Below are 57,671 nucleotides of genomic sequence, written 5' to 3' on the forward strand. Positions count from 1 at the left end.
CAGGTGTATGTGGGGGGATTCAATCGATATTCGACCACCAGCGGCGGAGCTTCTGCCTCGCTGTCGGTTTCGGCGCCGAGTGCCCTTACCAACGCAGCGGGCGACACCATTTCGTTCGGGACCATCAGCTGGACTGTTTCTGGCAACGGCGATACAGTCAACGCCTTCCCGAATGGAGCCTTCACGCCGGGGGGGACGACATTCCTCTACACCATGCCGGCCAATCGGTGGGCCGAGGGGTGCATGGCTTTTTCCTACTCCAATGCCTCCGTGGTGGGGGCGGGCACCTATACCGGGCGGGTGACCTATACCCTGACCGTGCCCTGAGCTCAAGAAGGAGTCGATATGCGCAAGGGATGGCTGGGGACCGCATGGTGTGTCCTGGCACTGGGGGGCTGGTCGGCGGCCCATGCCGGCACGCTGGTGCTGGACGATGCAGGCACGGTTCTGGACCGCTCCCAGGCGGCCATGGAATGGGATCACATCAATCCCCGCTATGGCCACCGGGCCCATGCCGAATGGATCGTGAATGCGCAGGTCAACACCGCAGCCATCGTGGGGCAGCAGGGGCGGCTGGTGCTCCGGCTCGACACGCCGCCGAGCATGCCTCTGGCGTGGCAGGTGCAGGGCGATCTGCCCCTGGGCACCCGCCAGGCCCAGAACCAGGAAGTGGTGCTGTTCGAGGGCAAAATGCCGTCGCCTGCGTGGCGGGCACGGTTCCATCTGGTGGCAGCGGCGGATGGCAGGGATGTGGCGGATACGGAAGACCTCGTGTTCCATTTTCTGTGGATCACGGTGCCTTGAATGACAGGAGCGACAGCAATGGCAGATAACAAGGGAACGTTTTGCGCACGCATGGCGCGGCTGGGCGTCCTGCTGGCGGGATGCACAGCGACGGCCCAGGTGCTGGCGTTTGCGGTGGCGGTCACTCCCCCGCGTGTGGAGCTGGCAGCCAAGCCGGGCGAAACGGTGCGGCAGGTGATCGAGATTTCCAATATGGAGCGCGGGGCGCAGTCCCTGCATTTCAAGACCATGGACTGGTCCCTGACGCCAGCCGGCGGCGTGGTGGCGCAGGACGCGCTGACGGCGGCCTCCTGTCGCCCATGGTTCCGGCTGGAGCGTCCTGATGTCTCCCTGGGGGGCGGGGCCAAGGTGCGCTATCGCACCGAGGTGCATGTGCCGGCGGATGCCCCGGATCAGGAATGCCGGGCCATGGTGTCGATCGAGGGGGCCGATGCCACGACCAAGAACCTGCCGATGGCGGGACGGCTGGGCATCATCTACTACGTGCGGGTAGGGCATGCCGCTGCTTCCCTGACGCTGGAGCGGGCCGAGGTGCGGCTCCTGCAGGGGCAGCGTGTGCCGGGGCTGTGGTTTCGCAATGCAGGCACGGCCAGCGGCCGTCTGCAGGGATATTTGACCGTGGTGGACAGCAAGGGGGTGCAGATAGAGGCGTCCATGTCCACTTTTCCCATCCTGCCCGGAGAGCATCGCTGGATGTTCATGCAGCTGGAAAAGGAGGGGGCGCAGTGGAGCCGGCTGGCCTGGCCGCTGCATGTGAAGGGCACGCTGTTTGCGGGCAAGCAGCAGTGGAAGGTGGATGAATGGGTCAAGAATGGCTAAGTGGTGGGGACTTGCGCTGATGGCCACGTGGAGTGCTCCCGGAGTCTCCGCGAGCCCCGCCGCAGTCCCTGCCTCTGCCGCCTATCAGGACCAATACCTCACGCAGGAGGAGCTGCAGGTTCTGGATGCGCCGCAGGCCGCCTCCGGGCCCTATCGGCACTGGTCCCTGGAAACGGGGGGCTGGCGCCAGACGGGAGCCGGCACCGAGCTGCGTGGTCGCGCACAGTACGACTGGCAGACTTCGGGCTGGGGGGACTGGCAGATGCAGGGCTGGTGGCGCCGGCTCAGTCAGCCGAACCAGCAGGTCAGCCGGGATGCAGGCGGGGCGCTGAGCGTCGCCCACTTGCCGGTGACGTCCGAGTGGCAGGGGGCCATGACCCTGGGCGATGCCCTGTGGTGGCAGGATCTTTCGGCAGCCTCCGGGGTGGTGTCACGCTTCTATCTGCCGATCCAGAGCGTGCGGGGACTGAGTGCAAGGCTGCAGAACCAGCAGGGATCCTCGTTCAGCGTGATCACGGGCCAGGCGCTCGGGGCCCTGGCGACGCTCGACGGCACGTCCAGTGCCAGCTACCGGGGGCGCATTGCCAGCGTGGGTGGAGGGTGGAAGACCGCCTCTGGCATCTGGCATCTGCAATGGCTGCAGGAACACGGGGGAACGGCGGACGAGGCCCCCGACCATTCCAGCCTGTATGGCAGTTGGGCCTCGGGCGCAGGCCCCTGGAATTGGCAGGCCAATGTTCTTCATACCCGGACGGTGCATTCTTCGCCCAGGACCGGCGGGTGGCTCGATGTGCAGCGCAAGGGCGACTACCGGTTTTCCGGCAGTGTGTTTGTGCTGCAGCCCGATCTGCACTGGGGCGATACCGCCCTGTCCCAGAATCTGCAGGGAGGCAGCGCCCGGGTGGAGCGCAGCACGCGCCAGTGGGCATGGGGGGTGTCGGCCGACTGGGTGAAGGCGTATGACGCCCATGCCACGGCTGCCCTGCCGAGTACGCTCTACCAGCAGGCGTATGGCCGGTATTGGGTGAGCCCCACCCAGCAGTGGTCCGCCATGGAAATGGTGCGTACAGGCTCGGGCAAGGGACAGCAGGCGCAGCTCGCCTGGTCCACGCGCAACGATCTGGGGCACGCCCAGGTGCAGCTCGATGGACAGTGGCAGCCCGGCAGCCGGACCCGCCGGCTGAGCCTGTCGCAGGATCTCTACCAGGCGCAGGGCCGTTCGCTGCGGGCACTGGGCTCCCGCACCTGGGGCGTCAGCCAGCAGGTGCGGCAGACTGCCAGCGAATGGGGCATTGCCGGCAGCTGGGACATGACGGGGCAATGGAGCCTCAACGGCCAGCTGCGTGCATATCGGCAGAACAATGGGGCGGGCAATGTGCAGCGTGGCTGGGAGGCACAGATCGGCAGCTCGCTCCAGTTTGCGCCGGGGTGGTCGATGCAGGTGGCGCTCAACCGTCAGAACACGCATTCCCTTTTTACCGATCTGACCTCCCCCCTGTCCCAGACAACGACCCAGGCATCCACCACGGCCACCCTGACGCTGCGCTACGAAGGCAGTGCGGGGCGTCAGCAGTCTGCCCCCTGGGGGGGAACGGGAGATGTGACCATCGATGTATTCAGGGACGAGAACCACAACGGAGAGCGGGACCTGAACGAGACAGGGGTGCTGAATGCCCTGGTGCTCATCGACGGGCGGCAAATGGCACGGACCGATGCCACCGGACACGTGACGGTCAGGGGGCTGAGCGCAGGGGTGCACGAGTTCACGCTCCTGCCCGACCAGATTCCGCTGCCATGGACGGCACCGCAGCCGACCCTTCGCCTGCGCGTGGAACTGCGTGGCAACACCGCCGTGACATTTCCGCTCAGTGCCATGTGAGGCGCACTGCCGGCAACAGGGCAGGATGGGCTGGCCGTGCGCGGGAGCCCCTGCTTGCGGCAGGGGCAGTGCGGACCACTGTGCAGATGCCGCAACGGTGAACGACCGTTCGCAGGAGGTCCATTCGGCCATGGGGTGCGTTTACTTTCGTGCTGATCCTGACGCCGAAAAGTGGAGGCATGTGCATGCAAAGTCGTGCACATGCTGCAATGGTGCATGCTTGCAGATATTTTTAAACACTTCATTAACTTGTTGAATTTAAAGGATTTATTTTGTTGTTTTGATCCATGTTGCATAAAATCTGTAGCAGCCCCTTCCGGCCTGTCTGGACGGAAGGGATTGATTCAGGGAACAGGGAAGGATTCAACATGAAGCACCAGTTTGCATATGCCGCAGCTCTGGCAGGCCTGATGGCCGCAGTGGCCGCCACGCCGGCTGCAGCGAGCACCTCCACCGGCACATTCAATGTGACCATCAAGATCACGGGAACCTGCAATGCCGTGGCGACCAGCACCGGCCAGACGGCCGCCATCACCACCGATACGCCTGCACTGGCAGGGGCTGACATCAATTTCGGCAGCTACACGGCCCAGACCGGCGCGGTGGCCGTCAGCGGCAGCAACGTGGGCGGAGCCAGCACCGGCGTGCAGGTGACGTGCAGCAAGAACACGCCTTTCACGGTCGCCATGGCGCCCACCAACGTGGCCAGCACCACCGGGTACGGCACCATGAACGGCATCACCAGCGGCAACACGGACACGATCAACTACCAGCTCTATCAGCCCACCATCACGGGCAGCGGGCTGTCTGCGACCGTGGGCACGACTGCGTCTTCCAATGTGTGGGGCAACACCACGGGAGCATCGGGCAATGTGCTGTCGTTCACCGGCAAGGGGCTGACCAACACCATTTCCTTCCCCGTGTTCGCTACCATCCCGGCAGGGTCTCTCGACAAGTTCGTGGACCGCTACCAGGATCAGGTGACGGTGACGCTCACGTACTGATCGCGTGGCGCGCATGCAGCAGTTTCGTGCCTGGGTGACCGGGGTATGTCTTGCCCTGGTTCTGGGCATGGGAGGGGCGGTCCAGGCCGCCAGCCTCCAGCTTTCTCCCACCAGCCTGTCCCTGCCCGCAGGGCAGCGCGCGGGGGCTCTGGTACTTCGCAATACGGGTCGGGCGCCTGTGACGGCGCAGATCCGTGCGTTTTCCTGGCAGCAGGACGCGCAGGGCAAGGACGTGCTCACGCCCACGGCAGCGCTGATCGTGAGTCCGCCCATGGTCCGGCTCGATGCGGGGGCCGAGCAGCAGTTCCGCGTCATCCGGGCGCAGGCGGCCGCGGGGGGTGAACAGGCCTACCGCCTGTGGATCGACGAACTGCCACCGCCGGGTGCAGCACCGGGCAAGGGCATCCAGTTTCTGCTGCGCCACTCGGTGCCGGTGTTCCTGAACAGCGAGGAAAATCCCGACGCCCGGCTGCGCTGGCGCGTGATGGCCTCGGGCAAGGGCGGCGCCGAGTTGGAGGTGCGCAACGAGGGCCCTGTGCATGCCCAGCTCAGCATCATGCGGGTACAGCCCCGCGCCGGCGGACGGGATATTCCCATCAGCAACGGCCTGTTTGCCTACGTTCTTCCGGGACATGTGATCCGTCGTCCCCTTCCCGTGTCTCTGCAGGCCCTGCGCCAGGGACAGTTCATTGCAGTAGTGAATGCACATGAGACGCGTCCCCCCCTGGAATTTGTCCCCTGAACGACGACGGCTCAGGCAGCTGGTCTGTGTGGCTGGCTGCGGGCTGGGGGTGCTGGTCGGAGAACGTGCCATGGGGGCTTCTGCGCCCGAGGCGGCACCCGCCCCTGCGGGGGCCGCGACCCAGGGCGCCCTGACGGTCTATCCCCAGGTGGTGGTCAACGGCGCTTCCAGCGACGCGGTGGCCGGATTCCTCCTGCAGGACGAACGCACCGGCAGCCTGTGCACCGACGATGCGACCCTGCGGAAGCTGGGGCTGCATGTTCCTCCCGCCCTGCTGGCCCGTGCGCTGGTACCGGGGGGCTCTCCCGCCGGCCATGCCGGTGAACCCGGAAGTGTGCAGTGCGTCTATGCCCTGAAGGCGCTGGAGGGGCTGGATGTGCGCTACGACGCCCCCCGGCAGGTGCTGGAGCTGACGGCGCCGCTGGCCTGGCTCAATCTGCGCACCACCGAAATCGGGCGGCTTGCCACTGCGGACGAGACGGTCGTCCGCCCCGGCTATGCCGCCGTGCTCAACTACGACACCAACGTGTCGCGGTCGAGCGATGGGGGGCATACCCAGGCGATGCTGGCCGAAGGGCGCATCACCACCCCCTACGGCTATCTCGACCATACCCAGCTCTGGTCGCATGCACGCTCGGGCACGGGGGTGGCCACCGATCACGATGTGCGGCTCGATACCTCCTGGCGCACCGTGTGGCCCGATCAGGCTCTGGCGCTCACGCTGGGTGACCTCGTCACGAGCCAGATCGGCAGCGTGGGCGGCTCCCGCCTGGGCGGCATCCGCCTGGAGCATACCTATACCCTGCAGCCCTGGCGCAGTACGGCGCCGCTCCTGTCCTATCTCGGCCAGACGACCCTGCCGGGCACGGTGGACCTGTACCTCAACGGGGTCAAGCAGTACAGCCAGCAGGTGCCTGCGGGCAACTACCAGCTGACCCTGCCCCCGGGCATCAACGGTTCCGGCGTGGCCCAGGTGGTGACGACCGACGTGCTGGGACGCACGGTGGTGGTGGACATGCCGCTGTATGGCGGCACCGGGCTGCTGGCGCGCGGGCTCACGGAATGGTCGGTCGAGAGCGGTTACCTGCGCAAGGATTACGGGCTGCGCTCGGACAGCTACGGCAGCAACCCCGTCTGGAGTGCCAACTGGCGGCGGGGCCTTACGGACGCCTGGACCCTGCAGCTTCACGGCGAGGGCACGCGCGACTACTGGCAGGGCGGCGCCTCGACGGCCGTGGTGCTCGGGCGGCTGGGGCAGCTCAATGCCACCCATGTGCAGAGCCGGCTGGCCGGCCACGCCGGACGCACGGACAGCATGCAGTTCACCACGCAGCGGCAGGGGCTGAGTTTCAGTGCGGGCTGGAGCCGCAGCGAGGATGCGTTTGCCACGCTGGCCAATGCGCTCACGCCGGAAAGCTTTGCCCCGGAGGGACTCAGGACGCGCACGGCATCGGTCTCGATGGGCTGGAGCGGGGGCAGGTGGGGCAACTGGTCCCTCGCCTTTCTGCGCAGCCACAAGGATGGAGACGTGGCCGACAGAATCGCCACCCTCAACTGGAACCGCAACCTGGGACGGCGCGTCAGCCTGTTCGTGGGCGGCAACCGCAACTTTGCCTCGACCAAGGAGCAGTGGGGGGTGTTTGCGGGCATTTCCGTGAGCCTCGACCACAACTACTCGATGAGCGTCAACGGGAGCCGCAACAGCGACGGCAGCAGCACCGTGCAGACCGAGCTGCGCAAGTCCACCGAAGGTGTGGGCAGCGTGGGCTGGAGCGTGGGCGGGCAGCGCAGCCAGGCGGCCGATGGCGCCGTGCACTACAACGGAGTCGGCAGCGCGCAGGCAAGCACCCCCTATGGCGACGGCTGGGCCAACCTGTATGCCGATTCCAATGGGCAGAACTGGAATGCCACCTGGCGTGGCGGGCTGGTGTGGGCGCAGGGCGGACTCTTTGCCAGCCGCAGCGTCACCGACAGCTTTGCCGTGGTCAGCACCAACGGTGTCTCCGGGGTGCCCGTGTATGTGCAGAACAATCTGGCCGGCAAGACCGATGACCGGGGCCTGCTGCTGGTGCCGGGGCTGCTCTCGCTGCAGAAGAATGCGCTGGCGATCGACACGCTCAACCTGCCGGCGGACATGCATATCGCGCACAACCGGCTGGAGGCCGTGCCGTCCGAGAAGTCCGGCATGGCCGTGACCTTCGGGCTGGAAAAAGTGCGTGCCGCCACCGTGGTGCTGCGCAATGCTGCAGGCACGGCCCCCCTGCCGGCCGGCAGCACGGTGAGCGATGCAGCAGGGCAGCCGGTGGCCGTGGTCGGCTACGACGGCCTGCTCTATCTGGAGGGGCTTGCAGAGGGCCCCAACCGCTACACGGTGACGGTGACACAAGGCGCTGCCACGTCGTGCCACGTTACCCTTGAGTACCACGAAAAGCCGGGCGAAAGCGGCCTGCGGAACCTGGGAGAAATGCGATGCGAACCTTGATGCGGATCCTGGCCTTTCTGTGCGTGTTCTTCTGCATGGGACAGGAAGCCCATGCAGGCTTCAGTTGTAATGTCTCTGCGGCCGCATTGAATTTTGGCACAATAGATATCATTGCAGCACAATCGGGAGTCTATCCCACTATGACTGCTCCTATTTCAGTGAGTTGCACTGGTGTAACCAGTGGGACAGCTACGGTATGCCTGTTTTACAAGAATAATAATCAATCTGGAGGGACATATTATAATACCCTCACCGGGGCAAGTAGCGGCCAATCTGCTGGTTTTCAAGTATTCGGAGATGCTGCGTATCAGACGCTATGGGGAAATAAAAATATCCCTTCGCCAATTAAAATATTGGTTGATCTTGCTACAAACAAAACCACCCCTTCACCGACGGTGTATGGAAAAATGATTGGAATTCCTACGCCATTTTCGCAATTGGCTTTTGATAGCTATACTAACAGCGTCAACAACAGTGTTACATCTTTCGATTATTCCTTGGGAGATTTGGATTGTAATGGGGCTTGGGCAAATCAAAATAAGTCGGGATTTACATTTACGGTGACGGCAACTGTCGCCGCTCAATGTGCTATTTCTACCGCAGCCAATGACCTCAACTTTGGTTCGGTATCTGCGGGAATGGGCACCGTCACCGGCTCGACCGCCTTCGGCGTGACCTGCACCAACGGCACCCCGTACTACATCGGGCTGCTCCCCTCCAACGGCAATACCGCAGGGGCAGGAGTCATGACCTCCGTGGCCAATGCCGCCACCAATACCGATCAGGTGCCCTACCAGCTTCGATCCACGTCCGGAACCAGCGGCACCATCTGGGGCAATACCGCCACCTCGACCTCGGTGGGCAACGGGGTTGCCGGCACGGGAACCGGATCGGCCGCCAGCTACAACATCTATGGCACGGCCACAGTGGCCAACTACACCCCGGACAGCTACCAGGATCAGGTCGTGATCAATGTGAACTACTGAGGCGCAGGCGAGGCGAGGTGCAGGCAAGGGCCAGTCTCTTGCCACCCCCGTGACGCCGGGGCTCACCGGAGGGCGGGCCTTGCGGACTCTGCGCGAGCCTTACCGGGGCCACAGCACCCAGAGCTGCAGGGGCTGGCGCAGGCGGTGGGCCAGGTCGGCGGCTTCGGGGCTCCAGCCGGCGAAGTAGTCGGCGCGCACGGCCCCACGGATGGCATTGCCCGTGTCCTGCGCCAGCACGAGGCGGTGCAGACTGGCGGTGGGGCCGCTGGAGCTCAGCCACACCGGCGTGCCATAGGGGATGCTGGAGCGGTCCACGGCAATCGAGCGGCCTGGGGTAAGGGGCACGCCCTGCGCCCCGCGCGGGCCGGCATCGGCATCGAGGGCGCTGATGGGCTCCTCGCGGAAAAAGACATAGCGTGGGTTGCTCCATGTCATCTCCTGCACGAGTTCGGGGTGCTGCACCGCCCATGTGCGAATGGCGTTCCAGCTGCCGCCCCGGCCTCCATGGGCACTGACCCAGGCCGAGGGGCTGCGGAAGGGGCGGTTGTTGGTGCCGGCATAGGCGAGCCGCACGTCGCGCTGGCGGCCGTCGGGTTCGGTCACGCGCAGGCGCCCCGAGCCCTGCACGTGCAGGATCATGGCGTCGATGGGGTCGGCCAGATAGAGAATCTCCCGGCCGCGCAGCGTGGACTGGGCCTGGGGGTCGGTCTCGATCTGCTGGCGGGTGAACCACGGGCTGCGCGGTGCCCCGCCCAGCGGCACGCCGTAGATCGGCACGCGGCGTGCGGACGTGGGCCGGCGGCTGCCTTCCAGCACGGGTTCGTAGTAGCTGGTGAGCAGGCCCTGGGCGTTGCCGCCGTGGCTCTCCACCCGGTAGGGCTGCAGGCGCTCCATCATCCAGCGGCGCTTGTCGGCATCGCTGGCGGTGCGCAGGCTGGCCGCCTCGCGGCATACGCGGGCAAAGACCGGACCCGGCTTGGCACAGCTGCGCAGCCAGGCGTGCCAGGCCTCCCCGACGCGGTCGTCGGCAAAGCCGGGCACTGCCGTCCAGGGCACAGGCACCCAGCGGCTCGCTCCCTGCTCGATGACGCTGCCCGACACTCCAGGTGCCGCTGGCGTGCGCGAGGGGGTGCTGCTGCAGCCTGCCAGCAGGGCGGACACCACGGTCCCCACGGCTGTCAGGGCACGCCACCCCCAGCCGCCCGCCGTCGGGGTTGCGGCACGGGGGCGTGAGCAAAGCAGGCGCTGCCCCCCGGCAGGCGGGGGCAGGGCAGAGCCGGACAGAGAACAGAGGGAAAGGGCAGGGGCTGAGGCGGGAGTGGAGCGCATGGGCTCTACTGTAGCGAACTTGGCTGGCGCAGGCGTGTCAGGCCGCCAGCACGCGGCGGCTCACCCACACCAGGGGCCGCTCGACCATGCGCTCCACGCCCGGCGGCAGTGCCATGGGCTTGAGCAGCATGCGGGCCGCCTGATCAAGGGGCAGGCTGTGGCTCACGAGCGAGTAGATGCGGCCGCTGATGCGCGGAAAGTCGTCCGGCCCCTGGTCGAATCGGGCCGGCCGGTGCGCCCACACATGCCGCAGGGCCACGTCCGAGTCGCTGTTGCGCATTTCCTGCAGGCGGTCCCACAGCACGCGCCCCACCTGCAGGCGGCTGCGGTGGGACTGGGTCTGGAGCGAACGGAAGTAGCGGAAGAAGTACTTGTAGTGCTGGACTTCGTCGGTGCGGATGCGCGTGACCAGATCGGCCAGCACAGGCTCGTCGGTCAGGGCATGGATGGTCTGGTAGTAGGTGGTGGTGCCGGTTTCCACGACGCAGCGCGCGGCCAGCTCCAGCACGCGGTCGCCTTCGAGCTCCTCGGTGGTGCACAGGCGGGAATATTCGGCAAAGAAGCTGTCGTAGGCTGCGGGCCAGTCGAACTCGGGCCACACCGCCTCCACATAGCGGCGCAGGGCGCGACCGTGCTGCAGTTCCTCGGGCTCCCAGTGCTGCTGCAGCCACTCGGCCACCTCGGGATAGGCAGCGTAGTGCGCCACTAGGTTGCGGGTGTAGGTGTCAGACCCCGTCTCGATGAAGGAGGCACTCGCCAGCATGTAGAACAGGTCTTCGCGGTCGCGGATGCGGGACTGGTCGATGTGGTCGTATGCAATGTCTTCGAGATGCCAGCGCATGCGCGGGACGTGCGAGGGGGAAACGGAGGCTGTGGACGGAGTGGTGGACATGGCAGAGCTCGTCTGGAAGGGTGGGGGTGCGGACGCGGGGCAGTCCCGTCAGGGCGGCTGCCTGCGCGCTGTGCAGGACACGCCTGCCACGTGCACACGCCAGCCGGGAAGGCATGAACCCATTGTGCAGGTGCCCGGGCGCCGATCCTGCGCTCAATGGTGTGCAAATGTGACCATCCTCGCCCAATCCCATGCCGCGTCCACGCCCCGTGCAAAAGGGGTGCGGGGTGGGAGGCGCCGTGGATCGTGACTGGGGCAGGACAGGGCAGGGGTGCGTGACGGAGGCGGCCCGGCCTATACTGGCGTGTGGTGAGGCGGGGCCTGCGCGCGTGGTGTGTCTGCGGGTCCGCTGCCTGTCTTTCTGCAAGGTTTTTTCGATGGCTTCCCCCGCATCTCCCGATACCTCCGCTCCCCATGCCCATGACCTGAGCGCCCGGCTGCACCGGCAGCCGCTGCCCGATGCCCTGCGGGAGGCGCTGGTGCAGCGCTTCGGCCCGCAGTTCAGCGTGGCGCTGGCCGTGCGCGAGCAGCACGGGCGGGACGAGTCGGTGTTCAATGTGCCGCCGCCCGAGGCCGTGGTGTTTGCCGAAACGACGCAGGATGTGGTCGATGCCGTCTCGCTGGCCGCACGCCACGGGGTGCCCCTGATTCCCTTCGGGGCGGGATCGTCCGTCGAGGGGCATCTGCTGGCGGTGCAGGGCGGCATCAGCCTCGACGTGAGCCGCATGAACGCCATCCTGTCCATCCACTCCGAGGACCTCACCGTCACGGTGCAGCCGGGGGTGACGCGCAAGCAGCTCAACGAGGCCTTGCGGCATGAGGGGCTGTTCTTCCCGATCGATCCGGGGGCCGATGCCAGCATCGGCGGCATGTGCGCCACCCGCGCGAGCGGCACCAACGCCGTGCGCTACGGCACCATGCGCGACAACGTGCTGGCGCTGGAAGTGGTCACGGCTGCCGGCCAGGTGGTGCGTACCGGCACCCGCGCCCGCAAGAGCAGCGCCGGCTACGATCTCACCCGGCTCATGGTGGGCAGCGAAGGCACGCTCGGCATCTTCACCGAGGTGACGCTGCGCGTGCATCCCCTGCCCGAGGCGGTGTCGGCTGCCACCTGCATGTTCCCCTCCATCGCCGAGGCGGTGCACACGGTCATCCAGACCATTCAGCTCGGCGTGCCGATTGCGCGCTGCGAGCTCATCGATGCCAACACGGTGCGCATGGTCAACGCCTACAGCAAGACCACGCTGGCCGAGCGGCCCATGCTGCTCATGGAGTTCCACGGCTCTCCCGCCAGCGTGCAGGAACAGGCAGAGACGGTGCAGACCCTGGCGAGCGAGCATGGCGGCGAGGCGTTCGAGTGGGCGTCCACGCCCGAGGAGCGCACCCGGCTCTGGACGGCGCGGCACAACGCGTTCTTTGCCGCCGTGTCCTCGCGGCCGGGCTGCCGCGCGATCAGCACCGACACCTGCGTGCCCATCAGCCGGCTCGCCGACTGTCTGCTCGTGTCGGTGGAGGAGGTGGAGGCCTCGGGCATTCCGTACTTCCTCGTGGGGCATGTGGGGGACGGCAACTTCCATTTCGGCTACCTCGTCGATCCGCACGATGCCGACGAATGCGCCCGGGCCGAGCAGCTCAACCAGGCGCTGGTGCGCCGCGCCATCCGCATGGAGGGAACCTGCACGGGCGAGCACGGCATCGGCCTGCACAAGATGCGCTTCCTGCCCGAGGAGGCCGGCGAGGCCGCGCTCGACATGATGCGTGCCATCAAGCAGGCGCTCGATCCGCACGGCATTCTCAATCCCGGCAAGATCTTCGACTGAGGCGCGCAGGGCTCTCTGGCGTGTCTGCGCTGCCGGGAGGTGGCAGCCTGTTGCGCGTCAGGCGGGGGTGTTTCGCAGCAGTGCCAGCAGGGCAGCCGGAGGCGGGCGGCGCAGCGGCCTGAACACGGCAGGGTCTGCCCGGAAAGCCGGCTCCGTGTCGGCTGCGGCCCACCAGCCCGGCACGCCCAGTACAGGGAGGTGGGCAAAGGGCTTGTCCGCCAGCCGCTCGGCCGTCAGTGTGCTGGCCAGCCAGGCATCCCAGCGCGCGTGCCAGTTGGTCGCATCCGGGGCACACAGCGAGGCGGGCACCGGGTAGACATGGGCGGTCAGGGCCTTGTAGGGGTGCACCAGCTGTTCGAGCAGCGCATGTCCGAACAGCATCAGCCGCGCCGATTGCCACAGCGGCCGCATGGCCGCCCCGAACAGATCCGGCCAGCGCTTCCAGGCCAGGGCATCCCACAGGGCATCGGGGGCCTGCAGCAGGGCCACGTTCTCGTCGAACAGGGTGAGTGCATCGCGCACGGGGCCACGCGTGGCCTGCACGCCGCCCATGCGGGCAAGCTCAGCGGCCTGCAGCGCATTGAGGCGCAGCTTGGTGCGCGGAAAATGCAGCCACATCAGCCCGTTGTAGAAATCGTGCAGGTTGTCGCGCGTGGGCACCTGCCGCGTGTCATGGATGAACTGCTCGTAGGCCATGCCGTCCGGCAGCCGGTGCTGGGGCACGAACTGCACCGGCGCGGCGCAGGGAAACGCGCCCAGAGCCGCCGCACAGGCGCCCTCGGGGTGCCCTTCGGAGCGGCTGCGGAGTTTGCACGGGCCGGCCTGCCAGGCCTGCCACACGGCGGGCGCCAGGGGCTGCAGAGGCGCATGCCAGGGAGCCTGCCAGTCCGGTTCGGCAGGGAGACGATCCGCTGCGTGCGTGACAGCAGAGGGCGTGACGGGCAGGGCCATGGGCAGGGTGCGTCCCGGAGAGCCCGGAACACAGGTGAAGGGGGCGGAAATTGTAGACTGGGGGCGCTGCCTTCTCCCGGCCCCCGGCAAGCCGGAACCTTTTCCCTTGAGTGAGCCCCCATGCCCGCTTCTCTCCTTTTGTTCCTGCATCTCGCGCTCGTGGGAGGCTTTGGGCTGCGCATCCTGCTGCGCGAGGACCTGGCCCCCGATGCGCGCATGGCCTGGATCGTGGTGCTCATGGTGCTCCCCTACGTGGGCGGGGTGCTCTATTTCCTGCTCGGTGAGGTGCACATCGGGCGCAACATCGCGCGGCGCCACCGGCAGGCACTCGCCTCCATTCAGGCGCAGCTCATCGACGAGGCCGAAATCCGCCGCGTCATGGGCACTCCCGAACAGGTCGATGCGCTCATTGCACCCCCGTTCCGGGGCGCCTTCCGCTATGCCGGGTCGATCAACGGCTTTGCGCCCATGCCCGGCAATCGCGCGGAGCTCATGCCCGACGGGGCCACCGCCCGCGCCCGCATGATCGCGGACATGGAGGCCGCCCGCCACGAAATCCACGTGCTGTCCTACATCTGGCTCGACGACGACACCGGCACCGCCGTGGCCGAGGCGCTGATCCGTGCCGCGCGCCGGGGCGTGACCTGCCGCGCCATGGTCGACGGCCTGGGGTCGCGCCTGCTGCTGCGCACACCCCTGTGGCGCGCCATGGGCGAGGCGGGCGTGCACACCGCCGTGGCCCTGTCCATCGACCACCCCCTGCATGTGCTGCTCACCAGCCGCATCGACCTGCGCAACCACCGCAAGATCACCGTCATCGACGGCCGCATCACCTACTGCGGCAGCCAGAATCTGGCCGACGAAGCCTTCCGCATCAAGGCCCGCTACGCTCCGTGGGTGGACATCATGCTGCGCATGGAGGGGCCTGTGGTCACGCAGAACCAGCTCCTCTTCGCCAGCGACTGGATGCCCGCCACCGGCGAGGGCATCGCCCGCTTCGTGCGGCCCCAGGAGCCGCTGCCTCAGGGCTTTGCCGCCCAGGTGGTGGCCGACGGGCCCACCGAGCGCAGCCGCGCCACCCCTCAGCTCGTGGCGACGCTCATTGCCGCCGCGCGGCGGCAGCTCACCATCACCACCCCCTATTTCGTGCCGGATGCCACCGTGCTCGAAGCCCTGTGCGCAGCCGCCTGGCGGGGGGTGCAGGTCACACTCGTGCTGCCCCAGCGCAACGACTCGCGCGTGGTCGCCGCAGCCAGCCGCAGCACCTATGTGCGCCTGCTCGATGCTGGCGTGGCCATCCATGAATACATCGGCGGACTGCTGCACGCCAAGACGCTCACGGTCGATGGCGAGATCACCCTCATCGGCTCCACCAACCTCGATCTGCGCAGCTTCGACCTCAACTACGAAAACAACGTCCTGCTGCAGGACGCAGCCCTGACCCAGGCCATCATGGCGCGCCAGCACAGCTACATGGCACAGTCGGATCGCGTGCTGCTCACCCATGTCCAGCAGTGGCCGTGGTACCTGCGTATCTGGAACCACCTGCTCTCCACCATGGGCCCTGTGCTGTAGCGCGGCCGCATGCATGTCCATCGGCGTCCGTCGATGCCGGAGGAGCCTGCACCGCTGGCGGGTGAGCGGGGCATTCAGCCAGGCTGGCGCAGGCGCAGCACCATCAGGCCGAGCACGGCCAGATTCACCCCCAGCACGGCCGCCGCGATGGCACCCGGGCGGTGCAGCAGATGTTCCAGCTCGAAGGGCAGATAGATGGCAGTGGAGAGCGCTGCCAGCCAGGCCGCCCAGCGACGTCCGTGCCACAGTCCCCAGCTCTCCGTGAACCGCATGGCGGCATACAGGGCGGCCACCGCGCCGATCTGTCCGGCATGCACTTCCTGCAGGTGGTCCACCCCCTGCAGCGCCAGATTCGGCCACAGCGCATGGGGGTGCAGTCGCACCCTTCCGGCCAGCGCCATGGCCAGCTCGTGCAGACCGCCGTCACGTTCGGCCGTCAGGAGCCCCAGCACCAGCAGCACGACCGCCACCCCCTTGAGCGCCTCGAACCCAGCCACGCTGCGCACCGAGCGCCGCAGCCAGGCAGGGGAGGATGCCGTGGCGTCCGGCATCCGTGTTTCGGGAGCCCTCTGCACGGAGTGCCTTCTCACTTCTTCGGCAGATGGGGCTCGATGCGGGCGCGCAGTTCGGTGAGCTGTTCGCCGACCTCTTCCTTCCAGGTGTCGAACTTGGCGAGCCATTCTTCCGCATGGCGCTTGCGCAGCACCGTGCGGGCTTCCTGCGCCGCGACCTCCTCGGCCTCCTGGGCGACCTCGACCTCGCGCATCACGGCTTCGGCCGGACGGCGCAGCACCAGCGCGCCGAGCGTGCGGGCAATGCCGTCGACCACGGCGGTGCCGTCTTCTTCGACACTGGCAAACAGCGCCGTGGAGCCGACGGGCACCGAGTGGCCCATCTGTTCGAGCAGGCTCAGACGCTCGTCCACCGTGTCGAGCGAGGCCAGTGAGCCGAGCGCTGCGCCTGTGGCACCCACCAGCAGCACGCCCAGCGGGCCGGCCATCACGCCCAGCAGTCCGCCCAGCAGTCCGCCCACGAGCGTGGCGTCCACCGGGGCGCCGTCGCTGAAGCCGTCCCGCACCTTGAGTGCGCCTGCCGCGTCGCGGTCGACCACGGCAGCGGTCTTGAGCTGGAGCTTGTCCTGCGCATGGGCTTCCTTGAGCTCGCCCAGTGCCTGATAGGCCTTGCTCGGTTCGCTGAAAGTCAAGAGGATGATGCTGTCCTGCATGGTGTGTGCTCCTGTTCGGAAGGTGGCAGAAAAAAGAAAAAGAAACTCTCTCCCGGTGGCCCTCTGCGGCGAAGCCTGGGCAGGTGGCCGGAGCCGGGACGGTGGCCCCATTGTGGCCCACCCAACGCGGCAGGCAAGGACGGATGCACAAAGATGCATCTGCCCGAGGGGCTGCCCCTGTCGCGTCTGCTGCCACCCCTGGTGGGCCCCTATGCGATGGCTGGGGGCTTGGAGGGGCGCTGCGGGCAGGGCGAGCCGGCGCTGCACTACAATTGAAAATCAGTGTCTTGCGCCCGCAGGCGGCGCGCGAGGCTGTGCGCAGGTCGCGGCAGGGCCGCACGGACGCGGTGCGTTGCGTGTGATCCCCGGCCCCCTGCTTGTCGGCATCCAGAGCATCCGGAATCACCATGCAAGTCTTGAAAGCACCCCAGGCCCAGGTTTTGAACGCCCTGCAATCGGTTGCGGGCATCGTGGAGCGGCGCCACACCCTGCCCATCCTGGCCAATGTGCTCCTGCGCAAGCATGGCGAAACGCTCCAGCTCATCACGAGCGACCTCGAAATCCAGATCCGCACCACGGCCGAGCTCGGCGGCGATCCGGGCGACTTCAGCACCACCGTGGGCGCGCGCAAGCTCATCGACATCCTGCGCACCATGCCGTCGGACCAGACCGTCACCCTCGAAACCAAGGACAGCAAGCTGCTCCTCAAGGGTGGCAAGAGCAAGTTCACGCTGCAGACCCTGCCGGCCGAGGACTTTCCGCTCGTGCAGGAATCGGCCAACTTCGGCCCCGTCTTCAGCGTGCCCCAGAAGACGCTCAAGCAGCTCCTCTCGCAGGTCTCCTTTGCCATGGCGGTGCACGACATCCGCTACTACCTCAACGGCATCCTGTTCGTGGCCGAGGGCAACACCCTGAGTCTCGTGGCCACCGACGGTCACCGGCTGGCCTTCAGCAGCGCCACGCTGGAAACCGAGGTGCCCAAGCAGGAAGTGATCCTTCCGCGCAAGACCGTGCTGGAGCTCCAGCGCCTGCTGAGCGACGCGGACGGCGCCATCGAGATGCAGTTCGCCAACAACCAGGCACGCTTCACCTTTGGCGGCATGGAGTTCGTCACCAAGCTCGTCGAGGGCAAGTTCCCCGACTACAACCGCGTCATTCCCAAGGACCACCACAACCACCTCACCGTGGGACGCCAGCCCTTCCTGAGCACGCTGCAGCGCATCGCCATTCTCACGAGCGACAAGTTCAAGGGCGTGCGCCTCACCCTCGAAAACAACACCCTGCGCGTGGCCTGCAACAATGCCGAGCAGGAAGAGGCCGTGGACGAGCTCGACGTGGACTACGAGGGCGACCCGATCGAGATCGGCTTCAACGTCACCTATCTCATGGACGTGCTGGGCAACATGGGCCAGGAAATGGTCACCGTGGCCCTGCAGGACGGCAACAGCTCGGCCCTGTTCACCATTCCCGACAACGACCGCTTCAAGTACGTCGTGATGCCCATGCGCATCTGAGCAGCGCACCGTTCCCCTTGCTCTGTGGCCCTCCGCGTGGAGGGCGTGGCTGCCGCCCCGGTCAGGGGAGGCAGCTTTTTTTTGCGTGCTCGCTCGCACGGCACAGCACAAGGCGAGGCGAGGCGAGGCGAGGCGAGGCGAAAGCGTCCACGCGCCATCCGAAATGGTGCATGAATCTCCCCTTCGGTGCATGCCGAGCGCCTGGGACACCGACGCTGGCATGGGGCCTGCGCAGCAGCGGGGAGCGTTCGGAGGCACGCCAGCGCCACCTCAAGTGCCGTCTGTCTGGCCCGCCGGGGCCGAAATCTTCCACGTTCCTCTGTCTGTCATGAAGGGAGATGCACGTCATCTGCATCTTTGGCATCGAATTTGCTTGTACTAGTCTACCCAGCAGCACACCGTGGCAATGGCGAGCTGCAATGCACCACTCTGGATCAACTGTGAAGGTATTTTTGACATGGCGAAACCGCGACTGGTACTGATAGGCAATGGCATGGCCGGCATGCGCACGGTGGAAGAGCTGCTGGCACTCGAGCCTGACATGTACGACATCACTGTCCTGGGCGAGGAACCCTATCCCAACTACAACCGCATCCTGCTGTCGCCCGTGCTGGCAGGAGAGCAGCAGGTCGAGGACATCATCCTCAACCAGGTGCAGTGGTATGCCGACCACGGCATCCAGCTCGAACTCAATACCAAGGTGTCCCACATTCACCGCGGCCGCCGCACCGTGGAGACCGAAGACGGACGCCAGTTCCCGTACGACCGTCTCCTGATCGCGACCGGCTCCAATCCCTTCATCCTGCCCGTGCCGGGCGCGGACCTGCCGGGGGTCATCAGCTACCGCGACATCAAGGACACCGAGGCCATGATCGAGGCCGCCCGCGTGTATCGCCATGCGATCGTGATCGGCGGCGGCCTGCTGGGCCTGGAGGCGGCCAACGGCCTCAAGCTGCGCGGCATGGATGTCACCGTGGTGCACATTGCGCCCTGGCTTCTGGAGCGCCAGCTCGACGAGACTGCCGCACGCCTGCTGCAGAAGTCGCTGGAGGACAAGGGCCTGCGCTTCCTGCTGCAGAAGCAGACGGCCGAGCTCGTGGCGGGTGAATCTGGGCGCGTGGCCGCCGTGCGCTTCAAGGACGGCGAGGTCGTGCCCGCCGATCTGGTGGTCATGGCCGTGGGCATTCGCCCCAACGTGACCGTGGCCGAGGCGGCCGGGCTGTACTGCAACCGCGGCATCGTGGTCAACGACACCATGCAGACCTATGACCCGCGCATCTATGCCGTGGGCGAGTGCGTCAACCACCGTGGCACGGCCTATGGCCTCGTGGCACCGCTGTTCGAGCAGGCCAAGGTCTGTGCCAACCACCTGGCCAACTTCGGCATCGGGCAGTACAAGGGCTCGGTGCTGTCGACCAAGCTCAAGGTCACGGGCATCGACCTGTTCTCGGCAGGAAACTTCATGGGCGGAGAGGGTACGGAGGAGATCGTGCTGTCCGACCCGGCCAGCGGCATGTACAAGAAGCTCGTCCTCAAGGACGACAAGCTGGTCGGGGCCTGCCTGTATGGAGACACGGCCGACGGCGCCTGGTACTTCAAGCTCCTGCGCGAACAGCGCGACATCGCCGACATGCGCGAGCAGATGATCTTTGGCGAGACCAACCTCGGCGACACCGGCCACCAGGGCCAGAACCGTGCGGCTGCCATGGCCGATACCGACGAGGTCTGCGGCTGCAACGGCGTGTGCAAGGGCACGATCGTCAAGGCGATCAAGGAAAAGGGCCTGTTCACCATCGACGAGGTCAAGAAGCACACCAAGGCGGCCAGCTCCTGCGGGTCCTGCTCCGGTCTGGTGGAGCAGATTCTCATGAACTGCCTGGGCAGCAGCTACGAGGAATCTCCCCGCCTCAAGCCCATCTGCGGCTGTACCAGCCACACCCACGAAGAAGTGCGCATGGCCATCCGCGAGCACAAGCTGCTCACGCACCGCCAGGTCTACGACTTCCTGGAATGGCGCACGCCCAATGGCTGTGCCAGCTGCCGCCCGGCCATCAACTACTACCTCGTGTCCACCTGGCCCCATGAGGCCACGGACGATCCGCAGAGCCGCTTCATCAACGAGCGCGCGCACGCCAACATCCAGAAGGACGGCACCTTCAGCGTGATCCCGCAGATGAAGGGCGGTGTCACCAGCCCTGAGCAGCTCCGCCGCATCGCCGACGTGGCCGACAAGTACGAAGTGCCCATGGTCAAGCTCACCGGCGGCCAGCGCATCGACCTGCTGGGCGTGCGCAAGGAACAGCTCGTGCCCATGTGGCGCGACCTGGGCATGTCTTCCGGCCATGCCTACGGCAAGTCCATCCGCACGGTCAAGACCTGCGTGGGCAGCGAGTTCTGCCGCTTCGGCACCCAGAACAGCACCCAGATGGGCATCGATCTCGAAACCATGCTGGGCAACATGTGGAGCCCCCACAAGGTCAAGCTTGCCGTCTCCGGCTGCCCCCGCAACTGCGCAGAGGCCAGCATCAAGGACGTGGGCGTGATCTCCGTGGACAGCGGCTGGGAAATCTATGTCGGCGGCAACGGCGGCATCAAGACCGAGGTGGCCCAGTTCTTCGTCAAGGTGAAGACGCCCGAGGAAGTCAAGGAGTATTCCGGCGCCTTCCTGCAGCTCTATCGCGAGGAAGCCTGGTATCTGGAGCGCACCGTGCACTGGCTCGAACGCGTCGGTCTGGACTATGCCAAGTCCAAGGTGCTCGACGACGAGGCCAACCGCAAGGCGCTCTACGAACGGCTGCTTTATGCTCTCAAGGATCTGCCCGATCCGTGGAAGAAGCGCGTGGAAGGCTTCCAGGCCAACGAGTTCACGCCGCTCACCGTGCCGGCCTGAGTATCCAGTCCGTCCGTCCGCATGCCCGGACGGACAGACGGCGCGGACGCGCGGAACCAGGAGGTGCCCCTGTGGGCGTCTCGGCGTTCCGTAGCGTCGCGGGCACTCCTTTTCTTTGCCAGCAGACCTCCCGTAACCCCTGATTCATCCATCATGGAAACCACTCTCAACGCCGACAACCTCTCCTCCGCCGTCCACTGGGTGCGCATCTGCACCGTGGAAGACATCCCGCTGCTGGGCAGCAGGGTGGTGGAGCGCGCCAGCGGCAACATCGCCATCTTCCGTACCGCCGACGGCAACGTCTTTGCCCTGCTCGACAAGTGCCCGCACAAGGGCGGCCCCCTCTCGCAGGGCATCGTCGCTGGCGAAAGCGTCACCTGCCCGCTGCACAGCTGGAACATCGACCTCAGCACCGGCGAGGCCAAGGCGCCCGATGTGGGCTGCGCCCGCCGCTACCCCGTTCGTGTCGAAGCGGGCAGCGTGCTGCTGGCGCTGGAGTAAGGAGTAAGGCCCATGGGCAGCCCCGCGCCGAGCGCTGCATCGCGCATTCTCGACCTGGAAGCCACCGGCACCCAGCCGATCCGTCTCGACCTCCAGACTGACCGCGAGGGGAGCCGGGGCGCCAGACAGGAAATCGCCTCGACCTGCTGCTACTGCGGCGTGGGCTGCGGGGTGCTCATCGAGACCGACGGCGAGCGCGTCACCGGCGTGCGTGGCGACCCCAGCCACCCCTCCAACGCCGGGCGACTGTGCAGCAAGGGGCTCAATCTGGCGCGCACCGCCGCCAGCCTCACCGGGCGCCTGCTCACACCCGAGCTGCGCACCGAGCGCAATGCCGAACGCCGCCCCGTGAGCTGGGACGAAGCGCTCGACCATGTGGCCGACCGCTTTGTCGACATCATCCGCACCCACGGATCCGATGCCGTTGCCTTCTACCTCTCGGGCCAGCTCCTCACCGAGGACTACTACGTCTTCAACAAGATTTCCAAGGGCCTCATCGGCACCAACAACGTCGACACCAACTCGCGCCTGTGCATGTCCAGCGCAGTCATGGGCTACAAGCTCGCCTTCGGTGCCGACGGCCCGCCCAACTGCTACGAGGACATGGAGCTCGCCGACTGCGTGCTCTTTGCCGGCACCAACACTGCCTGGGCGCATCCCATCCTCTTCCGCCGCCTCGAAGAAGCCCGTGCCCGTCGCGGACAGAAGTGGATCGTGGTCGATCCCCGCCGTACCGACACCGCCAGCCAGGCCGACCTGCACCTCCAGATCCAGCCCGGCACCGACGTGGCGCTGTTCAACGGCATGCTCCACCACCTCATCTGGGAGGGCAAGACCGATCCGGCCTACATCGCCGCCCATACCGAGGGCTTCGAGGCCCTCAAGGCCGTGCTGCGCGACTACCCCCCGCAGCTGGCAGCCGACATCTGCGGCATCCGCGTCGAGGACCTGCGCCAGGCAGCCGACTGGCTTGCCGACAGCCCTGCGAGCCTGTCGCTCTACACCATGGGCCTGAACCAGTCGAGCCGCGGCACCGACAAGAATCTCGCCCTCATCCACCTGCACCTGGCCACTGGCCAGATCGGCCGTCCCGGAGCCGGCCCCTTCTCGCTCACCGGGCAGCCCAACGCCATGGGCGGCCGCGAAGTCGGCGGCATGGCCACCATGCTGGCGGCGCACCGCGACATCGCCAACGACCAGCACCGGGCCGAGGTCGCGCAGCAGTGGGGCATCCCCTTCGAGCGCCTGAGCGCCACCCCGGGCCTGCCGGCCATCGACCTGTTCGAGTCCATCCGTTCCGGCAAGGTCAAGGCCGTCTACATCGCCTGCACCAACCCCGCACACTCCATGCCCGACCTGCCCCTCGTGCGGCAGGCCCTGCGGCAGGCCGAGCTGGTCGTGGTGCAGGACTGCTTTGCCAACATCGACACCATGGCCTACGCCGACGTGGCCCTGCCCGCCACCACCTGGGGCGAAAAGCAGGGCACCGTCACCAACACCGAACGCCGCATCTCGCGCGTGCGTCCGGCCGTGCCGGCCCCCGGCCAGGCCCGTGACGACTGGCGCATCGCCATCGACTTCGGCCAGCGTCTGCAGGCACGCCTGCATCCCGATGAGCCCGATCTGTTCGCCTGGCCCGACCAGGCGAGCCTGTACGACGAATACTGCCGCCTCACGGCAGGACGCGACCTCGACATCTCCGGCCTCAGCCACGCGCTGCTCGACCGCGAGGGCCCCCAGTTCTGGCCCTATCCGGCTGGCGCCTCCACCGGCCAGGCACGCCGCTACACCGACGGGCAATTCGTCACCGCCAGCGGCAGGGCACAGTTCTTCCCCACCGCCTACCAGCCCGTGGCCGACGCCACCAGCGCGCGCTACCCCTTCCACCTCACCACCGGCCGCCTGCGCGACCAGTGGCACGGCATGAGCCGTACCGGGCGTGTGGCGCAGCTCTGGCAGCATGCCCCCCTTCCCGAGCTGTCCATGCATCCACGCGATGCCGCCAGCCGCGACCTGCAGGCCGGGGCCCTGGTGCGCGTGTCGAGCCGGCAGGGCGCCTTCGTCATGCCGCTGGCCGTGACCGAGGACGTCCCCCCCGGCACCGTGTTCGCTGCCATGCACTGGAGCGGGCAGGTGCTCAACACCAGCGGCTCCAACGAGACCATGGGCAGCGCCACCTGTCCGCAGTCCCGCCAGCCCGAGCTCAAGCACACCGCCGTGCGCATCCAGCCGCTCGAAGTGGCGTGGCACTGCACCCTGGCCTGCCATACCTCCGACGTCATTGCGCTCCAGCAGAAGCTGCAGCCCCTGTTGTCGCAGGTCGACTACGCCAGCTTCAGCCTGGCGGGCGAGCAGGTCGTGGTGGTGCGGGCTGCCGCCCTCAAGGCCCATCCCCGCTGGCTGCAGGAGCTGGTGCGGCTGGCCGATCTGCCGGCGGGAGACGACGCCCTCGAATACCGCGACGAGCGGCGCGCCATCTACAAGCGTGCAGGCTGGCGTGGCGACTACCTCGAAGGCGTCGTGATGGCCGGCCCCGAGGCCCCCCAGTGCGATGCCCTCATCGCCCAGCTGGTGGAACGCTCTCCCTGGCAGGGACCGCACATCACCGTGTTCGCCGCGCCCCGCGCAGGCGCCGTGGCCGACCGCGTGGTCTGCAGCTGCAAGGGCGTGCGGCAGTCCCAGATCGAGGCGCAGTGGCGCGAGGAACCCGACATGGCCGTGCTCCAGGCCAAGCTCGGCTGCGGCACCGTCTGCGGCTCCTGCAAGCCCGAGCTGCAGCGGCTGTGCGGCGCCATTCCGGTGGCCACTGCCAGCTGATCCGGTCGGGTCGGCAGGGCAGGCCGCAGCCTCCCTGCAGGCCCGCTGTCGTGGCCGCTCGGGCCAGCGGCTGGCGCGCTCGGCGCAGGAGGCACGGTGACTGCCCCGGCAAGTGGTCCAACCCCTTGCCGCCGCACGGATTTTTGCCTATTCCCCCATCGTGTGCAGGGGGTGCGGGAGAGGGGTAAATCTGCGAAAATGAAAGGATGAGCGAATCGCAGAATCCTTCCACCAATCCCTCCCCCAACCCAACCTCTCCCGGTGCCGACGGCTACGGGGAAGGGGCCATCCAGATTCTCGAAGGGCTCGAAGCCGTGCGCAAGCGCCCTGGCATGTACATCGGGGACACCTCCGACGGCACCGGCCTGCACCATCTGGTCTTCGAGGTGGTGGACAACTCCATCGACGAGGCCCTTGCCGGCTACTGCGACGACATTCTGGTCACCATCCATACCGACAACTCCATCAGCGTGGTCGACAACGGACGCGGCATCCCCACCGGCGTCAAGATGGACGACAAGCACGAGCCCAAGCGCAGCGCTGCCGAAATCGCCCTCACCGAGCTGCACGCCGGCGGCAAGTTCAACCAGAACAGCTACAAGGTCTCCGGAGGCCTGCATGGCGTGGGCGTGTCCTGCGTCAACGCCCTCTCCACCAAGCTGCGCCTCACCGTGCGCCGCGAGGGCAAAATCCACACCCTGCTGTTCGCCCATGGCGTGGTGCAGGACCGCATCCTGGAGCAGGTCGACGGTGCAGAAATCTCCCCCATGCGCATCACCGGCGACACCGACCGTCGCGGCACCGAGGTGCACTTCCTGCCAGACACCGAAATCTTCAAGGAAAACAACGAGTTCCATTACGAAATCCTCAGCAAGCGCCTGCGCGAACTGAGCTTTCTCAACAACGGCGTGCGCATCCGCCTCAAGGACGAGCGCACCGGCAAGGAAGACGACTTCGCCGGCAGTGGCGGCGTCAAGGGCTTCGTCGAATTCATCAACGGCAACAAGAAAGTCCTGCACCCCAACGCCTTCTACGCCACCGGCAGCCGGCCCGCCGAAAGCTACGGCGGCATCCCCGGCACCGAGATCGGAGTCGAAGTGGCCATGCAGTGGAACGACGGCTACAACGAACAGGTGCTGTGCTTCACCAACAACATCCCCCAGCGCGACGGCGGCACCCACCTCACCGGCCTGCGCGCAGCCATGACCCGCGTCATCAGCAAGTACATCGCCGACAACGACCTCGCCCGCAAGGCCAAGGTCGACGTCACCGGCGATGACCTGCGCGAAGGCCTGTGCGCCGTGCTCAGCGTCAAGGTGCCCGAACCCAAGTTCAGCAGCCAGACCAAGGACAAGCTCGTCTCCAGCGAAGTGCGCGCCCCGGTCGAGGACATCGTTGCCAAGGCCCTCACCGACTATCTCGAAGAACGCCCCAACGACGCCAAGATCATCTGCGGCAAGATCGTCGAAGCCGCCAAGGCCCGCGAAGCCGCCCGCAAGGCCCGCGAAATGACCCGCCGCAAGGGCGTGCTCGACGGCTTCGGCCTCCCCGGCAAACTCGCCGACTGCCAGGAAAAAGACCCCTCCCTGTGCGAAATCTACCTGGTGGAGGGCGACTCCGCCGGCGGCTCCGCCAAGCAGGGCCGTGACCGCAAGTTCCAGGCCATCCTGCCCCTGCGCGGCAAGATCCTCAACGTCGAGAAGGCCCGGTACGAAAAGCTCCTCACCAGCAACGAAATCGTCACCCTCATCACCGCGCTCGGCACCGGCATCGGCAAGGCCGCCGAGGAAGCCAACGGCAAGAACTCCGGCAGCGACGACTTCAACATCGACAAGCTCCGCTACCACCGCATCATCATCATGACCGATGCCGACGTGGACGGCGCCCACATCCGCACCCTGCTGCTCACCTTCTTCTACCGCCAGATGCCCGAACTCGTGGAGCGCGGCCACATCTACATCGCCCAGCCGCCGCTCTACAAGGTCAAGGCCGGCAAGGAAGAGCTCTACCTCAAGGACTCCGTTGCGCTCGACGGCTTCCTGCTGCGCGTGGCCCTGCGTGACGCCAGCGTCTACACCGGTGGCAGCCAGCCGCAGACCCTCTCGGGCGACACCCTGCAGACCCTGGCCACCCGGCACCAGCTCGCCGAGCGCGTCGTGCACCGGCTCTCCGCCTTCCTCGACGCCGAAGCCCTGCGCGCCATCGTCGACGGCGTGGACATCCGCCTCGACACCACCGCTGAGGGCGAAACCAGCGCCCGCGCCCTGCAGGAACGCCTGCGCGAACTCGACACCACCGGCGAACAGGCCACCGTCACCTACGAGCACGACCCCCACACCGACAAGCCCTTCCTGCGCATCAGCCGCCACCACCACGGCAACATCAAGAGCAGCATCCTCTCGCAGGAATTCGTCCACGGCGCCGACTACGCCACCCTGGCCGAGGCCGCACACACCTTCCGCGGACTCGTGGGCGAAGGCGCCCGCGTCGTGCGCGGCGAGGGCGAGCGCCGCAAGGAGCAGGAAGTCACCGACTTCCGCAGCGCCATGCTCTGGCTCCTCAACGAGGCCGAACGCACCACCAGCCGCCAGCGCTACAAAGGCCTGGGCGAAATGAACCCCGAACAGCTCTGGGAAACCACCATGGACCCCACCGTCCGCCGCCTCCTGCGCGTCCAGATCGAGGACGCCATCGAAGCCGACCGCGTCTTCACCATGCTCATGGGAGACGAAGTCGAACCCCGCCGCGACTTCATCGAATCCAACGCCCTGCGGGCGATGAATATCGATGCGTGAATAAGGACGGGATTGCACCATGCTGCTCAAGCGCGCAGATGACAAGACCAAGCGGATGGCTCTGCTCAAGGACCTGCAGCAGTCTCCTTGCCTGGACAGCAGCCAGAGAAAATGGCTGGCAGAGGAGCTGAGCAACCTTGCCAAGGGGATGACGGGCGAGCGAGAGGCTGCGTATTACCTCGACAGCTATTTCAAGGAGAGTCCCAACCACATGGTGCTGCACGATCTGCGGCTCATGGTGCAGGGTGAAGTGGTTCAGATCGACCATCTGGTCATTGGCCGTGCCTTCATCTATCTGGTGGAAACCAAGAACTGGGCCTGCAATGTGTGGATCAACGACCATGGAGAATTCACAGTCGAATACGGCAATCATTCCAGGTTCGGGGTGGCTTCTCCCATTGAACAGAGCCATCGGCACGAGCGTGCGCTGCGCGCCGTGCTGGATCAGCTCGGCTTCAAATCCCGTTTTGGCACGGCAGTGGACATTCGCAATGTGGTGATGTTCCATCCCCAGGCCATCATTCACCGACCGGATGCCAAGGCATTTGACACCAGCATGGTGATCAAGGCAGATGCCTTCCCTTCCTGGATCAATCGTTTCGTGGAACGTGAACTCGGAGTGGGAGCCACGCTGAAGGCCCTGGCCACCCTGCGGGGGCAGGACACGATTGCCGAGTGGGGCAAGGCGCTGATGCGCTGCCACCAGCCGGTGGACCTTTTGGCTCTGCCGGATTTCATGCGTCCCCAGTCTCCGCCTGTACCCGCTCCCGTGTCTTACGAGGCGGCACCTGCGCCTGCCCGTCGAAAGGTGCAGGAGCCAGCCGCTGCAGTGACACGGCGACCTTCCCCCAGGAGCAGACAGCCTGAGGCCAGACACGCACCTCCCCCGGATAGCCAAGTTCCCATGCCTTATGCTGTGCCGGGCGAAAAGAAGTGCATCTGTGCCCATTGCGGCTGCAAGATCAGCTACGAAGAAGGCATGTATTGCTGGCATCAGAGCCAGCGCTTCCACGGACAGCAGTTCTGCCGCGAGCATCAGAAGCTTTTTCCATTTGCATCCAGGGAAGCGGTGCGGTAGTCCGGTTGCCGGAGTGCTGTGCCATCCGTGGCTCTGAATATGAAATGTGCCAGCGTCTGGGGGTCTTCAGGCTTCATCCGCTGGCATCTGCCTTTCCAGACATTCGCGCGTGACGATGTCGGCGAGCCAGTGGCAGAACGTGCGGACACGGGGGGATAGATGCCGGCGGTGGGGATACACGATCTGTATCGGCATGGAGGGGGCGGGCCATTCGGGGAGCACTTCCACCAGCGCTCCGGCTTCGAGGTGTTCGCGGACATCGAAGGCGGGGATCTGGATCAGGCCCATGCCGGCGAGGCTGCAGGCGATGTAGGTTTCGACGTTGTTGGCCGCGACGCGGGACGGCATCGGCTGCACATGCCGTGCGCCGTCGGCCATCCATTCCCAGGGAGCAGCCCTGTGGCTGGCAGACGAGATGTAGTTCACCGCAAGATGGTGTACCAGATCGCCGGGCTGGCGGGGCACGCCATGGCGGTCGAGGTATGCCGGGCTGGCGCAGTTGATGAGCCGGATGCTTCCCAGCGGCCGTGCCACCAGGCTGCTGGCTTCCATCTCGCCCACACGCAACGCGCAGTCGATGCCTTCGCGCACCAGGTCCGTGAGGCGATCACTGGACCCGATTTCCAGTTCGATGCCGGGATACCGTGTCAGAAAATCCGGCAGGGCGGGGGCCACCTGACGGCGAGCGATGCGGCTGGGCAGGTCCACGCGCAAGCGCCCCTGCAGGGATTGATCGGCAGGGCGGAAGAGTTGTTCCAGTTCCTCGCTGTCGGCCACCAGCGCGGCAGCCCGTTCCAGCAGGAGTTCGCCGTCCGGGGTCACGTTCACGCGCCGCGTGGTGCGATGGAGCAGGCGTGTGCCCAGCCGGGATTCCAGTTGCCGGATGGCGAGCGAGACGGTAGGGCGAGGCACGCCCATCTGTTCGGCTGCTGCGGTGAAGCCGCCGCTTTCCGTCACTCGCCTGAAGATGCGGAGTTGTTCGATCAGATCCATGATTGGTAGTGATTCATGTACAGATATGTGGAAAATCGCTGATTTATTGGATTATTTTCGCTCAATAGAATCTTCTGCATCCCATCACTCACCATGCAGAGGTTTCCCATGTCCACACACAGCATCCAAGACAAGGTCGTCCTGATCACGGGCGGAGCCAAGAATCTGGGAGGGTTGATTGCACGCGATCTTGCGGCGCAGGGTGCGCGGGCAGTGGCCATTCATTACCACCGCGCGGCGGACAAGGCCGATGCGGAGGACACGGTGGCTGCGATCGAGAAGGCCGGTGCCAGAGCCGTGGCGTTCCAGGCCGATCTCACCACGGCGGGCGCGATGGAGCAGCTTTTCTCCGACACGGTGGCGGCTGTAGGGCGGCCCGACATTGCCATAAATACCGTGGGCAAGGTGCTCAAGAAGCCCATTGCCGACATCACCGAGGGCGAGTATGACGAAATGAGTGCGATCAATGCCAAGTCTGCCTTCTTCTTCCTCAAGGAAGCAGGCAGGCACGTCAATGACAATGGCAAGATCTGCACACTGGTCACCTCGCTGCTGGGGGCGTTCACTCCGTTCTATGCGGCTTATGCGGGCACCAAGGCGCCGGTCGAGCATTTCACCCGGGCGGCAGCCAAGGAGTTCGGGGCGCGTGGCATTTCGGTGACGGCCGTCGGCCCGGGGCCGATGGATACCCCCTTCTTCTACGGGCAGGAAGGGGCTGATGCCGTGCGCTATCACAGGACGGCGGCTGCGCTTTCGGCCTTCAGCCGGACGGGGCTGACGGATATCGAGGATGTGGTGCCGTTCATCCGCCATCTGGTCAGTGAGGGCTGGTGGATCACGGGGCAGACGATACTCATCAATGGGGGCTACACCACCAAGTAATTTCCTGCATGTCCCTGCGGCGTGCGCTGCAGGCTGCTGCCCCGATCGCTGTCCAGGCGCCGGGGCAGTGCGTTTTTTGGGGGGCTGGTTTGCCGCCTGTCCAGCCTTCCTCCCCCGATGTGAAGTCCCGATGCCTTGAGGGCTGTTTGCACCGTCCACAAAAAAGCCGCCCCGAAGGGCGGCGAAGAGGTGAAAAAGAGGTTGTTGTTATGGGGTTCGGGTTCCGGCTCAGACGCGGCGGGGGCGGACGAGCTGCCAGGCGCGGGTGAGGTAGGTGACGCTGGCGAAGCCGCTCCACACGTGCACGAGGCGGGTGAAGGGGAAGATCACGAACAGCGACATGCCCATGAACAGGTGGAACTTGAACACGGGGGAGGCTTCGGCGATGAAGCTGGCGGCGTCTCCCCGGAAGGTGACGATGTGCTGTGCCCAGGTCATGAGCTGCACCATTTCGTGGCCGTCCAGGTGCTGGGCGGAGACGAAGATGGTGGACAGGCCGAGCAGGAGCGTGACCAGGATCCAGCCGACGACGAGCTTGTCGCGCCAGGTGGTGTTGGCGGCGAGGCGTTCGTTGCCGAAGCGGCGGAAGATCAGGATCAGCAGGCCGGTGAGGCACATGAGGCCCATGACGCCGCCGGCGAGCATGGCGAACACCTGCTTGGCGCTGTGGGGCACGCCGAGCGCGTCCCACACGGCCACGGGGGTGAGCAGGCCAACGAAGTGGCCGAAGAACAGACCGATGATGCCGACGTGGAACAGGATGCTGCCGATGCGCAGGCTGCCGCGGTGGAGCAGCTGGCTGGATTCGCTTTTCCAGCTGTATTGCTCGCGGTCGAAGCGGATGAGGCTGCCGAGCAGGAAGATGGACAGCGCGATGTAGGGATAGATGCCAAAGACGAATTGATGCAGATAGCTCATGAGAGGCTCCTTGCGCTTACGCGGCGTGTGCTGCGGCGGGCGGGTAGAAGTGGATCGGCGCCATGGCCGGCATGGCGGGCTTGAGCAGGGGTTCGACGCCGTCGGGGCCGGGGCCGAAGGTTTCCATGGCCTCGTCCATGTCGCGCACGGGCGGCACGGTCAGGGGCTGGGGCTCGACGGGCGAGAGGCTGACGGCGGCCTGCAGCGGTGCGGCATACGGAGAGCCGTCGGCTTGCAGGCGGCTGGCGACGTGGTGCAGGACGTGCACGGCGTCTCCGAGCAGGTGGGCTGCTTCCCCGGCTTCGCACTGGGAGAGGAATTCGAGGAACAGCGGCACGTAGTCGGGCAGCTCGCTGGTGACGGGCTCGAAGCCTTGCGACTTGTACTCCTCGAGCAGGTCGACCATGGCCTGGCCGCGGGCGCGGTCTTCGCCGTGGATGTGCTCGAACAGGTGCAGCGAGTGCGAGGGGTTGCGGTCGAAGGTGGCGACGTATTCTTCCTGGAGGGAGATGAGGTCGCCGGCTTCGAGGTGGGCGATGAGCGGTTCGATCTGCGCGGCGATGGCGGGGTCCGTGGCGAGTGCGGCACGGATCTCGCCGAGCGCGTCGAGCAGGTCCTGCTCGGGGTAGCTCAGCAGGGCCGAGAAGGCCTGAAAGTGCATGGGGGTCATGGGGTGTGCTCCTTGCGGCCGGGGCCAGCCGGGTGCCGGGTGAGGGCGGCAGGCTGGCGTCCGGCGGGCGAAAAGGTCATTTCTCGCGGTTTTCCTTGAGGGCGCGACGCATGTCGTGGAACACGATGGGCGAGGCCTTCTTGCGGCCGAACAGGCTCTCGGACGTGACGCCGTCGGAGCAGCCGTTGCCGAAGCTGAAGCCGCAGCCGGCCTTGTCCTCGAAGGTGTTCTCCACCACTTCCTTGTGGCTGGTGGGGATGACGAAGCGGTCCTCGTAGTTGGCGATGGCCATGACCTGGTACATCTCCTCGACCTGGGCCGGGGTGAGATGGGTGCCGGCGAGCGTGGAGGGGTCGGTGACCTTCTCGACGCTCTTCTTGCGCATGTAGCGGCGCATGGCGACCATGGTTTCGAGTGCCTTGATGACGGGCTCTTCCTTGCCTGCGGTGAGCAGGTTGGCCAGGTACTGGATCGGGATGCGCAGGTCCTTGACGTCGGGGATGATGCCGTTTTCGCCGATGAGGCCGTTTTCGAGCGCGCTCTGGATCGGGGACAGCGGCGGGATGTACCACACCATGGGCAGGGTGCGGTATTCGGGGTGCAGCGGGAAGGCGACCTTCCATTCCATCGCCATCTTGTAGACGGGCGACTTGCGGGCGGCATCGAGCCATGCTTCGGGGATGCCCTGCTTGCGGGCTTCGGCGATGACGGCAGGGTCGTTCGGGTCAAGGAAGACGTCGAGCTGCGACTGGTACAGGTCCTTCACGTCGGGGGTGCTGGCGGCCTGCTCGATCTTGTCGGCGTCGTACAGCAGCACGCCCAGGTAGCGGATGCGGCCGACGCAGGTCTCGGAGCAGACGGTGGGCTGGCCGGCCTCGATGCGGGGGTAGCAGAAGATGCACTTCTCGGCCTTGCCGGAGGTCCAGTTGTAGTAGATCTTCTTGTAGGGGCAGCCGGAGATGCACATGCGCCAGCCGCGGCACTTGTCCTGGTCGATCAGGACGATGCCGTCATCTTCGCGCTTGTAGATGGAGCCGGAGGGGCAGCTTGCCACGCAGGTGGGGTTGAGGCAGTGCTCGCACAGGCGGGGCAGGTACATCATGAAGGTGTTCTCGAAGGCCGAGTACATCTCCTTCTGGATGCCTTCAAACAGGGCGTCCTTGGCACGCTTGGCGAATTCGCCGCCGAGGTCGTCTTCCCAGTTCGGGCCCCATTCGATCTTGTCCATCTTCTTGCCCGTGAGCACGGACACCGGCCGCGCGGTGGGCTGGGTCTGCATCTCGGGGGCGTTCTGCAGATGCTCGTAGTCGTAGGTGAACGGCTCGTAGTACTCGTCGATCGCGGGCAGGTTGGGGTTGGCGAAGATGTTGGAGAGGATCTTCGCCTTGCCGCCCTGGCGGGGGCGCAGCTTGCCGTTGGCGTCGAGTTCCCAGCCGCCCTTCCACTTGTCCTGGTCTTCCCAGTTCTTGGGGAAGCCGATGCCGGGCTTGGTTTCCACGTTGTTGAACCAGGCGTATTCCACGCCGTCGCGGCTCGTCCAGACATTCTTGCAGGTGACCGAGCAGGTGTGGCACCCGATGCACTTGTCCAGATTGAGCACCATGCCGATTTGGGCTCTGATTTTCATTGTCAATTCTCCTGAATCGAGGGTCCGGTTCTCAGTCTTGCTTGGACGCGGGCTGGTCCATCCAGTCCACATGCTTCATCTTGCGCATGACCACGAATTCATCGCGGTTGGCGCCGACGGTGCCGTAGTAGTTGAAGCCGTAGGCGAGCTGGGCATAGCCACCGATCATGTGGGTGGGCTTGGGCACGGTCCGGGTGACGGAGTTGTGCATGCCGCCGCGCTGGCCGCTGATTTCGGCGCCGGGGATGTTGATGATCCGTTCCTGGGCGTGATACATCAGCGTCATGCCTTCGGGAACCCGCTGGCTGACCACGGCACGGGCCGTGATGGTGCCGTTGACGTTGAAGATCTCGATCCAGTCGTTGTCCTCGATGCCTGCCTTGCGGGCGTCGACCTCGGACAGCCAGACGTGCGGGCCGCCGCGAGACAGCGTGAGCATGCGCAGGTTGTCGGAGTAGGTGCTGTGGATGCCCCACTTCTGGTGCGGGGTGATCCAGTTGAGCAGGATCTCGGTGTTGCCGTTGGGCTTGTGGTTGTGCAGGGGCGCCGTGGTCTTGAGGTTGACTGCGGGCTTGTACAGGCACAGACCTTCGCCGAAGGCGCGCATCCACTGGTGATCCTGGTAGAACTGCTGGCGGCCGGTGAGCGTGCGCCATGGGATGAGCTCGTGCACGTTGGTGTAGCCGGCGTTGTAGCTGACTTCCTCGCTTTCGAGGCCCGACCAGACCGGCGAGGAGATGATCTTCCTCGGCTGGGCCTGGATGTCCCGGAAGGTGATGTGGTCGTGCTCGCGCGGGATGGCCAGGTGCGTGTGGTCGCGGCCGGTGACCTTGCCGAGTGCTTCCCAGGCCTTGACGGCGACGTGGCCGTTGGTCTCGGGGGCCAGGGTCATGATCATTTCGGCGGCGTCGATGGCGGTGTCGAGGCGGGGCTGGCCCTTGCCGGCACCCTCGCTGGCCACCTTGTTCATCTTGCGCAGCTGCTCGATCTCGTGGCCGGTCTTCCAGGCCAGGCCCTTGCCGGCGTTGCCGACCTTTTCCATCAGCGGGCCGATGGTGGTGAACTTGTCGTAGATCGCGCCGTAGTCACGCTCGACCACGGTCATGGCGGGCATGGTCTTGCCGGGGATGGGGTCGCATTCGCCCTTCTTCCAGTCGCGCACGTCGAAGGGCTGGCCCAGCTCCTGCGGGCTGTCGTGCATCAGCGGGGTGAGCACGAGGTCCTTCTGGACGCCGAGGTAGTCCTTGCCGATGGCGGAGATCGCCTTGGCGAAGCCCTTGTAGATTTCCCAGTCGGTCTTGCTCTGCCACAGCGGCTGCACGGCCTCGGACAGGGGGTGGATGAACGGGTGCATGTCGGACGTGTTGAGGTCGTCCTTTTCGTACCAGGTGGCCGTCGGCAGCACGATGTCGCCGTACAGGCAGGTGGTGGACATGCGGAAGTCGAGCACCACCAGCAGGTCGAGCTTGCCTTCGGCGGCGGGGCGCATCGTGACCTCGGTGGGCTTGATGCAGGCCGTCTCGTCGCTCATGACCGCATTCTTGGTGCCGAGCAGGTACTTGAGGAAGTACTCGTGGCCCTTGCCGGAGGAGCCCAGGATGTTGCTGCGCCACACGAACAGGTTGCGCGGGAAGTTCTTGGGGTTGTCCGGGTCGTTGCAGCTCATGTCGAGCGAGCCGTTCTTGAGCCCTTCGACGGTGTAGCTCACGACATCCTTGCCGGCTTCGGCCGCCATGCGGGTGATGTCGAGCGGGTTGGTGGTGAGCTGCGGCGAGGAGGGCAGCCAGCCCATGCGCTCGGCCTTGGCGTTGTAGTCGATGAGCGACATGTTGGCCATGCTGCCATCGGCGGTCGGGCACAGGATCTCGTTGACGCCCAGCTTCTCGTGGCGCCACTGGCTGGTGTGGGCGTAGAAGAAGCTCGTGCCGTTCATCTGGCGCGGCGGACGGTGCCAGTCGAGACCGAAGGCCAGCGGCAGCCAGCCGCTCTGCGGACGGAGCTTTTCCTGGCCGACATAGTGGGCCCAGCCACCGCCGGACTGCCCGATGCAGCCGCACATCATCAGCATGTTGATGATGCCGCGGTAGGTCATGTCCATGTGGTACCAGTGGTTGAGACCGGCACCCACGATGACCATGCTCTTGCCGTGGGTCTGGTCGGCGTTGTGCGCGAATTCGCGGGCCACCTGAATGACCATTTCGGGCTTGACGCCGGTGTGCTTCTGCTGCCAGCCGGGCGTGTAGGGCACGTCGTCGAGGTAGTCGCTGGCGACGTTGCCGCCGCCCAGGCCGCGGTCGATGCCGTAGTTGGCGGCCATCAGGTCGAACACGGTGGCCACGAGGGCGCTGCTGCCGTCGGCCAGAGTGATGCGCTTGACGGGCACGTTGCGCACCATCACGTCGTCATGCTCGGCGCCGAAGTAGGGGAAGCCCACGCCCACGACCTCGTCCTGCTTGCCCAGGAGGGACAGGGTGCCCTTGACTTCGCGGCTGGCCCCGCCTTCGCGGGCTTCGAGGTTCCAGCGGCCGGTCTTGCCTTCGGGCTGGCCCCAGCGGAAGCCGATCGAGCCATTGGGTACCACCAGCTCACCCGTGAGCTCGTCGAGCATCAGGGTCTTCCAGTCGGGGTTGTTGTCCTGGCCGCACTGGTCGGCGAGCTGGCTGGCGCGCAGGAAGTATTCGGGCAGGTAGCGGCCCCCTTCTTCCCGGAGCTTCACCAGCATGGGCATGTCGGTGAGGCGGCGGATGTAGTCGGTGAAGTATTCGGAGGGATTTTCGAGGTGGAATTCCTTGAAGATCACATGCCCCATGGCCATGGCCATGGCCGCATCGGTACCCTGCTTGGGCGCGAGCCAGATGTCGCCGAACTTGGCCATTTCGCCGTAGTCGCTCGACACGGCCACGGTCTTGGTGCCCTTGTAGCGCACTTCGGTGTAGAAGTGGGCATCGGGTGTGCGGGTCATCGGGACATTGGAGCCCCAGACCATCAGGTAGGTGGAGTTGTACCAGTCGGCCGATTCGGCCACGTCGGTCTGCTCGCCCCAGATCTGCGGGCTGGCCGGAGGCAGGTCACAGTACCAGTCGTAGAACGACAGCGGCGTGCCGCCGATCAGGCTCAGGTAGCGGCTGCCGGCCGCATAGCTGACCATGGACATGGCCGGAATGGGGGAGAAACCCACCACGCGGTCCGGGCCGTAGGTCTTGATGGTGTAGGCGTTGGCTGCGGCCACCATTTCGTTGACTTCATCCCACGAGGCGCGCACAAAGCCGCCCTGGCCACGACGGCTCTTGTAGGCTTTGGCCTTCTCGGGGTCCTGGCTGATGCTCTCCCAGGCCGCCACCGGGCCGAGGGACTTGCGGGCCTCGCGCCACATCTGCATGAGCTTGCCGCGCACCATGGGGTACTTCACGCGCTGGGCGGAGTACACGTACCAGCTGTAGGAAGCGCCACGGGGGCAGCCACGGGGTTCGTGGTTGGGCAGGTCGGGCCGGGTGCGTGGGTAGTCGGTCTGCTGGGTTTCCCAGGTGATCAGGCCGTTCTTGACGTACACCTTCCAGCTGCAGGAGCCGGTGCAGTTCACGCCGTGCGTGGAGCGCACGATCTTGTCGTGCTGCCAGCGCTGGCGGTAGGCGTCTTCCCACTTGCGGTCTTCCTTGACTACCGCGCCGTGGCCATTGGAGAAGGTGGATTTCACCTTGCTCATGAATTTCAGTCGGTCGAGAAAATGGCTCATAGTGCCTCCAGAGTCGCCGTGTGGCGCGCGGGGCGCGCCGTATGGGCCGATGAACAGAAGTCTATAAAAGTGCCGTCCGGGGGACTATTCGCCAGTGGGGGCGCCCGGGTGCGGCAGAGGAGCTAAACCGTATCCGCCAATTGGGGAATACGGCGGGAAAGTCCTGCAGCCAAAAGGGATGGCAGTGCAGCCATCCCCATGGTACAGAACAGGATTGCCTGAGCGTATCAGCAGGGTACTTCAGCTCCCTTGCGGGCATAGAACCACCAGTTCACCAGCGCGCAGGTGGCATAGAAGGCGATGAAGGCATAGAGCGCTGCATCGACGCTGCCGGTCATTTCGAGCGAGGTGCCATAGCTCTTGGGGATGAAGAATCCGCCGTAGGCAGCCAGGGCAGCTGAGAAGCCGAGCACGGCAGCCGCTTCCTTGTTGGCTTCGCCCATGGCCTTGTGCTGCGCAGCCTCACCCTTGCCGGCCGCCATGCGCTGGTGCAGCGTCAGGAAAATGGTGGGCACCTGCATGAAGGTCGAGCCGTTGCCGATGCCGGTGAGGGCAAACAGCGCCAGGAAGCAGACAAAGAAGCCCCAGAAGTTGCCGCCCTGTCCGGCGTGCGGCAGGAAGGCGATCACGCCGAAGACGCCGACGATCATGCCGAGGAAGACGAACTGCGTCACACGGGCGCCGCCGATCTTGTCGGCCAGCCAGCCGCCGAAGGGACGGGTGAGACCGCCGATGAGCGCGCCCAGGAAGGCGTATTGCGTGGGATTGATGCCCGTGAACTGGCTCTTGATGAGCAGCGGGAAGCCAGCGGCAAAGCCGATGAACGAGCCGAAGGTGCCCAGATACAGCCAGCACATCAGCCAGTTGTGCTTGCGCTTGAAGATCACGGCCTGATCGGCAAAGGAGGCCTTGGCCGAGGCGATGTCGTTCATGCCGAACCAAGCTGCCAGCGTGGACAGAATGATGAACGGCACCCAGATGTAGCCGGCGTTCTGCAGCCACAGGTGCTTGACCTGCGCGCCCTTGGTCCAGGTCTGGGGCTCACCGCCGAGCGCGCCGAACACGCCCATGGTGATGATGAGCGGCACCACGAACTGCACGATGGACACACCCAGGTTGCCCAGGCCGGCGTTCATGCCCAGCGCGGCACCCTTTTCGGCCTTGGGAAAGAAGAAGCTGATGTTGGCCATGCTGGAGCTGAAGTTGCCGCCCCCGAAGCCGCACAGCAGCGCGAGCAGCATCATGCTGGCGTAGCTGGTCTGGGGATCCTGCACGGCCATGCCCAGGCCGATTGCGGGAACCAGCAGGCTCGCCGTGGTGAGCGTGGTCCAGAGCCGTCCACCGAAGATGGGCACCATGAACGAGTAGAAGATGCGCAGCGTCGCGCCCGACAGGGCCGGAGCCGCTGCCAGCCAGAAGAGCTGGTTGGGGGTGTACTTGAAGCCGATGTTGGGCAGGTTGACCACGGCCACGCTCCAGACCTGCCAGATGGCGAAGGCGAGCGTCAGTGCGGGGATGGAAATCCACAGGTTGCGGCGAGCAACGGCGTGGCCTTCCTTTTGCCAGAAGACCGGATCTTCCGGCTCCCAGCGGGTCAGGACATGAGATGACATGAGTAGAACCTCCCGGGCCCCATGGGACCCCTATGGTCAGAAAGAATGCATGCAGCCTCGGCAGATACCCCACCGATCTGGTGCCTCCAGTCTAGGAAGGGGCATGCCACGCGCCCATACCCCAGTGGGGGCGAAGGGGAGCGGCAGAGGAGCTAAGCCATCTCCCCCTTTTGGGGGAGCCAGCCATGATCCCCCCTGTGTGTTACATGAACGTGGCGCTGCGGTTCTCTGAATCGGGTAGGGGAGGACAGACGAAAAAAAGCCCGGCCGCAGGGCGGTCGGGCTGGGGTGCCTGTGGCTCCTCCCGGGGCAGGAGGAGTGCGGCAGAGGGAATCAGGCCTGGGCGGCAACGGCCTTGCGGGCAGCGTCGTCCTTTTCGCCGTAGTGGTGCTTGCGCTCGGCAAAGTTTAGCCACACGGCACCCACCAGGGCACATCCAAAGAGGAGCATGAAGGCCGTGCTGCGCACGCCGGTCATGTCGAGCAGCGCGCCGAACATGATCGGGAGCAGGAAGCCGCCCATGCCGCCCGCCAGACCCACGATGCCGGACACGGCACCGATGTTGCCCGGGAAGTCGTCGGCCACGTACTTGAACACGGAAGCCTTGCCCACGGCCATGGCCACGCCCACGAAGAACAGCAGGATGGTGAACCACTCGTGCGTGATGCCGAGGTGGTAGGCGGTGGCGCCCTTGGTGGTCTGGATCACGAAGTCGGTTTGCGGATAGGAGAGGATGAAGAACACCAGCATCATGACCCACAGCACCACTTCGGTCACCTTGTGGGCGCCGAACTTGTCGGAGAACCAGCCGCCCAGTGCACGCAGCACGCCGCCGGGCAGGGAGAAGGCTGCAGCCAGGAACGCGGCATGCTTGAGGTCGAAGTGGTATTCACCCACGTAGTACTTGGTCATCCACAGCGCGAGGGCCACATAGCCGCCGAACACCACGGAGTAGAGCTGGCTGTACAGCAGTACCTTGGGGTTCTTCATGAGCGCGAGCTGCTCGCCGAGCGTGACCTTGCTGGACACGATATGGCTGGGATCGGAGTAGGTCATGACCCAGAACAGCAGGGCCGTGCCGAGCAGAATGGCGGCGTAGACCGTGGGAACCATCTGCCAGCCGGCAGCCACGATGATGACCGGAGCCAGCAGCTTGGTAAGGGCGGCACCGGCGTTGCCGGCACCGAAGATGCCCATGGCCAGACCCTGCTGCTCCTTGCGGAACCAGCGGGCCACGTAGGGAGTGCCGACCGAGAAGGAGCCGCCAGCCAGACCGATGACCAGACCGATGGCGAGGAACTGCCAGAATTCGGTGGCGAACTGCAGCGCAAAGACCGGAATCACGCAGGCCAGCATCAGGGCAAAGAACACGATGCGACCCCCGAAGCGGTCGGTCCAGATGCCCAGGGGCACGCGGATCAGGGAGCCGGAGAGCACGGGCGTGGCGGCCAGCATGCCGAATTCGGTGGCGTTGAGGCCCAGTTTCTGCTGGATCGGGATGCCGATGACGGCAAACATCATCCAGATCATGAAACAGATGGTGAACGCCAGCGTACTGGCGAACAGTACGGAGTACTGCTTGTATTTTTGCGAAGCCATGATGCGATTCCTTGGTCGAGAACAATGCCACGATAGCGCCGGGAGGGGGCAGTCACTATCCGCCGCATGGGAGAGGCGTGCAGCCCCGAAGGGCTAGACGGCAATTCACAGAAGTGCGGGGGCAGTCTACCCCGTTTGGGGGAAACCCTTGTCAAGGGGGCACTGCACTCAGGTATTGCTTGTCAAGACTTTGTGGATGTTGTTACGCCTTTTTCTGGCATCAAGGGGGTGCGTGGGCGCCATCAATTGGTGCAGTGCATGGGCATGTTTCTGCGGGTATGGTGCACACAGAATGCCGCATTTCACAATTCCTCATGAATTCATGCAGTTGCGAGAGCTTTTTTGGGGAATGGCAACATCGTGCTCCAAAATGGGGACGACAAAAAACCCGCCATGCGGCGGGTTTGAGAAGGCTCTTTGTTGTAAAAAAACAAAGAAAAAAGAGGTCTGTTACACGCCCCAGACAATGTCCTTGCCCTGCTGGTGGCTGACCTTGAGCAGATCCAGGAAGGGCTGGGCGCGGGCATAGAAGGGCACGCTGTCGTCGGCATCGGCCTCACCCTGTTCATCCACGTCCTGATCGGGCTTTTGGGCCTGGGCTTCAGAGGCCTTCATGGCCTGTTCGAGGGCGGTGATGGCGGCGGGCATGTCCGCTGCCAGGATTACGCCGCGCTCGGTCGGTTCCTTGCCGATGGCTTCGAGCACCTGGTGGGCATGGGGGGCCAGCATGATCACGTCGCCTGCGGCCTGGGATTTGAATTTGAACAGCATGCCTATCTCCTTGCTTGTCTGTGATGGGGGTATGGAATGATGGCCTTCATTCTACGGGGGTTCCATGGTCTGGCAGCGCGGCAGACCGTGTGCCGGTGCTGCATTCGGCGCTCCCAGAGCTGCGCAACGGAGGAGCGTTTCTTGCTTGTCGATGTGCGGGTGGGGAGGGACATCCGTGCGGTGCTGTGGACAAGCAACGCCACTGTCGGCATTTGGTGCCATCCAGAGCGTGACTTATGGCACGCGGCTGCACGATATGCGCAGATGGAGGTGTTTTGGACAGATGTTCATCTCCACAATGGCAATCCCATATGACGGAAAGCCATGCGAGGGGCATGGCAGCGGCCCGGAGGGGGCTGTTCCGTCGTCACAGAATGCTCTGACATCGCCATCATGGACAAGATCACCTGGAATGAATCCATCGCGCTCGGCTTTCCGGAAATCGACCAGCAGCACAGGGAGCTGATCGATATCTACAACGAGCTGTGCGACGCCATGGAGCAGCACGCCAGCAGCGAGACGACGCTGCGCATCCTGGGCCACCTGGGGCACTACACGTCGGTCCACTTTGCCACCGAGGAGTCCCTCATGCGCATCCTGAACTTCAAGGACTATGCGGCGCACAAGCGCGCCCATGACCGTCTCCTGGCCGAGCTGCGGGTGCTCAGCGAGCAGGCGGCGATGGCGCCCATGGGGGTGAACCAGCAGCTCATGCAGATCATTGGCCAGTGGCTGCGCGACCATATTCTGAAGCCGGATGCCAAGTTCGTGGCCAGCCTGGAGCGCCGAGGGCTGCATCCGTCCGTGAAGGCCGAGCGGGCCATTCAGCGGTGGTGGCACCGCTTCCGTTTCACTCGCAGGCGTCGGTGACCCGGCTGGGGGCGCAGGGCCCCCGGCCCGGGATCACTGATCCTTTTCGCGGTACCAGTAGGTGCGGTAGCGCTTGCTGTTGATGGGAATCGTGGGCTTGACGGCGCCGAAGGCCGACTGGCTGCCCGGTCCCCCGATCACGAAGGGCAGTGTCACGTCCTGGCCGTTGACGGTGACGTTGACGAAGCCGGTCACGGGCGAAGGCGGCAGACCCCCGCCGTCGAGCACGTTGCTCACAAAGGCTCCCGTGAGGTAGTTGACCGAGTAGGACCGTGCCACGCCCAGGTTGGCGTTGCACTGCCCGGACTGGACCGACTGCGGCTGGTTGGTGCCGAAGTAGGCCACACCCCCGAAGGCGGTGGGCGCGTTGACGCCCTTTTCGCCCGCGCCGCCCGCCAGCGAGACAAAGAAGCCCTGTCCGCTGCCGTCGTAGGTGGCGCTGGTGGCGTTGAACAGGTTGGTGGGCGTGTCCGTCGAGGTGGAGCTGGTGGCGTCATTTACGCCATTTGGCACCGACGGATTAGAGGAGGCATAACGTTGTTCGATATAGCCTGAGTCATCCTTGAGCATGTAGAAACGGTTGACAATGGCATTGGCCTGGTTGGTGGCGATGGGGTGTTCCCGGTCGCCGGTGATGGCCAGCACGGCGTCGTAGGTCTTGCCCGGGGCTACGTCCGGGGGGTAGAAGAACTTGCGGGGCGTTGGGTCGGTCGACAGCAGCCCGCCCAGAGCGGCGATCTGCGTCACGCGCCAGGTGTTGAAGGCCCCTGTTCCGTTCTTGCCGTCCGGTTGCATGTCCACGCGCCAGATGTTGCCGCCCGTGTCGGCCGTGTAGAGGCGGTCGATGTAGCCGTCGTAGTCGCGGTCCACCAGCGTCACGTCGGCCGGAATGGCATGGGTCATGCCAGGTACGTTGACGTTGCAGGCGTTGGTGCCGGAGGTGCAGGTCGTGGTGTTGGTGGTGGCGCTCGCACTGGCCGACCACAGGAGCGCACCGGTGTCTGCATCGAGCACGAAGATGCCGCGGCCCATGGAGTCGGGGATCTGCTTAGTCTTGGCGTTGGACGCGTAGTTGCCCTTGCAGGCAGGCAGGTTGATGTTGGTGGGCGGGTCGGTGGTGTAGTCGGTGCAGCCCGGGGGTTCGCCGTCCTCGTTCTGGTCATAGCCGGCGCCGAAGATCAGCACGGGCTTGGGTACCGTCTTTGGGGTGCCGTCGGCATTGGTGACAATCCGGGTATAGCCTTTGAGGAAGGCCACCTTGGGCTGTGACCAGGTCTGGCCGAGTTCGGACATGCCTGTGGCGGTGTTGTCGAGCTTCCACTTGAATTTGGGGTTGGTGGGGTCGCTGACATCCAGGGCATAGAGCAGCCGGCCACCCCGGCGTGCCGAGAGGAAGAGCCAGACCTTCTTGTTGTTCGGGTCGGTGGTGAAGTCCTGGTAGTAGCTCGGGGAGCCGTCGAAGAAATAGGGCTTGGGACGCGTGGCGAACGTGCCATCCGCATTGAACACGGAGGGGCCGATCGGGGGGCTGTTGAGGTACAGGCGGCCGAGCGGGGTGTTGGGCTTGGGCGAGGTCTGGCTGGTATAGAACTCGGGCGCGATGAAGCCCCAGAGCGTACCGCCGGGCTCGGTGGTGCCGATGGCGCAGGTGTTGGAGAGCGTGCAGGTGCCGAGCGGGGCGGGGCTGGTGTTGCTGGAGGGGGGCTGGTTGCCGTTGACGGCGCGGAACACGCCGTCGTTGGCGCCATAGAACACCACCACTCCGGTGGTGCCGCCGTAGTTCACCACGGCCGGCCGCGAGTGCAGCACGTCGCCATGGATCGAGCCGCGCACGGTGATGGCGGTGTCGGGTGAAGTGACCACGGGCGGGGCGCTCATTTCGGCGCCGGCCAGGGTGTCGCTGACCACGGAGGGGTCGCGGCCCAGCGTCCAACCGATGAGCTGCTTGATGTTGGCCACGGCATTGGCGACCAGCTTGGAAAAGTCCAGGACGATGGCCGGGCTGGAACTGGCGGTGGTGGCACTGAAGGGCATGCTGCTCAGAGTCGTGTTGCTGCCGTTGGAGCAGCCGCTCGTGGTGCAGGTGTAGAGCGGAATGGTGGTACTGTAGTTGCCGCTGGTGTCGGACGTGTTGGTCAGGTACCTGAGGCGCAGCCGCTGGCTCACACCGCCTTTTTCCACGATCTGGCCGTCGGCCCAGTCATAGCCGTCCTTGCCGCCCTGGATGGTGGTGGCATGGGTCCAGAAGCCGCCGTAGGCATCGGGAGAGTGGCTGGTGTCCTTGGAGGTCCAGAAGCTCACGGCCGAGGGCGAGATGAAGCCCGTGCCCGCCGAGCTCAGGGCCGCGTTGGAGTCGAACCCGGAAGGGTAGGGGCCCCACGAGGCGTCGGCCAGATAGAGCTGGGTGTTGAAAGCGTCGGTGGTGTTGACGCCCATGCGGTATTGCTTGAGGTTGCCCATCCAGCGCGGGTTGGCGTGGGGGTCGGGGCGGAACATGCCGATGAAGACCTGGTTGGCGTAGGAGCCCTGTGCGTTCGAGCTCACGGGCAGCACCGGGGCCGCGAACACGCTGTTGACGGCCTGCACTTCCAGAAAGATCTGGGTGAGGGCGTTGGTGAGCTGGCTGATGGCCGAGGTGGAGTTGGGGTTGATGATGAAGTATTTGCCCCCGCTGTTGCTGGCCATGCTCACGACGGCCTGCTCGTAGTCGGGGTTGGTGCCATCGCTCAGGATGATGGTGTAGGTGGTGATGGCGTTGTTGTAGCGCGACATGAACTGCGCCCACTCGTCGCTCGGGTCACTCTGGTATTTGCTGGAGGCCGTGACGCCGGAGATCGGGGATTTCCAGTTCTGCGGCCACTGGGGAGAGACGATCTGGGGGTAGCTGGAGGAACCGCCGCTGGCGCTGGCATAGGCGGTGTTGAGTGCGCTGGCGGCCAGTCCGCCCGGATCCTGCGGCTTGGTGGCGTTGCCCTTGCCGTTGCCGGCTGCCGCAGTGATGTAGAGCACGAACTTCTTGGCGCAGTTGGCCGAGCTGACGCCCGGGTAGGTCAGGCCCGACAGCCCCGTGTGTCCGCCATAGAACGCCCAGGACTCCTGCATGGTCTGGCCCATCTGGTTGTTGTTCGACTTGTTGTTGGCCAGGCTCAGGTTGAAGAGCGAAGTGAGCATGGTGCCGATGCCCCCAGTGCCGCCTGAAGCAGAGTTGGCAGTGAGGGTGGGGGCTGTGCCGTTCATGAGCGGCAGGACCGAAGGCGTGGGCGAGTAAGCCGGCACCACGAACTGCCCGCCACTGCTAAAAGGCGGAGCATTCTTGCCTGATTGAGGAAAGTACATCAGCCCCAGGTTGATGTTGCCGTACAGCACCGGGTTGCTCACGATGGACGACACGGCGTTGTAGATCGCGCACTTGTCGATGCCGAAGACCTTGCCTCCATCGAAGGGCAGGTTGGCTACCGGGCAGGTGAAGCTGTTCACCGACGAGTCGGCTGCGGCCGAGTTGTCCAGGATCATCAGCAGGTTGGGCGGCGCGTTGGACTGCACGCCGTTGTAGATGTCGATGTCTTCGGTGTGGCCCTGGAGCGCGCACAGCGCGAGCAGCGAAGTCAGCAGCGAGGTGCGAAGGAGGTGTCGGACGTTCATGATGAAGGGTCCCAGAAAGGCCAGTCTCGGGTTCGGTTCAGTTGGGGCAGGAGGTGCCGGCGAGCACGCGCATGGCCATGCCCTGATGGACAGTGGTGCTCGTGGCGCTGCCGGTGCTGCCCGCGGCGCTGGAGCGCAGGTCCCAGTTGGAGTTGGAGCACAGCGAGGCTCCGGTCGATGAGGTGCCTGCGATGCCGGAGGTGGTGGAGGCCAGGCTGCCGGTGCAGGCGTTGTCTTCGGATTTGGCCAGATCGAGGTCACTGATTCTGATGGGTGTGACGCCCAGACAGGAAGGCTTCTGCACCGTCACCGTGTACTGGGCGCCGGTCTTGCCGCTGTCGTTGGAGTCGACCAGCATGGTGTAGGCCGAGGTCATGGTCGAGAAGTCGTTGCTGACCGTGTACTCCAGACCCTGCTGGGCTGCCAGGTCGGCTTCGGTCTGGAACTGCTGGTTGCTCACGATCTTGGTGTTGAGCGTGGCCACCTTCATGGCGGACAGCGCCACGATCATCATGATGACCAGAAACACAAGGGCCACGATCATGGTGATCCCCCGCTGATGGCGGGCGGAGACATGCGGGCGACGGGCAAGGGGATGGAGACGGGCTGCCATGGATTCACTCCCTCTGGCCGGCGATGTTGTAGAGGCGGGCCGTGGCGGTGTAGACATGGCGCTTGTAGGCATCGCGGTAGGGGCCATCCGTCACCAGGGTGGTGCCGGTCGCCGGCAGGCCCATCTGGTAGGTGCGGGTATCGGTCCAGCCGGGGCTGGTTTCGGTGCTGCGGGCCAGCACGTGCACACGCACCGTCACTACGTTCTTCCAGTTGTTGGCCGGGGTGGTGAGCCAGTCATAGCCCGCTGTGGGCAGGGGGCAGCGGGTGGAAGTGATCTGTGTCACATCGGGAGCTCCGGGCGCATGCACATAGCAGTCGGGCGAGCCGTTGCTGTCCATGTCGATGCCGTAGTCGAACTGCAGGTCCTGAATACCGTCGACCAGCGGGGTGACGGTGTAGGCGCCGTTCACGAACTCGGCCACCTTGAGCGTGGGCACGTGGTCGTTGGTGGTGGTGCCGCAGTCGTTGCACGTGGCCAGGTAGTAGATGCGCTGCATCACCTTGTGAACCGGTGCCTTGGTGCTGCAGTCCTTGGTGGTCAGGGTATAGGGGGTGCCGCCGGATGCGGTGGTGGCTGCGATGAAGGGCTGGGTTTCGCTGCTGCACAGCGAGGTCTGCAGATACGTCTCGCCAGTGACGGCACTGGCGGCAGCCAGTTCCACCGACGACACCCGCGACACGATCAGCACCGGCGTGGTGGTACTGGCGTTGGGCAGACAGGTGGAGCCAGGGATGGTGCCCGGATCGTAGACCGGGAGGGGCAGTGTCGTCCCAGATACATATCCCAGACCGTCGGTAGAGGTGGCACAGGCGGTGGGAATTCCCAGGGCATTGAAGGACTTGGCACTGAGGTAGTTGAAGTACCCGGCCTGTTCGATTTCCTGCGTGAGCAGCTGCACGGCATAGCGGCCGTTCTCGATCTGGCGGGAGGAGCGGTCCAGCTCCGTGCGCGTGTTGGTGTTCGACACCAGCAGGCTGCCCAGTGCCGCCATGATGAACAGGCTGATGGTGATGGCCACCATCAGCTCGATGAGGGTCAGGCCGCGCTGCCGGCGCCCGGACACGGGGAGCAGGGTCGAGCGCGTCATGACAGTTTCCCTATGCGCACTTTGGCGGTGACGATGCGGTGCAGCCTTTCGTTGCTGTACTGGCCGTTGCCGCACGGGAAGGGCGTCACCCCGTCGGACAGCAGGGGGGCCGCGGTGGGAGCCAGTCCCTGCCACGACACCGTCACCATGTAGACATTGTTGGTGGCGTCGTCGAGCGTGATGCAGCCGCGCGCGCCGATCATGGCCCCGATCCTGGAGGTGCCGCTGAGCTCGGCACTGCCCTTGAGCAGGGTGTCCCACTCGGTGAGGTCGTTGGTGGCCTGGGTCTGCTGTGCCGAGGACCCGGTGCCACAGGTGGGGATCGAGGTGGCGCCCGTGCCCAGGGTGACACCCGTGGTGCTGTTGGAATAGCAGCTGGCCACCTGGCGGTTGGCGTTGAGGCGGCTCACCATGTCGTTCATGAGCTGCAGGGCCTGCACGCGCTGGTAGGACTCCATTTCGGACTGGTTCGAGTGGGCCACGAGGCCCGCAAGCCCGAGCAGCCCCACCAGCAGGATGATCAGCGTGACCAGCACCTCGATCAGCGAGATGCCTCTCTGTCGGGCGTTCATGAGCATGCTCCTGTCTTGGCGCTCGGCATGCCGTTGAGCGCGATGGTGACGCAGCGCGGCGAGACACCGTCCAGGGCGGGGGATGCCTGCACCGTGAACCGGGTGGCCGCGGTGGAGGTGCGGCCGTTGGGTGCGTAGGTGACGGTGCTCAGGCTGGCGGAATCGGAAATCGACACGCCCGACACTGCCATGTTGCGTTGCAGGATGGTGGTACCGTCCGTCACGTTCCAGCCTCCCATCCAGCCGCTGCCGGACGAGCCGCTCTGCACCATGCTGACGTTGCGGTTCTCGGAAATCGCCTGGCTGCGTGCGAGCAGCAGGGTGGCTGTCAGGTCGAAGGAGGCGTTGCGCACCCGCTGGTTGACCACGAACTGCCGGAAATTCGGAACGGCAAACGCCGCCAGGATGGCCACGATGACCACCACCGTCATCATTTCGATCAGGGTGAAGCCCCTGACCCTGGGGCGGCGCACTACCAGCATGACGCCGCTCCTGCGCTGCCGGAGGCCGTCTTCTGGTTGGCCTGATCCAGGGTGATGGTGCCGCAGTCCGTGTCGGCCAGCTAGGCGCCGGTGGGCGTGGCGGTGAGCGTGAAGCCCGGCGGCGTGGAGGTGACGGTGGCCGTCACGGTGTAGCTGCTGGTGAGGTTGGAGGGCACCGAGGTGCCGAGATCGGTGGACAGGTTGGCCGTGTAGCTGCGGGCGTCGAGCAGATAGCGCTGCTCCAGGTTGGCCACTTCCATGAGGTAGCTCTCGACGGCGTTGCGCTTGCTGCGCAGCACGTAGCGGGTATAGCTCGGGTAGGCGATTGCCGCCAGGATGGACACCACTGCCACCACGATCATGACTTCCACCAGCGTGAAGCCCCGGTGCGCGATGGATGCGGACTTGGAAGGAGTTTCAGGATGGAAGGACAGCATGGTGGCGACTCGTGAAAAGGGGGCGCAGTACGCACATGGCACGATCTGGACGGCAATGTTTCAAATATCGGCGAAATGAACGGGCGTTTTATTCAGGCATTGCGTCCATGAAGGCATGGAGATATTGATTTTCCATGCATCATAAATCAGGCTTTGGATGAGAAAAAGCGTATCTGGCGAAGACGGGATGATAGAAGAATTCCCCTTCTTCTATATGAAAGATAAATGAATGAAAGAAGGGCATCTGTATGTGCGCAATCCCGTACCTCACCGGGATGTGCGCTGCGGAGAACGGCGAGAACGCGGGCTGCACTTTACATGCAACCTGTTGTTTTTGTTTGATTTATCGCAAGGTGTCGAGGAACTTTCTGGAAGCTGCCTGGAATGATTCTTTTATATTTTTTAATAAATTAAACGAAGTTCCTATGCTGCTTTCTCGTGGCTGGATGGGGCAGGACGTGGGAAATATTCTACATTCATAGAATGAAAAGCAAGAATCGTGCCTTTGCATTGTGAGTATTTGTAACTCGGAAGTTTTATATATCGGGTTCCATTTGTGCACCAGAATGGAGATCGAGCTGGGCGGTGAATGAAAATGATGAAGCGTGAAAGATATATTAAATCCATCGCCTGTTGAATAATATGAATATCACATGGCGAAGCGATTTTTCAGCCCATGCCGCACCGACGTCTGGGATGCGGCGCCGACAAAAGCAGGGCGATGCGGGACCTCCTGGAGGCGGCAGGAGGGTGCAGGGGCTGCTCTGGGGCTGTCGAAAAGTCAGAGAGAGGATCGGCCCTTATACGGCTGCGGGCATGGAACAGGCGCCGCCATGAGCGGCCCTAGACAAAATAAAACCGCCCGGGGCAGAGCACCGGGGGCGGCAGAGGGGAGCCGTCTTGCAGACGCTCGCGGCACGGAGCCGCGGAGAGCCGTTTACAGGTCGAGCTGGTGCGCGAGGGCGCGTTCGACCTCGGGGAGGGGCGCACCGCTGCGCTCGGCCAGATCGCGGACCTGGTCCATGCCGATCTTGCCCACGCTGAAGTAGGTGCTCTCGGGGTGGCTGAAATAGAAGCCGCTGACGCTGGCTGCAGGCGTCATGGCGTAGCTTTCCGTGAGGCCCATGCCGATGCTTTCGGCCTGCAGCAGCTCGAACAGCGGCTTCTTGACCCGGTGATCCGGGCAGGCCGGGTAGCCCGGTGCAGGTCGGATACCGCGGTAGGACTCGGCGATCAGGGCGGCGTTGTCGAGGGTTGCAGCAGCTAGCCGCTGTAAGGTAGCAGCGTGGCCAGATCAACATGGCAGAATTCGCGGTACACGATGAAGTGCGAGCGAAGCAGTACACAGATCGTCCATTCGATCGACGTAGCGTTGGCCCGTACCATTGGCCAATGGTAGGTGGTGTTTGGGACATCCATTGCGTCCCTTGCTCGTATCGGTAAATACAGACCGTTGGCGACTTATGAAGAGAGAGCCGCCCCAAATGCCTTGACCGTTTCTTCGCTATCGCGCCCGGCAATGGTTTTCCCCATAGCCTGTTCGATCAGCTTCAACAGTGCGGCGGCGCGTTGGCGGACAAACGCATCGAAGTCGTCCGAGCGCAGCGCAGTCACCGGAATCACGTGGGAGACCAGAAACTCGTCCAGACTATCGGGGGCCACCTGCTTTACTTTCTGGATGCGTGCGAGGTACACACTGGGCGCATCCCCGCTGATGAAACGATTGGTGCTAGCAGCCAGAGGGGCCTTGTTGACCACACTGTTCCATTTTTCCTTGGGCAATTTCTGCTTTTCGCACCAGGCCCGGGGGAACACATGGTGGATGTCGATGGCGTTGTTGAAGTAGGTGTTGAGGTCGATCGGCGTACCGCTGATGAAATCCCTACCACCGTGTTTCATGAGCAAGGCGGACAGCCCCTTGTAGGCAGCTGCGAGGCGGCTTTGCAGCGACAGTAGGCGCGTCGGCGCGAAGTTGGCGTCGCGCACCGTGCGCGGTTCGCTGCCGCCTTCGACCCAGGCGACCACATCCTGGATGTCCATGCCGAAACGGGTTTCGTTGGCGCCGCCGTACAGTTCGCCCAGAACACCGCTCCAGTACCAGCGCAGCAGCTTTTGCTTGACGCCATGTTGCGTCGTACGGTCTGCTAGGTGCGCACAGATGGCCGACAACGGAACGAGCTGCGTGGCATACGGCAGGCTTCGGTCATCGAAGATTTTTTCTTCTGCCAGCAACTCGGCAGCCCGCTTGAAGCCTTTCTCCAAATCGGATTCCAACGCCTTGAAGTCCGCCAGCGGCAACTTCAGCACGTCTGCACGCTTGCAACTGACGGATGTGCCAAGCGCTTTGTGACGCCGATAGCTGGCCAGCAGAGTGACTGCGGTGAGAAAGCTGGTGCCATCCACCGCCGTAAGCACATCGTGCTTGGCGGTCAGTCGCTCCTGCCGCTCATCCCAGTCATCGCGCAGGTTGAATTCATCCGCTGCGAAGGTGGCGGTCATCAACTCGAACACGGTCAGCGTGACACCGCCGGTATTGACCTTCTCAAAGACTTGGCACACGGCTTCGCGTGGCGTGTCCTGGGTCAGTTCGATGGCGGGCACCTTGAACTGTTGGAAGCGCAGCCAGATTTCGTTGCGAAACCGCTGCATGAACTGCATGGCTTCCGTGGTGAATTGATGGTGCGCGCTGAAGCCGCTTTCCCAGGCCATGAACCCTTGGATGTCGAACAACAATGCCACGGGGAAGAGCCGCTGGCTGTACTGCAGATGTGGCGTGCTGACGTCCAGATCGACCTTTCGGCCGAAATCCGACGTGACTTGCAGCGTCTCCGGCACCGAGAGTACGGCATCTTCACGGTCCGCCGATTCATCCAGGCATTTGCTCATGTCGAGGAAATAAAGACGACGAATATCCGCGCCTTTCTCCGTGCGTGTTGGCACTGCCTGGCCACTGCGCAGCGCCAGGTACATGGAAGTCAAACGTTGCTGACCATCAAGTACGAGGGTCTTGGGAGCAGGCGCAGGTTGCAGGTTCACACCGGCAAACAGTCTGGGCTTGAATGGAACCCCACCTGCTTCCAGAAACATGACCGCTCCAATCGGGTAGGACAGCGAAAGGCTCGCAATCAATGACCGAATATGGCTATCGTCCCAGACCCAGCCACGCTGGAAATCAGGAAGCTGGATTTGTCCCGATGCAATTCCATCGAGGACATCTTTCAATGCAGGTTCGGCGGTGCGAAAGCTCATGCTCACCCTTGTTTTGATGCAATTTGTTACTTAAATACCTGCCTTCATGCTCTCACGTGGAGATCAGATTGCAGTGTCTGCAGCAGTAGAGAAGATGGTTGTTGTGCAGAGTGACGTACCTCGGCTGCATCTTATCTTTACAGGTCGAGCTGGTGCGCGAGGGCGCGTTCGACCTCGGGGAGGGGCGCACCGCTGCGCTCGGCCAGATCGCGGACCTGGTCCATGCCGATCTTGCCCACGCTGAAGTAGGTGCTTTCGGGGTGGCTGAAATAGAAGCCGCTGACGCTGGCTGCAGGCGTCATGGCGTAGCTTTCCGTGAGGCCCATGCCGATGCTTTCGGCCTGCAGCAGCTCGAACAGCGGCTTCTTGACCCGGTGATCCGGGCAGGCCGGGTAGCCCGGTGCAGGTCGGATGCCGCGGTAGGACTCGGCGATCAGGGCGGCGTTGTCGAGGGCTTCGTCGCGTGCGTAGCCCCACAGGTCGGTACGGACGCGCTGGTGCAGGTATTCGGCAAAGGCTTCGGCCAGCCGGTCCGCCAGGGACTTGAACAGGATGCTGGAATAGTCGTCGTGCGTGGCGGCATAGACGGCTTCCCGCACTTCGGCACCGATGCCGGCCGTGACCGCAAAGGCGCCCAGATAGTCGCGGCCCGGTTCTCCGTCCGCGGGGAAGTCGGTGGGAGCCGGTACCGGCAGGCGGTCGCGCGGGGCAACGAAGTCCGCCAGGCAGCGGCTCGGACGCTGCACGCCGCCGATCACCTGTTTTTCGGTCTGCTGGCGCACGCCGTGCCACACGAGCAGCGGGGTGGAGCGGGACTCATCGGCATAGAGAGCGATGTCGTCGTGGTGCACCGTGTTGGCGGGCCACAGCCCCATCACGCCGTTGGCGGTCAGCCAGCGGTGCTCGATGATCTGGTCGAGCATGGCGAGGCCGTCGGCATAGACCTTGCGGGCCTCCTCGCCCACCACCTCGTCCTGCAGGATGGCCGGGAAGCTGCCGGCCAGATCCCAGGTCTGGAAGAACGGTCCCCAGTCGATGTAGGGCCGCAGCGTGGCCAGATCGACGTGGCGGAATTCGCGTCGCCCGATGAAGTGCGGGCGAGGCGGCACATAGGCCGTCCAGTCGATCGGCGTGGCGTTGGCACGGGCCTTGGCCAGCGGCCACAGCACCTGCTGCTTCTTGCCGGCGTGCTGCTGGCGGATGCGTTCGTAGTCGGTGTGCAGGTTCTCGACGAAGCCATCGTGGGCGTCGCCGAGCAGGTTCTGGGCCACGCCCACGCTGCGCGAGGCATCGGGCACGTAGACCACCGGGCCTTCGTAGTGCGGGGCGATCTTGACGGCCGTGTGCACCCGGCTCGTGGTGGCGCCCCCGATGAGCAGCGGAATGTGGCGCAGGCGGAAGTGGTCGTCCTTCTGCATCTCGGAGGCGACGTACTGCATTTCCTCCAGGCTCGGGGTGATGAGCCCGGACAGGCCGATGATGTCCGCCCCTTCGGCCTTGGCGCGGGCCAGGATCTCGTGGCAGGGCACCATGACGCCCATGTTCACGACCTCGAAGTTGTTGCACTGGAGCACGACGGTGACGATGTTCTTGCCGATGTCGTGCACGTCGCCCTTGACGGTGGCCATGATGATGCGGCCGCGCGACTTCACGTCCATGCCGGCGGCTTCCTGCTGGCGCTTTTCCTCTTCGATGTAGGGCACCAGATGCGCCACGGCCTGCTTCATGACGCGGGCGGACTTGACCACCTGCGGCAGGAACATCTTGCCCTGGCCGAACAGGTCGCCCACCACGTTCATGCCGTCCATGAGCGGGCCTTCGATGACATGCAGCGGGCGGCCGCCCTTGCGCAGCACCTCCTGGTAGGCTTCCTCGGTGTCCTCGACGATGAAGTCGGTGATGCCGTGCACCAGGGCATGGCTCAGGCGCTCGTTGACGGGGGCGTTGCGCCATTCGAGCTTGCGGCTGTCGTCGCGGGCGGCGCCCTTGGCGGACTCGGCGATTTCGAGCAGGCGCTCGGCGGCATCGGGGCGGCGGTTGAGCACCACGTCCTCGACGCGGGTGCGCAGATCGGGATCGAGCTCGTCGTACACCCCGATCATGCCGGCGTTGACGATGCCCATGTCCATGCCCGCCTGGATGGCGTGGTAGAGGAACACGGTATGAATGGCCTCGCGCACCGGCTCGTTGCCGCGGAAGCTGAAGGACACGTTTGAAACCCCGCCCGACACCTTGGCGCCCGGCAGGTGGGCCTTGATCCAGCGCGTGGCCTCGATGAAGTCGACCGCGTAGTTGTTGTGCTCGTCGATGCCGGTGGCAATGGCGAAGACGTTGGGGTCGAAGATGATGTCTTCGGGCGGAAAGCCGATCTCGTCGACCAGCAGCCGGTAGGCCCGCTCGCAGATGGCGGTCTTGCGCTCGTAGGTGTCGGCCTGGCCCTGTTCGTCGAAGGCCATGACCACCACGGCCGCGCCATAGCGCTTGCACAGCAGGGCCTCGTGGCGGAACTTCTGCTCGCCTTCCTTGAGGCTGATGGAGTTGACGATGGCCTTGCCCTGGATGCAGCGCAGACCGGCCTCGATGACCTCCCACTTGGAGCTGTCCACCATGATGGGCACGCGGGCGATCTCGGGTTCGCTGGCGATCAGGTTGAGAAAGCGCACCATCGCGGCCTTGCTGTCGAGCATGGCCTCATCCATGTTGATGTCGATGATCTGGGCGCCGTTTTCCACCTGCTGGCGGGCCACCGCCAGGGCCTCCTCGTACTGGCCGTTGAGAATCAGCCGGGCAAACGCCTTGGACCCCGTGACGTTGGTGCGTTCGCCGATGTTGACGAAAAGATGGCCCTTGCCGATCACCAGGGGTTCGAGCCCCGACAGGCACATGGCCGGGGGCGTGGCGGTATCGGGTGTGTCGGAAATAGGGGCCTCGCCCGCAGTGGAAATGGAAGACAAGATGCGACCTCGGAAATGATCATCTCCGCATGCGCCGCGCAAGGCGGGCACCGGAAGGGGCTCGGCCCCCGGAGCAGGGGCGGCAATGACTGTGGATGATACCTATCCCGCGATGGCCTCGGCCACCCTGGGCGCTTCCGGAGCGGCGTCCGGCCGTGCGCGAGGCATGCGCCAAGGCGGCTCCAGAGGCCCCGTGCGCGGATGCCATGGACGCCCGGGTGCAAACACAGGATACATTTCGCACTGTATTGGTGCGCTCATGCCCCGTGAGGCACCGTACCGAGCAACAGGCCGGTACAGGGGAACCAGAGGCGTGCCGTAAGCTGCCGGAAAGCTCCATGCTGCGCTGCAACCTCCTTTGGCGCAGGCACAAAAGCAGGATGCGTATCTGCATCTTTTGCGCGGAGTGCATGCGCAAGAATGAAGGACAGGGGCGGTGCGTGCTGGCCGGGGCGGACAGGCCGGCCAGCCCGTGGCTCCGGCAGGCGCCCCAAGTTGCACCTGGCACCGGCTGACTGGCGGATGGAGTGCACCATGCCGGATGCACGTCCCTGGTGCACCTGGTGCCAAAATGTGTTGGCATGGTTCCTGCTACACCGTCCGCATCATCAACTGCAATGGAAGCAACGTCCATGAAGAAATCGCTCCTCTCCCTCGCCGCACTGGCTGCTGCCGCTTCCTGCGGCGCCGTCTGGGCTGAAGATGCAGCCGCTCCTGCTGCCGCAGCTCCCGCTTCTGCCGCCGCCACCCCGGCGCCTGCGGCAGAGGCCAGCTCCCCGCTGTCCTTCAACATCGGTCTGGTGAGCCTGTACAAGTACCGTGGTCAGGACCAGTACTTCACGGGCAGCGAGCATTATTCCCGTCCGGCCCTGCAGGGCGGCGTGGACTACGCGTTCTCCAATGGGCTGTATCTCGGCAACTGGAACTCCACCATCAAGCTGCCCGATCCCACCAGCACCTCCGGCAAGAATGCCAACGTGGAAATGGACTTCTACGGCGGCTACAAGTTCGCCACCGGCCCCCTGGGCTGGGACGTCGGCGTGCTGCGCTACCAGTACCCCGGTGCCAATGCCCTGAGCACCACCGAGCTGTACGCAAGTGCCACCTACAAGGAACTCACGCTCAAGTACTCGCACACCGTGTCGAGCAAGTACTTCGGTCTTGAGAACGGCCGCAACACCGGCTACCTGAACCTGGCCTGGGCGCATCCCCTGCGTGACGGCCTCACGCTCAACGCCTCCGTGGGCCATACCTTCATGACCAGCGACGTGCGCGCCGCCGGTCTGCCCAGCTACACCGACTACAGCGTGGGCGTGGCCTGGGACTTCATGCCCAAGACCACTCTGACCGCTGCCTTCGTGGGCGCCGACAAGTCCAGCAGCTATGGCTACGTCAACAAGGGTAAGGCCATCCTGGGCGTCAAGTACACCTTCTGATCATCTGAACAAGGATCCATACACCATGAAACTCGTGACCGCCATCATCAAACCCTTCAAGCTCGACGAAGTCCGCCAGGCACTGTCGGATGTGGGCGTGCAGGGCATCACCGTGACCGAGGTCAAGGGCTTCGGTCGCCAGAAAGGCCACACCGAGCTGTACCGCGGCGCCGAATACGTCGTCGACTTCCTGCCCAAGGTCAGGGTCGAGGCTGCCGTCGAAGACACCCTGGTCGACCAGGTTGTCGAGGCTGTCGAGAATGCCGCCCGCACCGGCAAGATCGGCGACGGCAAGATTTTCGTGTCTCCGCTGGAGCAGGTCATCCGCATCCGCACCGGCGAGACCGGCAGCGTGGCGCTGTAAGGGCCGCAAGGCTGCAATGCATCGAGGAATTTCATCATGAAGAAATCGTTCCTTCCCTTCCTGGCCCTGGCCGGTGCCGGGCTGGCTCTGGCCAGCGGCAGCACCTGGGCGCAGGACGCCGCTTCCGCAGCCGCTCCGGCTGCCTCGGCTGCGGCTTCTGCCGTCAAGGCCACCGTCAACAAGGGCGATACCGCCTGGCTGCTGGTGTCCACCGTGCTCGTCATCATGATGAGCATTCCCGGTCTGGCCCTGTTCTACGGCGGTCTGGCCCGTGCCAAGAACATGCTGTCCGTGCTGATCCAGGTGTTCGTGGTGTTCTCGCTGGTGAGCGTGCTGTGGGCCCTGTACGGCTACAGCCTGGCGTTCAACGGCGGCGGCTACTTCATCGGTGACCTGGGCAAGGCCTTCCTGGCAGGCGTCACGCCGACCTCTCTGGCCGACACCTTCAGCCCGGATGCCAAGCTCCCCGAGCTGGCCTTTGTGGCCTTCCAGTGCTCGTTCGCTGCCATCAGCGCTGCGCTGATCGTGGGTGCCTTCGCCGAGCGTGCGCGCTTTGTGGCTGTGCTGGCGTTCTCCGCCCTGTGGTTCACCTTCAGCTATGCGCCGATCGCCCACATGGTGTGGAGCGGCAACGGCTACCTGTTCAAGGCGGGCGCACTCGACTTCGCAGGCGGCACCGTGGTGCACATCAATGCCGGTATCGCCGGTCTGGTGGGTGCCTACGTCATCGGCAAGCGCACCGGCTTCGGCAAGGAAGCGTTCATGCCCCACAGCCTGACGCTGACCATGGTGGGTGCCTCTCTGCTGTGGGTGGGCTGGTTCGGCTTCAACGCCGGCTCCGCTCTCGAAGCCAACGGCATCGCTGCTCTGGCCTTCGTGAACACGCTGCTGGCGACCGCCATGGCTGCCATGTCCTGGATCGGCACCGAAGCGCTCAAGAAGCACAAGCCCTCCATGCTGGGTGCTGCCTCTGGCGCCGTGGCCGGCCTCGTGGCCATCACGCCGGCTGCCGGTACCGTGGGCCCCATGGGCGCCATCGTCCTCGGCCTGATC

General features: G+C 64.9%; 43 protein-coding genes and 1 pseudogene (1 of these 44 running past the window's edge). 22 read left to right on the forward strand and 22 right to left on the reverse strand.

Features of this window, described 5'->3' with window-relative positions; translation table 11 throughout:
* The 8 genes from ACP2WS_RS05055 to ACP2WS_RS05090 form a co-directional block, all read left to right on the forward strand.
* On the forward strand, positions 1 to 327 hold a 327-nt coding region (locus tag ACP2WS_RS05055), incomplete at its 5' end, for a hypothetical protein (RefSeq protein WP_426459786.1).
* 18 nt (positions 328 to 345) lie between these two features.
* Positions 346 to 804: a hypothetical protein gene (locus ACP2WS_RS05060; RefSeq protein ID WP_426459787.1), complete on the forward strand. Its 459-nt coding sequence runs from the start codon at positions 346 to 348 to the stop codon at positions 802 to 804.
* An 18-nt stretch (positions 805 to 822) separates the two neighbouring features.
* A complete protein-coding gene (locus ACP2WS_RS05065; RefSeq protein ID WP_426459788.1) occupies positions 823 to 1,623 on the forward strand; it encodes a hypothetical protein in 801 nt (266 codons plus the stop codon).
* Between the two features lie 19 nt (positions 1,624 to 1,642).
* Positions 1,643 to 3,502 (forward strand): hypothetical protein, encoded by a 1,860-nt coding sequence (locus ACP2WS_RS05070; protein ID WP_426459789.1) that lies wholly within the window; start codon positions 1,643 to 1,645, stop codon positions 3,500 to 3,502.
* A gap of 368 nt (positions 3,503 to 3,870) precedes the next feature.
* Complete coding sequence (locus ACP2WS_RS05075) at positions 3,871 to 4,506, forward strand: spore coat protein U domain-containing protein (RefSeq protein ID WP_426459790.1); 636 nt, start codon at positions 3,871 to 3,873, stop codon at positions 4,504 to 4,506.
* 13 nt (positions 4,507 to 4,519) lie between these two features.
* A complete protein-coding gene (locus tag ACP2WS_RS05080; protein WP_426459792.1) occupies positions 4,520 to 5,248 on the forward strand; it encodes a fimbrial biogenesis chaperone in 729 nt (242 codons plus the stop codon).
* Positions 5,214 to 7,730: a fimbria/pilus outer membrane usher protein gene (locus ACP2WS_RS05085; RefSeq protein ID WP_426459794.1), complete on the forward strand. Its 2,517-nt coding sequence runs from the start codon at positions 5,214 to 5,216 to the stop codon at positions 7,728 to 7,730. Before ACP2WS_RS05080 ends, ACP2WS_RS05085 begins: the two co-directional genes overlap by 35 nt.
* A 35-nt stretch (positions 7,731 to 7,765) precedes the next feature.
* The gene (locus ACP2WS_RS05090; protein WP_426459795.1) at positions 7,766 to 8,716 is read left to right on the forward strand and encodes a Csu type fimbrial protein; all 951 of its coding nucleotides are present in this window, start codon (positions 7,766 to 7,768) and stop codon (positions 8,714 to 8,716) included.
* Positions 8,717 to 8,815: 99 nt separating this feature from the next.
* Here ACP2WS_RS05090 and mltA read toward each other — a convergent pair whose 3' ends face one another.
* Together mltA and ACP2WS_RS05100 are read right to left on the reverse strand one after the other, a co-directional pair.
* Complete coding sequence (gene mltA, locus ACP2WS_RS05095) at positions 8,816 to 9,880, reverse strand: murein transglycosylase A (RefSeq protein WP_426459796.1); 1,065 nt, start codon at positions 9,878 to 9,880, stop codon at positions 8,816 to 8,818.
* 202 nt (positions 9,881 to 10,082) lie between these two features.
* The gene (locus ACP2WS_RS05100) at positions 10,083 to 10,937 is read right to left on the reverse strand and encodes a ferritin-like domain-containing protein (protein ID WP_426459797.1); all 855 of its coding nucleotides are present in this window, start codon (positions 10,935 to 10,937) and stop codon (positions 10,083 to 10,085) included.
* Between the two features lie 377 nt (positions 10,938 to 11,314).
* Here ACP2WS_RS05100 and ACP2WS_RS05105 point away from each other — a divergent pair, with 377 nt between their 5' ends.
* Complete coding sequence (locus ACP2WS_RS05105) at positions 11,315 to 12,757, forward strand: FAD-binding oxidoreductase (protein ID WP_426459798.1); 1,443 nt, start codon at positions 11,315 to 11,317, stop codon at positions 12,755 to 12,757.
* A 57-nt stretch (positions 12,758 to 12,814) separates the two neighbouring features.
* Here the strand turns inward: ACP2WS_RS05105 and ACP2WS_RS05110 are convergent, their stop codons facing one another.
* The gene (locus ACP2WS_RS05110) at positions 12,815 to 13,708 is read right to left on the reverse strand and encodes a DUF3025 domain-containing protein (RefSeq protein ID WP_426459799.1); all 894 of its coding nucleotides are present in this window, start codon (positions 13,706 to 13,708) and stop codon (positions 12,815 to 12,817) included.
* 120 nt (positions 13,709 to 13,828) lie between these two features.
* Between ACP2WS_RS05110 and cls the strand changes: the two genes are divergently transcribed.
* Positions 13,829 to 15,283: a cardiolipin synthase gene (gene cls / locus ACP2WS_RS05115; RefSeq protein WP_426459801.1), complete on the forward strand. Its 1,455-nt coding sequence runs from the start codon at positions 13,829 to 13,831 to the stop codon at positions 15,281 to 15,283.
* Between the two features lie 74 nt (positions 15,284 to 15,357).
* Here the strand turns inward: cls and ACP2WS_RS05120 are convergent, their stop codons facing one another.
* A complete protein-coding gene (locus tag ACP2WS_RS05120; RefSeq protein ID WP_426459802.1) occupies positions 15,358 to 15,834 on the reverse strand; it encodes a DUF2127 domain-containing protein in 477 nt (158 codons plus the stop codon).
* Positions 15,835 to 15,869: 35 nt separating this feature from the next.
* On the reverse strand, positions 15,870 to 16,508 hold the full coding sequence (locus ACP2WS_RS05125) for a hypothetical protein (protein ID WP_426459803.1): 639 nt from the start codon (positions 16,506 to 16,508) through the stop codon (positions 15,870 to 15,872).
* A gap of 153 nt (positions 16,509 to 16,661) precedes the next feature.
* Here ACP2WS_RS05125 and ACP2WS_RS05130 point away from each other — a divergent pair, with 153 nt between their 5' ends.
* The 7 genes from ACP2WS_RS05130 (at position 16,662) to ACP2WS_RS05160 (ending at position 28,103) form a co-directional block, all read left to right on the forward strand.
* Positions 16,662 to 16,784: a hypothetical protein gene (locus ACP2WS_RS05130; RefSeq protein ID WP_426459805.1), complete on the forward strand. Its 123-nt coding sequence runs from the start codon at positions 16,662 to 16,664 to the stop codon at positions 16,782 to 16,784.
* A 131-nt stretch (positions 16,785 to 16,915) separates the two neighbouring features.
* Positions 16,916 to 18,022 (forward strand): DNA polymerase III subunit beta, encoded by a 1,107-nt coding sequence (dnaN, locus tag ACP2WS_RS05135; protein ID WP_374492132.1) that lies wholly within the window; start codon positions 16,916 to 16,918, stop codon positions 18,020 to 18,022.
* A 457-nt stretch (positions 18,023 to 18,479) separates the two neighbouring features.
* The gene (gene nirB, locus ACP2WS_RS05140) at positions 18,480 to 20,912 is read left to right on the forward strand and encodes a nitrite reductase large subunit NirB (protein WP_426459807.1); all 2,433 of its coding nucleotides are present in this window, start codon (positions 18,480 to 18,482) and stop codon (positions 20,910 to 20,912) included.
* Between the two features lie 153 nt (positions 20,913 to 21,065).
* Positions 21,066 to 21,413 carry a nitrite reductase small subunit NirD gene (nirD, locus tag ACP2WS_RS05145; RefSeq protein ID WP_374492130.1) on the forward strand — a complete coding sequence of 116 codons (348 nt, stop codon included), beginning with the start codon at positions 21,066 to 21,068 and terminating at the stop codon, positions 21,411 to 21,413.
* Positions 21,414 to 21,425: 12 nt separating this feature from the next.
* Entirely contained in the window at positions 21,426 to 24,230 is a 2,805-nt protein-coding gene (locus ACP2WS_RS05150) for a nitrate reductase (RefSeq protein WP_426459808.1), read from the forward strand.
* 206 nt (positions 24,231 to 24,436) lie between these two features.
* On the forward strand, positions 24,437 to 27,025 hold the full coding sequence (gene gyrB / locus ACP2WS_RS05155) for a DNA topoisomerase (ATP-hydrolyzing) subunit B (RefSeq protein ID WP_374492128.1): 2,589 nt from the start codon (positions 24,437 to 24,439) through the stop codon (positions 27,023 to 27,025).
* A 19-nt stretch (positions 27,026 to 27,044) separates the two neighbouring features.
* The gene (locus ACP2WS_RS05160) at positions 27,045 to 28,103 is read left to right on the forward strand and encodes a nuclease-related domain-containing protein (protein ID WP_426459809.1); all 1,059 of its coding nucleotides are present in this window, start codon (positions 27,045 to 27,047) and stop codon (positions 28,101 to 28,103) included.
* A gap of 66 nt (positions 28,104 to 28,169) precedes the next feature.
* Here ACP2WS_RS05160 and ACP2WS_RS05165 read toward each other — a convergent pair whose 3' ends face one another.
* Complete coding sequence (locus tag ACP2WS_RS05165; RefSeq protein ID WP_426459810.1) at positions 28,170 to 29,096, reverse strand: LysR family transcriptional regulator; 927 nt, start codon at positions 29,094 to 29,096, stop codon at positions 28,170 to 28,172.
* Between the two features lie 108 nt (positions 29,097 to 29,204).
* Here ACP2WS_RS05165 and ACP2WS_RS05170 point away from each other — a divergent pair, with 108 nt between their 5' ends.
* Positions 29,205 to 29,978 (forward strand): SDR family oxidoreductase, encoded by a 774-nt coding sequence (locus ACP2WS_RS05170; RefSeq protein ID WP_374492125.1) that lies wholly within the window; start codon positions 29,205 to 29,207, stop codon positions 29,976 to 29,978.
* A 228-nt stretch (positions 29,979 to 30,206) separates the two neighbouring features.
* Here ACP2WS_RS05170 and narI read toward each other — a convergent pair whose 3' ends face one another.
* The 7 genes from narI to ACP2WS_RS05205 form a co-directional block, all read right to left on the reverse strand.
* Entirely contained in the window at positions 30,207 to 30,896 is a 690-nt protein-coding gene (gene narI / locus ACP2WS_RS05175; RefSeq protein ID WP_374492123.1) for a respiratory nitrate reductase subunit gamma, read from the reverse strand.
* Positions 30,897 to 30,912: 16 nt separating this feature from the next.
* Positions 30,913 to 31,566: a nitrate reductase molybdenum cofactor assembly chaperone gene (gene narJ, locus ACP2WS_RS05180; RefSeq protein ID WP_426459812.1), complete on the reverse strand. Its 654-nt coding sequence runs from the start codon at positions 31,564 to 31,566 to the stop codon at positions 30,913 to 30,915.
* 76 nt (positions 31,567 to 31,642) lie between these two features.
* Positions 31,643 to 33,193 (reverse strand): nitrate reductase subunit beta, encoded by a 1,551-nt coding sequence (narH, locus tag ACP2WS_RS05185; protein ID WP_426459813.1) that lies wholly within the window; start codon positions 33,191 to 33,193, stop codon positions 31,643 to 31,645.
* A gap of 31 nt (positions 33,194 to 33,224) precedes the next feature.
* Positions 33,225 to 36,926, reverse strand: coding sequence for a nitrate reductase subunit alpha (locus ACP2WS_RS05190; RefSeq protein ID WP_426459814.1), 3,702 nt, complete (start codon positions 36,924 to 36,926; stop codon positions 33,225 to 33,227).
* Between the two features lie 227 nt (positions 36,927 to 37,153).
* Positions 37,154 to 38,539, reverse strand: coding sequence for a NarK family nitrate/nitrite MFS transporter (locus ACP2WS_RS05195; RefSeq protein WP_426459815.1), 1,386 nt, complete (start codon positions 38,537 to 38,539; stop codon positions 37,154 to 37,156).
* Between the two features lie 333 nt (positions 38,540 to 38,872).
* Positions 38,873 to 40,138: an MFS transporter gene (locus tag ACP2WS_RS05200; RefSeq protein ID WP_426459816.1), complete on the reverse strand. Its 1,266-nt coding sequence runs from the start codon at positions 40,136 to 40,138 to the stop codon at positions 38,873 to 38,875.
* A gap of 450 nt (positions 40,139 to 40,588) precedes the next feature.
* Positions 40,589 to 40,909 carry a DUF1840 domain-containing protein gene (locus ACP2WS_RS05205; protein ID WP_426459818.1) on the reverse strand — a complete coding sequence of 107 codons (321 nt, stop codon included), beginning with the start codon at positions 40,907 to 40,909 and terminating at the stop codon, positions 40,589 to 40,591.
* 393 nt (positions 40,910 to 41,302) lie between these two features.
* On the opposite strand from ACP2WS_RS05205, the gene ACP2WS_RS05210 reads away from it, so the two are divergent.
* The gene (locus ACP2WS_RS05210; RefSeq protein ID WP_426459819.1) at positions 41,303 to 41,779 is read left to right on the forward strand and encodes a bacteriohemerythrin; all 477 of its coding nucleotides are present in this window, start codon (positions 41,303 to 41,305) and stop codon (positions 41,777 to 41,779) included.
* A 33-nt stretch (positions 41,780 to 41,812) separates the two neighbouring features.
* On the opposite strand, the gene ACP2WS_RS05215 is transcribed toward ACP2WS_RS05210, so the two are convergent.
* The 9 genes and pseudogenes from ACP2WS_RS05215 to metH all read right to left on the reverse strand — a co-directional run bounded on the left by ACP2WS_RS05215 (position 41,813) and on the right by metH (position 54,749).
* The gene (locus tag ACP2WS_RS05215; protein ID WP_426459820.1) at positions 41,813 to 45,421 is read right to left on the reverse strand and encodes a pilus assembly protein; all 3,609 of its coding nucleotides are present in this window, start codon (positions 45,419 to 45,421) and stop codon (positions 41,813 to 41,815) included.
* Between the two features lie 37 nt (positions 45,422 to 45,458).
* Complete coding sequence (locus ACP2WS_RS05220) at positions 45,459 to 46,034, reverse strand: pilus assembly PilX family protein (protein ID WP_426459821.1); 576 nt, start codon at positions 46,032 to 46,034, stop codon at positions 45,459 to 45,461.
* A 4-nt stretch (positions 46,035 to 46,038) separates the two neighbouring features.
* On the reverse strand, positions 46,039 to 47,124 hold the full coding sequence (locus ACP2WS_RS05225; RefSeq protein WP_426459822.1) for a PilW family protein: 1,086 nt from the start codon (positions 47,122 to 47,124) through the stop codon (positions 46,039 to 46,041).
* Positions 47,121 to 47,702 carry a type IV pilus modification protein PilV gene (gene pilV / locus ACP2WS_RS05230; RefSeq protein WP_426459823.1) on the reverse strand — a complete coding sequence of 194 codons (582 nt, stop codon included), beginning with the start codon at positions 47,700 to 47,702 and terminating at the stop codon, positions 47,121 to 47,123. Before pilV ends, ACP2WS_RS05225 begins: the two co-directional genes overlap by 4 nt.
* Positions 47,693 to 48,178, reverse strand: coding sequence for a GspH/FimT family pseudopilin (locus ACP2WS_RS05235; RefSeq protein WP_426459824.1), 486 nt, complete (start codon positions 48,176 to 48,178; stop codon positions 47,693 to 47,695). Before ACP2WS_RS05235 ends, pilV begins: the two co-directional genes overlap by 10 nt.
* Before the next feature lie 80 nt (positions 48,179 to 48,258).
* Positions 48,259 to 48,615 (reverse strand): type IV pilin protein, encoded by a 357-nt coding sequence (locus ACP2WS_RS05240; protein WP_426459825.1) that lies wholly within the window; start codon positions 48,613 to 48,615, stop codon positions 48,259 to 48,261.
* 937 nt (positions 48,616 to 49,552) lie between these two features.
* Positions 49,553 to 49,870, reverse strand: a pseudogene (locus ACP2WS_RS05245) (vitamin B12 dependent-methionine synthase activation domain-containing protein); the annotation flags it as partial.
* Positions 49,871 to 50,076: 206 nt separating this feature from the next.
* Positions 50,077 to 51,864, reverse strand: a complete 1,788-nt coding sequence (locus tag ACP2WS_RS05250; RefSeq protein ID WP_426459827.1) for a GmrSD restriction endonuclease domain-containing protein — start codon at positions 51,862 to 51,864, stop codon at positions 50,077 to 50,079.
* A gap of 137 nt (positions 51,865 to 52,001) precedes the next feature.
* A complete protein-coding gene (gene metH, locus ACP2WS_RS05255) occupies positions 52,002 to 54,749 on the reverse strand; it encodes a methionine synthase (RefSeq protein ID WP_426459963.1) in 2,748 nt (915 codons plus the stop codon).
* A gap of 701 nt (positions 54,750 to 55,450) precedes the next feature.
* On the opposite strand from metH, the gene ACP2WS_RS05260 reads away from it, so the two are divergent.
* The 3 genes in view from ACP2WS_RS05260 to ACP2WS_RS05270 are tightly spaced (at most 36 nt apart) and all read left to right on the forward strand, a layout consistent with a single transcriptional unit that may run on beyond the window.
* Positions 55,451 to 56,254: a TorF family putative porin gene (locus tag ACP2WS_RS05260; protein ID WP_426459828.1), complete on the forward strand. Its 804-nt coding sequence runs from the start codon at positions 55,451 to 55,453 to the stop codon at positions 56,252 to 56,254.
* 25 nt (positions 56,255 to 56,279) lie between these two features.
* Entirely contained in the window at positions 56,280 to 56,618 is a 339-nt protein-coding gene (locus ACP2WS_RS05265) for a P-II family nitrogen regulator (protein WP_426459829.1), read from the forward strand.
* A 36-nt stretch (positions 56,619 to 56,654) separates the two neighbouring features.
* Positions 56,655 to 57,671, forward strand: partial view of an ammonium transporter gene (locus ACP2WS_RS05270; protein WP_374492105.1) — the 5' portion only. The gene runs 348 nt beyond the window's last position; 1,017 of the gene's 1,365 nt are visible here — the first part of the coding sequence; the start codon lies at positions 56,655 to 56,657; its stop codon lies beyond the right edge, outside the window.

This window comes from Brachymonas moutaii (nom. illeg.) (assembly GCF_049977365.1).
Taxonomy (GTDB): domain Bacteria; phylum Pseudomonadota; class Gammaproteobacteria; order Burkholderiales; family Burkholderiaceae_C; genus Brachymonas.

Bases quoted from the DNA above. Each gene is read 5' to 3' on its own strand.
- ACP2WS_RS05060 (WP_426459787.1), top strand. From the start codon at position 346: ATGCGCAAGGGATGGCTGGGGACCGCATGGTGTGTCCTGGCACTGGGG.
- ACP2WS_RS05065 (WP_426459788.1), top strand. From the start codon at position 823: ATGGCAGATAACAAGGGAACGTTTTGCGCACGCATGGCGCGGCTGGGC.
- ACP2WS_RS05070 (WP_426459789.1), top strand. From the start codon at position 1,643: ATGGCCACGTGGAGTGCTCCCGGAGTCTCCGCGAGCCCCGCCGCAGTC.
- ACP2WS_RS05075 (WP_426459790.1), top strand. From the start codon at position 3,871: ATGAAGCACCAGTTTGCATATGCCGCAGCTCTGGCAGGCCTGATGGCC.
- ACP2WS_RS05080 (WP_426459792.1), top strand. From the start codon at position 4,520: ATGCAGCAGTTTCGTGCCTGGGTGACCGGGGTATGTCTTGCCCTGGTT.
- ACP2WS_RS05085 (WP_426459794.1), top strand. From the start codon at position 5,214: ATGAGACGCGTCCCCCCCTGGAATTTGTCCCCTGAACGACGACGGCTC.
- ACP2WS_RS05090 (WP_426459795.1), top strand. From the start codon at position 7,766: ATGGGACAGGAAGCCCATGCAGGCTTCAGTTGTAATGTCTCTGCGGCC.
- ACP2WS_RS05100 (WP_426459797.1), bottom strand. From the start codon at position 10,937: ATGTCCACCACTCCGTCCACAGCCTCCGTTTCCCCCTCGCACGTCCCG.
- ACP2WS_RS05105 (WP_426459798.1), top strand. From the start codon at position 11,315: ATGGCTTCCCCCGCATCTCCCGATACCTCCGCTCCCCATGCCCATGAC.
- ACP2WS_RS05110 (WP_426459799.1), bottom strand. From the start codon at position 13,708: ATGGCCCTGCCCGTCACGCCCTCTGCTGTCACGCACGCAGCGGATCGT.
- cls (WP_426459801.1), top strand. From the start codon at position 13,829: ATGCCCGCTTCTCTCCTTTTGTTCCTGCATCTCGCGCTCGTGGGAGGC.
- ACP2WS_RS05120 (WP_426459802.1), bottom strand. From the start codon at position 15,834: ATGCCGGACGCCACGGCATCCTCCCCTGCCTGGCTGCGGCGCTCGGTG.
- ACP2WS_RS05125 (WP_426459803.1), bottom strand. From the start codon at position 16,508: ATGCAGGACAGCATCATCCTCTTGACTTTCAGCGAACCGAGCAAGGCC.
- ACP2WS_RS05130 (WP_426459805.1), top strand. From the start codon at position 16,662: ATGCATCTGCCCGAGGGGCTGCCCCTGTCGCGTCTGCTGCCACCCCTG.
- dnaN (WP_374492132.1), top strand. From the start codon at position 16,916: ATGCAAGTCTTGAAAGCACCCCAGGCCCAGGTTTTGAACGCCCTGCAA.
- nirB (WP_426459807.1), top strand. From the start codon at position 18,480: ATGGCGAAACCGCGACTGGTACTGATAGGCAATGGCATGGCCGGCATG.
- nirD (WP_374492130.1), top strand. From the start codon at position 21,066: ATGGAAACCACTCTCAACGCCGACAACCTCTCCTCCGCCGTCCACTGG.
- ACP2WS_RS05150 (WP_426459808.1), top strand. From the start codon at position 21,426: ATGGGCAGCCCCGCGCCGAGCGCTGCATCGCGCATTCTCGACCTGGAA.
- gyrB (WP_374492128.1), top strand. From the start codon at position 24,437: ATGAGCGAATCGCAGAATCCTTCCACCAATCCCTCCCCCAACCCAACC.
- ACP2WS_RS05160 (WP_426459809.1), top strand. From the start codon at position 27,045: ATGCTGCTCAAGCGCGCAGATGACAAGACCAAGCGGATGGCTCTGCTC.
- ACP2WS_RS05165 (WP_426459810.1), bottom strand. From the start codon at position 29,096: ATGGATCTGATCGAACAACTCCGCATCTTCAGGCGAGTGACGGAAAGC.
- ACP2WS_RS05170 (WP_374492125.1), top strand. From the start codon at position 29,205: ATGTCCACACACAGCATCCAAGACAAGGTCGTCCTGATCACGGGCGGA.
- narI (WP_374492123.1), bottom strand. From the start codon at position 30,896: ATGAGCTATCTGCATCAATTCGTCTTTGGCATCTATCCCTACATCGCG.
- narJ (WP_426459812.1), bottom strand. From the start codon at position 31,566: ATGACCCCCATGCACTTTCAGGCCTTCTCGGCCCTGCTGAGCTACCCC.
- narH (WP_426459813.1), bottom strand. From the start codon at position 33,193: ATGAAAATCAGAGCCCAAATCGGCATGGTGCTCAATCTGGACAAGTGC.
- ACP2WS_RS05190 (WP_426459814.1), bottom strand. From the start codon at position 36,926: ATGAGCCATTTTCTCGACCGACTGAAATTCATGAGCAAGGTGAAATCC.
- ACP2WS_RS05195 (WP_426459815.1), bottom strand. From the start codon at position 38,539: ATGTCATCTCATGTCCTGACCCGCTGGGAGCCGGAAGATCCGGTCTTC.
- ACP2WS_RS05200 (WP_426459816.1), bottom strand. From the start codon at position 40,138: ATGGCTTCGCAAAAATACAAGCAGTACTCCGTACTGTTCGCCAGTACG.
- ACP2WS_RS05205 (WP_426459818.1), bottom strand. From the start codon at position 40,909: ATGCTGTTCAAATTCAAATCCCAGGCCGCAGGCGACGTGATCATGCTG.
- ACP2WS_RS05210 (WP_426459819.1), top strand. From the start codon at position 41,303: ATGGACAAGATCACCTGGAATGAATCCATCGCGCTCGGCTTTCCGGAA.
- ACP2WS_RS05215 (WP_426459820.1), bottom strand. From the start codon at position 45,421: ATGAACGTCCGACACCTCCTTCGCACCTCGCTGCTGACTTCGCTGCTC.
- ACP2WS_RS05220 (WP_426459821.1), bottom strand. From the start codon at position 46,034: ATGGCAGCCCGTCTCCATCCCCTTGCCCGTCGCCCGCATGTCTCCGCC.
- ACP2WS_RS05225 (WP_426459822.1), bottom strand. From the start codon at position 47,124: ATGACGCGCTCGACCCTGCTCCCCGTGTCCGGGCGCCGGCAGCGCGGC.
- pilV (WP_426459823.1), bottom strand. From the start codon at position 47,702: ATGCTCATGAACGCCCGACAGAGAGGCATCTCGCTGATCGAGGTGCTG.
- ACP2WS_RS05235 (WP_426459824.1), bottom strand. From the start codon at position 48,178: ATGCTGGTAGTGCGCCGCCCCAGGGTCAGGGGCTTCACCCTGATCGAA.
- ACP2WS_RS05240 (WP_426459825.1), bottom strand. From the start codon at position 48,615: ATGCTGTCCTTCCATCCTGAAACTCCTTCCAAGTCCGCATCCATCGCG.
- ACP2WS_RS05250 (WP_426459827.1), bottom strand. From the start codon at position 51,864: ATGAGCTTTCGCACCGCCGAACCTGCATTGAAAGATGTCCTCGATGGA.
- metH (WP_426459963.1), bottom strand. From the start codon at position 54,749: ATGTGCCTGTCGGGGCTCGAACCCCTGGTGATCGGCAAGGGCCATCTT.
- ACP2WS_RS05260 (WP_426459828.1), top strand. From the start codon at position 55,451: ATGAAGAAATCGCTCCTCTCCCTCGCCGCACTGGCTGCTGCCGCTTCC.
- ACP2WS_RS05265 (WP_426459829.1), top strand. From the start codon at position 56,280: ATGAAACTCGTGACCGCCATCATCAAACCCTTCAAGCTCGACGAAGTC.